At 41.1% G+C, this 46,841-nt stretch carries 45 protein-coding genes and 27 tRNA genes; 57 read left to right on the top strand and 15 right to left on the bottom strand.

What is annotated here, in order from left to right; all coding sequences use genetic code 11:
- Positions 1–121 precede the first annotated feature (121 nt).
- On the top strand, positions 122–445 hold the full coding sequence (locus H6G76_RS37855; protein ID WP_190707694.1) for a HaeIII family restriction endonuclease: 324 nt from the start codon (positions 122–124) through the stop codon (positions 443–445).
- Positions 438–1,280, top strand: coding sequence for a DNA adenine methylase (locus tag H6G76_RS26315; RefSeq protein WP_190707691.1), 843 nt, complete (start codon positions 438–440; stop codon positions 1,278–1,280). Before H6G76_RS37855 ends, H6G76_RS26315 begins: the two co-directional genes overlap by 8 nt.
- Before the next feature lie 267 nt (positions 1,281–1,547).
- Here the strand turns inward: H6G76_RS26315 and H6G76_RS26310 are convergent, their stop codons facing one another.
- Positions 1,548–1,808, bottom strand: a complete 261-nt coding sequence (locus tag H6G76_RS26310) for a hypothetical protein (RefSeq protein WP_179052095.1) — start codon at positions 1,806–1,808, stop codon at positions 1,548–1,550.
- Positions 1,809–2,068: 260 nt separating this feature from the next.
- On the opposite strand from H6G76_RS26310, the gene H6G76_RS38135 reads away from it, so the two are divergent.
- From H6G76_RS38135 to H6G76_RS26290, 4 genes are all read left to right on the top strand, one after another.
- The gene (locus H6G76_RS38135; RefSeq protein WP_313934835.1) at positions 2,069–3,352 is read left to right on the top strand and encodes a MerR family DNA-binding transcriptional regulator; all 1,284 of its coding nucleotides are present in this window, start codon (positions 2,069–2,071) and stop codon (positions 3,350–3,352) included.
- The gene (locus H6G76_RS26300) at positions 3,349–6,558 is read left to right on the top strand and encodes a hypothetical protein (RefSeq protein WP_190707688.1); all 3,210 of its coding nucleotides are present in this window, start codon (positions 3,349–3,351) and stop codon (positions 6,556–6,558) included. Before H6G76_RS38135 ends, H6G76_RS26300 begins: the two co-directional genes overlap by 4 nt.
- A 44-nt stretch (positions 6,559–6,602) precedes the next feature.
- Entirely contained in the window at positions 6,603–9,605 is a 3,003-nt protein-coding gene (locus H6G76_RS26295; protein WP_190707685.1) for a pPIWI_RE module domain-containing protein, read from the top strand.
- A gap of 502 nt (positions 9,606–10,107) precedes the next feature.
- Positions 10,108–11,100, top strand: coding sequence for a tyrosine-type recombinase/integrase (locus tag H6G76_RS26290; RefSeq protein ID WP_190707683.1), 993 nt, complete (start codon positions 10,108–10,110; stop codon positions 11,098–11,100).
- A 246-nt stretch (positions 11,101–11,346) separates the two neighbouring features.
- On the opposite strand, the gene H6G76_RS26285 is transcribed toward H6G76_RS26290, so the two are convergent.
- Complete coding sequence (locus H6G76_RS26285; protein WP_190707700.1) at positions 11,347–11,562, bottom strand: type I restriction enzyme endonuclease domain-containing protein; 216 nt, start codon at positions 11,560–11,562, stop codon at positions 11,347–11,349.
- Positions 11,563–12,543, bottom strand: coding sequence for a GIY-YIG nuclease family protein (locus H6G76_RS26280; protein ID WP_190707680.1), 981 nt, complete (start codon positions 12,541–12,543; stop codon positions 11,563–11,565).
- Between the two features lie 231 nt (positions 12,544–12,774).
- On the opposite strand from H6G76_RS26280, the gene H6G76_RS26275 reads away from it, so the two are divergent.
- The 3 genes from H6G76_RS26275 (at position 12,775) to H6G76_RS26265 (ending at position 14,838) form a co-directional block, all read left to right on the top strand.
- Entirely contained in the window at positions 12,775–13,173 is a 399-nt protein-coding gene (locus H6G76_RS26275; RefSeq protein WP_190707678.1) for a type II toxin-antitoxin system RelE/ParE family toxin, read from the top strand.
- Positions 13,160–13,471 (top strand): helix-turn-helix domain-containing protein, encoded by a 312-nt coding sequence (locus H6G76_RS26270; RefSeq protein ID WP_190707675.1) that lies wholly within the window; start codon positions 13,160–13,162, stop codon positions 13,469–13,471. The genes H6G76_RS26275 and H6G76_RS26270 overlap by 14 nt, the downstream gene beginning before the upstream one ends.
- A 77-nt stretch (positions 13,472–13,548) precedes the next feature.
- Positions 13,549–14,838, top strand: a complete 1,290-nt coding sequence (locus H6G76_RS26265) for an IS1096 element passenger TnpR family protein (RefSeq protein ID WP_190707672.1) — start codon at positions 13,549–13,551, stop codon at positions 14,836–14,838.
- Between the two features lie 100 nt (positions 14,839–14,938).
- Here H6G76_RS26265 and H6G76_RS26260 read toward each other — a convergent pair whose 3' ends face one another.
- Both H6G76_RS26260 and H6G76_RS26255 read right to left on the bottom strand, forming a co-directional pair.
- Complete coding sequence (locus H6G76_RS26260; RefSeq protein WP_190707670.1) at positions 14,939–15,481, bottom strand: hypothetical protein; 543 nt, start codon at positions 15,479–15,481, stop codon at positions 14,939–14,941.
- Positions 15,478–15,972 (bottom strand): DUF4365 domain-containing protein, encoded by a 495-nt coding sequence (locus H6G76_RS26255; RefSeq protein ID WP_190707666.1) that lies wholly within the window; start codon positions 15,970–15,972, stop codon positions 15,478–15,480. The genes H6G76_RS26260 and H6G76_RS26255 overlap by 4 nt, the downstream gene beginning before the upstream one ends.
- A 432-nt stretch (positions 15,973–16,404) precedes the next feature.
- On the opposite strand from H6G76_RS26255, the gene H6G76_RS26250 reads away from it, so the two are divergent.
- The 31 genes from H6G76_RS26250 (at position 16,405) to H6G76_RS26100 (ending at position 21,002) form a co-directional block, all read left to right on the top strand.
- Entirely contained in the window at positions 16,405–16,965 is a 561-nt protein-coding gene (locus tag H6G76_RS26250) for a hypothetical protein (RefSeq protein ID WP_190707663.1), read from the top strand.
- Positions 16,966–17,097: 132 nt separating this feature from the next.
- Complete coding sequence (locus tag H6G76_RS26245; protein WP_190707660.1) at positions 17,098–17,313, top strand: hypothetical protein; 216 nt, start codon at positions 17,098–17,100, stop codon at positions 17,311–17,313.
- 76 nt (positions 17,314–17,389) lie between these two features.
- Positions 17,390–17,926, top strand: coding sequence for an HNH endonuclease (locus H6G76_RS26240; RefSeq protein WP_190707657.1), 537 nt, complete (start codon positions 17,390–17,392; stop codon positions 17,924–17,926).
- Between the two features lie 200 nt (positions 17,927–18,126).
- Positions 18,127–18,202, top strand: a tRNA-Asp gene (locus tag H6G76_RS26235).
- A gap of 85 nt (positions 18,203–18,287) precedes the next feature.
- Positions 18,288–18,362: transfer RNA gene (locus H6G76_RS26230), tRNA-Cys, on the top strand.
- A 5-nt stretch (positions 18,363–18,367) separates the two neighbouring features.
- Positions 18,368–18,442, top strand: a tRNA-Ile gene (locus H6G76_RS26225).
- 3 nt (positions 18,443–18,445) lie between these two features.
- Positions 18,446–18,516 (top strand) — tRNA-Trp (locus H6G76_RS26220).
- Between the two features lie 149 nt (positions 18,517–18,665).
- Positions 18,666–18,739, top strand: a tRNA-Glu gene (locus tag H6G76_RS26215).
- 126 nt (positions 18,740–18,865) lie between these two features.
- Positions 18,866–18,950 (top strand) — tRNA-Tyr (locus H6G76_RS26210).
- A gap of 4 nt (positions 18,951–18,954) precedes the next feature.
- Positions 18,955–19,042 (top strand) — tRNA-Ser (locus H6G76_RS26205).
- A 6-nt stretch (positions 19,043–19,048) separates the two neighbouring features.
- Positions 19,049–19,122: transfer RNA gene (locus H6G76_RS26200), tRNA-Arg, on the top strand.
- Positions 19,123–19,128: 6 nt separating this feature from the next.
- Positions 19,129–19,226 (top strand) — tRNA-OTHER (locus tag H6G76_RS26195).
- A 9-nt stretch (positions 19,227–19,235) separates the two neighbouring features.
- Positions 19,236–19,311 (top strand) — tRNA-Asn (locus H6G76_RS26190).
- A gap of 5 nt (positions 19,312–19,316) precedes the next feature.
- Positions 19,317–19,390, top strand: a tRNA-Gln gene (locus tag H6G76_RS26185).
- Between the two features lie 5 nt (positions 19,391–19,395).
- A tRNA-Leu gene (locus H6G76_RS26180) sits at positions 19,396–19,473 on the top strand.
- A gap of 4 nt (positions 19,474–19,477) precedes the next feature.
- Positions 19,478–19,554: transfer RNA gene (locus H6G76_RS26175), tRNA-Pro, on the top strand.
- Positions 19,555–19,557: 3 nt separating this feature from the next.
- Positions 19,558–19,631: transfer RNA gene (locus H6G76_RS26170), tRNA-Leu, on the top strand.
- A 20-nt stretch (positions 19,632–19,651) separates the two neighbouring features.
- Positions 19,652–19,729: transfer RNA gene (locus H6G76_RS26165), tRNA-Phe, on the top strand.
- Between the two features lie 4 nt (positions 19,730–19,733).
- Positions 19,734–19,808 (top strand) — tRNA-Lys (locus H6G76_RS26160).
- Positions 19,809–19,824: 16 nt separating this feature from the next.
- Positions 19,825–19,899, top strand: a tRNA-Lys gene (locus H6G76_RS26155).
- A gap of 6 nt (positions 19,900–19,905) precedes the next feature.
- Positions 19,906–19,979, top strand: a tRNA-Leu gene (locus tag H6G76_RS26150).
- A tRNA-Met gene (locus tag H6G76_RS26145) sits at positions 19,980–20,055 on the top strand. It begins immediately after the preceding tRNA gene.
- A gap of 30 nt (positions 20,056–20,085) precedes the next feature.
- Positions 20,086–20,159: transfer RNA gene (locus tag H6G76_RS26140), tRNA-Thr, on the top strand.
- An 8-nt stretch (positions 20,160–20,167) separates the two neighbouring features.
- Positions 20,168–20,238, top strand: a tRNA-Gly gene (locus H6G76_RS26135).
- 45 nt (positions 20,239–20,283) lie between these two features.
- Positions 20,284–20,355, top strand: a tRNA-Gly gene (locus H6G76_RS26130).
- 5 nt (positions 20,356–20,360) lie between these two features.
- A tRNA-Val gene (locus H6G76_RS26125) sits at positions 20,361–20,436 on the top strand.
- 6 nt (positions 20,437–20,442) lie between these two features.
- Positions 20,443–20,517 (top strand) — tRNA-Arg (locus H6G76_RS26120).
- A 3-nt stretch (positions 20,518–20,520) separates the two neighbouring features.
- Positions 20,521–20,595: transfer RNA gene (locus H6G76_RS26115), tRNA-Ala, on the top strand.
- Between the two features lie 6 nt (positions 20,596–20,601).
- Positions 20,602–20,675: transfer RNA gene (locus H6G76_RS26110), tRNA-His, on the top strand.
- A 7-nt stretch (positions 20,676–20,682) separates the two neighbouring features.
- Positions 20,683–20,765, top strand: a tRNA-Ser gene (locus H6G76_RS26105).
- A gap of 21 nt (positions 20,766–20,786) precedes the next feature.
- Positions 20,787–21,002, top strand: coding sequence for a hypothetical protein (locus H6G76_RS26100; RefSeq protein ID WP_190707655.1), 216 nt, complete (start codon positions 20,787–20,789; stop codon positions 21,000–21,002).
- Between the two features lie 48 nt (positions 21,003–21,050).
- Here the strand turns inward: H6G76_RS26100 and H6G76_RS26095 are convergent, their stop codons facing one another.
- Genes H6G76_RS26095 through H6G76_RS26085 form a run of 3 tightly spaced genes read right to left on the bottom strand, consistent with a single transcriptional unit; the run spans position 21,051 to position 22,500 of the window.
- Positions 21,051–21,452 (bottom strand): hypothetical protein, encoded by a 402-nt coding sequence (locus tag H6G76_RS26095; RefSeq protein WP_017655426.1) that lies wholly within the window; start codon positions 21,450–21,452, stop codon positions 21,051–21,053.
- The gene (locus H6G76_RS26090; RefSeq protein WP_017655427.1) at positions 21,449–22,093 is read right to left on the bottom strand and encodes an AAA family ATPase; all 645 of its coding nucleotides are present in this window, start codon (positions 22,091–22,093) and stop codon (positions 21,449–21,451) included. The genes H6G76_RS26095 and H6G76_RS26090 overlap by 4 nt, the downstream gene beginning before the upstream one ends.
- Before the next feature lie 41 nt (positions 22,094–22,134).
- The gene (locus H6G76_RS26085; RefSeq protein WP_017655428.1) at positions 22,135–22,500 is read right to left on the bottom strand and encodes a VOC family protein; all 366 of its coding nucleotides are present in this window, start codon (positions 22,498–22,500) and stop codon (positions 22,135–22,137) included.
- 546 nt (positions 22,501–23,046) lie between these two features.
- Between H6G76_RS26085 and H6G76_RS26080 the strand changes: the two genes are divergently transcribed.
- From H6G76_RS26080 to H6G76_RS26060, 5 genes are all read left to right on the top strand, one after another.
- On the top strand, positions 23,047–25,176 hold the full coding sequence (locus H6G76_RS26080; RefSeq protein ID WP_190707652.1) for a GNAT family N-acetyltransferase: 2,130 nt from the start codon (positions 23,047–23,049) through the stop codon (positions 25,174–25,176).
- A gap of 21 nt (positions 25,177–25,197) precedes the next feature.
- Complete coding sequence (locus H6G76_RS26075; protein ID WP_190707650.1) at positions 25,198–25,671, top strand: hypothetical protein; 474 nt, start codon at positions 25,198–25,200, stop codon at positions 25,669–25,671.
- A 51-nt stretch (positions 25,672–25,722) separates the two neighbouring features.
- Positions 25,723–27,354 carry an McrB family protein gene (locus tag H6G76_RS26070; protein WP_017655431.1) on the top strand — a complete coding sequence of 544 codons (1,632 nt, stop codon included), beginning with the start codon at positions 25,723–25,725 and terminating at the stop codon, positions 27,352–27,354.
- Positions 27,351–28,571, top strand: a complete 1,221-nt coding sequence (locus H6G76_RS26065; RefSeq protein WP_190707647.1) for an McrC family protein — start codon at positions 27,351–27,353, stop codon at positions 28,569–28,571. The genes H6G76_RS26070 and H6G76_RS26065 overlap by 4 nt, the downstream gene beginning before the upstream one ends.
- Before the next feature lie 154 nt (positions 28,572–28,725).
- Positions 28,726–29,103, top strand: coding sequence for a hypothetical protein (locus H6G76_RS26060; protein ID WP_185569522.1), 378 nt, complete (start codon positions 28,726–28,728; stop codon positions 29,101–29,103).
- Between the two features lie 73 nt (positions 29,104–29,176).
- Here H6G76_RS26060 and H6G76_RS26055 read toward each other — a convergent pair whose 3' ends face one another.
- The gene (locus tag H6G76_RS26055; protein WP_190707644.1) at positions 29,177–30,376 is read right to left on the bottom strand and encodes an endonuclease NucS domain-containing protein; all 1,200 of its coding nucleotides are present in this window, start codon (positions 30,374–30,376) and stop codon (positions 29,177–29,179) included.
- 34 nt (positions 30,377–30,410) lie between these two features.
- Positions 30,411–31,532: a PspA/IM30 family protein gene (locus H6G76_RS26050; RefSeq protein WP_190707641.1), complete on the bottom strand. Its 1,122-nt coding sequence runs from the start codon at positions 31,530–31,532 to the stop codon at positions 30,411–30,413.
- 200 nt (positions 31,533–31,732) lie between these two features.
- Here H6G76_RS26050 and H6G76_RS26045 point away from each other — a divergent pair, with 200 nt between their 5' ends.
- Positions 31,733–32,566, top strand: coding sequence for a GIY-YIG nuclease family protein (locus H6G76_RS26045; protein ID WP_017655436.1), 834 nt, complete (start codon positions 31,733–31,735; stop codon positions 32,564–32,566).
- 166 nt (positions 32,567–32,732) lie between these two features.
- On the opposite strand, the gene H6G76_RS37840 is transcribed toward H6G76_RS26045, so the two are convergent.
- The 3 genes from H6G76_RS37840 to H6G76_RS26035 all read right to left on the bottom strand — a co-directional run bounded on the left by H6G76_RS37840 (position 32,733) and on the right by H6G76_RS26035 (position 33,785).
- Positions 32,733–32,855 (bottom strand): hypothetical protein, encoded by a 123-nt coding sequence (locus H6G76_RS37840; RefSeq protein WP_017655437.1) that lies wholly within the window; start codon positions 32,853–32,855, stop codon positions 32,733–32,735.
- Position 32,856: 1 nt separating this feature from the next.
- Complete coding sequence (locus H6G76_RS26040; RefSeq protein ID WP_242056521.1) at positions 32,857–33,150, bottom strand: HU family DNA-binding protein; 294 nt, start codon at positions 33,148–33,150, stop codon at positions 32,857–32,859.
- Positions 33,151–33,518: 368 nt separating this feature from the next.
- Positions 33,519–33,785 (bottom strand): hypothetical protein, encoded by a 267-nt coding sequence (locus tag H6G76_RS26035; protein ID WP_017655439.1) that lies wholly within the window; start codon positions 33,783–33,785, stop codon positions 33,519–33,521.
- Positions 33,786–34,205: 420 nt separating this feature from the next.
- On the opposite strand from H6G76_RS26035, the gene mobV reads away from it, so the two are divergent.
- Entirely contained in the window at positions 34,206–35,987 is a 1,782-nt protein-coding gene (gene mobV, locus H6G76_RS26030) for a MobV family relaxase (protein ID WP_190707639.1), read from the top strand.
- Positions 35,988–36,000: 13 nt separating this feature from the next.
- On the opposite strand, the gene H6G76_RS26025 is transcribed toward mobV, so the two are convergent.
- Both H6G76_RS26025 and H6G76_RS26020 read right to left on the bottom strand, forming a co-directional pair.
- On the bottom strand, positions 36,001–36,678 hold the full coding sequence (locus H6G76_RS26025; RefSeq protein ID WP_190707636.1) for a bifunctional 2-polyprenyl-6-hydroxyphenol methylase/3-demethylubiquinol 3-O-methyltransferase UbiG: 678 nt from the start codon (positions 36,676–36,678) through the stop codon (positions 36,001–36,003).
- Between the two features lie 53 nt (positions 36,679–36,731).
- Positions 36,732–39,263 carry a VapE domain-containing protein gene (locus tag H6G76_RS26020; protein WP_242056520.1) on the bottom strand — a complete coding sequence of 844 codons (2,532 nt, stop codon included), beginning with the start codon at positions 39,261–39,263 and terminating at the stop codon, positions 36,732–36,734.
- A 1,087-nt stretch (positions 39,264–40,350) separates the two neighbouring features.
- Between H6G76_RS26020 and H6G76_RS26015 the strand changes: the two genes are divergently transcribed.
- From H6G76_RS26015 to H6G76_RS25970, 10 genes are all read left to right on the top strand, one after another.
- Complete coding sequence (locus H6G76_RS26015; protein ID WP_190707633.1) at positions 40,351–41,283, top strand: plasmid segregation protein ParM domain-containing protein; 933 nt, start codon at positions 40,351–40,353, stop codon at positions 41,281–41,283.
- A gap of 4 nt (positions 41,284–41,287) precedes the next feature.
- Entirely contained in the window at positions 41,288–41,704 is a 417-nt protein-coding gene (locus tag H6G76_RS26010) for a hypothetical protein (protein WP_190707632.1), read from the top strand.
- On the top strand, positions 41,701–41,859 hold the full coding sequence (locus tag H6G76_RS26005; RefSeq protein ID WP_190707628.1) for a hypothetical protein: 159 nt from the start codon (positions 41,701–41,703) through the stop codon (positions 41,857–41,859). The genes H6G76_RS26010 and H6G76_RS26005 overlap by 4 nt, the downstream gene beginning before the upstream one ends.
- Positions 41,852–42,118 carry a hypothetical protein gene (locus H6G76_RS26000; protein ID WP_190707625.1) on the top strand — a complete coding sequence of 89 codons (267 nt, stop codon included), beginning with the start codon at positions 41,852–41,854 and terminating at the stop codon, positions 42,116–42,118. Before H6G76_RS26005 ends, H6G76_RS26000 begins: the two co-directional genes overlap by 8 nt.
- 8 nt (positions 42,119–42,126) lie before the next feature.
- On the top strand, positions 42,127–42,324 hold the full coding sequence (locus H6G76_RS25995; RefSeq protein WP_190707622.1) for a hypothetical protein: 198 nt from the start codon (positions 42,127–42,129) through the stop codon (positions 42,322–42,324).
- 85 nt (positions 42,325–42,409) lie between these two features.
- Positions 42,410–42,712: a hypothetical protein gene (locus tag H6G76_RS25990; RefSeq protein WP_190707619.1), complete on the top strand. Its 303-nt coding sequence runs from the start codon at positions 42,410–42,412 to the stop codon at positions 42,710–42,712.
- The gene (locus tag H6G76_RS25985) at positions 42,709–43,119 is read left to right on the top strand and encodes a hypothetical protein (protein WP_190707616.1); all 411 of its coding nucleotides are present in this window, start codon (positions 42,709–42,711) and stop codon (positions 43,117–43,119) included. The genes H6G76_RS25990 and H6G76_RS25985 overlap by 4 nt, the downstream gene beginning before the upstream one ends.
- On the top strand, positions 43,116–43,832 hold the full coding sequence (locus tag H6G76_RS25980; RefSeq protein WP_190707613.1) for a hypothetical protein: 717 nt from the start codon (positions 43,116–43,118) through the stop codon (positions 43,830–43,832). The genes H6G76_RS25985 and H6G76_RS25980 overlap by 4 nt, the downstream gene beginning before the upstream one ends.
- Before the next feature lie 59 nt (positions 43,833–43,891).
- On the top strand, positions 43,892–45,952 hold the full coding sequence (locus tag H6G76_RS25975; RefSeq protein WP_190707610.1) for a hypothetical protein: 2,061 nt from the start codon (positions 43,892–43,894) through the stop codon (positions 45,950–45,952).
- A 262-nt stretch (positions 45,953–46,214) separates the two neighbouring features.
- Positions 46,215–46,790, top strand: a complete 576-nt coding sequence (locus H6G76_RS25970; RefSeq protein ID WP_190707607.1) for a HaeIII family restriction endonuclease — start codon at positions 46,215–46,217, stop codon at positions 46,788–46,790.
- Positions 46,791–46,841: the final 51 nt, after the last annotated feature.

Here is a 46,841-nt window from a genome sequence, read left to right as displayed (position 1 = left end):
TATTGACATTAAGTCCTAATAAGCGTCCTTTCTACCAACAAGGTCAAAGAGCTATGAGACTTATTCTGTCTGCATTCTAGCCCTTTTTGTAGCCCCTTAAGATACTCCCGTCTGTCATTTGGTGAGCCAATTTATTAATAGCCATGCTTCCATTTGTGCCACTAAGTTATTTCAGTACCTTGTTGGTGATGTGAATTACTACAAAATTATTGTTGATACTCACGCCAAAACCCTGACTATTCAGCAGTTTGCACAAATCCAAATCCCTACTAATGTGATAGCAACGGTCAACAGACAGTATGTAAATTTGATTTTTAATAATGGATGGGAAATTTCTATGCGCTTACATACCGCATCCAGCCAAATTAAAAACTCTCCTAGTTTGAAATTTGATACTAAAGCACTAAAAAATCCGCTTCCTGCTACGATAATTCCTTATGCTTAAAAGTCCATTACGTTATCCCGGCGGTAAACAAAAGGCAATTCCTCAAATTGCTCACTACCTACCTCCTAAATTTAAGGAGTTCCGCGAACCTTTTGTTGGCGGAGGTTCTGTATTTTTTCATGTTTCACAGCAGCATCCTAGTATGCCTTGCTGGGTTAATGATCTCAACCCAGAACTGTATTACTTCTGGTTCATGGTCAAAACTAATCTACCAGAGCTAGTTGAGTCTGTCTGGAAAGTAAAAAAACAGACAACAGATGGACGTGCCTTGTTTAAATCTCTCGCTGCCGCAGATACAAGTACCATGAGTCCACTATATCGTGCGGTGCGGTTCTTTGTTCTTAACCGGATTACCTTTTCGGGAACGATTGAGAGTGGCGGTTATAGTAGTGCTTCTTTCAAAAGTCGGTTTACAGACTCTTCGATTGAGCGGTTAGCAGCCTTGGATGGTTGTTTTATTAATACCCGTGTGACTAACTTAGATTACAGCACCCTACTTACTGAACCAGGGGATGATGTATTTATCTTTCTAGATCCACCTTATCTCAGCAAGACTCAATCTAAGCTTTATGGTAAGAAAGGTGATCTGCATACCTGTTTTGACCATTCTCGCTTTGCCAAGCTGATGGCGGAATGTTCACATAAATGGTTGATCACTTACGATAATTGTGAACAAGTGCGGCGTAACTTTGCCTTTGCCTACATTTATGAATGGGAGTTGCAATACGGGATGAACAACTACAAACAGGGGAAGGCAGACAAAGGCAAGGAGCTGTTCATCACTAACTATCCTGTTGAATCATACATTTTGCCTACAATTATGGAAGTTGTATAAAAAGTTTAGAACTAGCGGTGATTTAAGTTAGTGGTATATAAAATGCCAGATGGAACAGAAGTAAATCTTCCCAGTGGAAACTATGAAAAAGCTTTGGAAGATATAGAATATTTTGTCAATAAGATAAAGTAATTTTTCTGAATATTCAGTTTTCTTACAAACGGACAAAAGGCTACTTTTTGTCTGAAATCAGATTACTTCCTGGCTTGAGCATCCAAGTAGCCTTTAAATCGCTATGGAGCGATCGCAAGTGAAGGCGGAATTGAATTAATATGCCCTTTGAGAGAGGACAGAACCTGCCAACTCTTTGTCAATGTCAGTAGAGAAGTGACTGGCAAGAACCTTACTAGCAAGACTTGCCATTTCTGCGCTAGTTCTGCGTTGACCATAACCTCTAGGGTCTGAAGGTGCTGCCTGAGACAAAACAGATGCAGCAAGCTGCTTTGATGTAGCACTAGAACGTGGATCGTTAAGGATAACAGAAGCTAAAGAAGCCATTTCTGCGCTAGTACGCCGATTTTGGGGCATATAGATTATTTAGTAAATTTGTACCAGTCCAAGATAACAGACTGTATTCAATGCGGCAAGCTAAGGGTGCGATCGCGAATATTTAAGAGATAGGACTTACGCAGCACGCTTCAGAAGCATAAGGAGTGCATCAAGGTTTTTTTTTGAAGAGCCAGAAGCCTTTATATATAAGTTATCCAGCCCCCCTCATGGATATTTTCATAAATTTTTGCATAGGTTTGCATAGGTAAAGCTAGACAATGCTATAGTAAAAAACAAGAATTGAGGAAAAACCAATTTCAGAGTATGTAAGCCCAAAAGAGGCAGCACGACGGCTGGGAGTGAGCGTTGACTCCTTGAGACGATGGGAAGCTGCGGGCAAAATTAAGGCAATCCGAACCCCATCTGGGCAGAGAAGATTTGACATTAACTCCTACGTGCCAGGCGATAAACCTGATACAAAACCAAAGGCAAGCTCAAAAAATGTCAAGACAACAGATGAACCAACCCTGCGTCAGATAGCTAAGGGAATAGTTCAGTATGCACAACAAATGCAAAAGCTAAAACTTTTCCCTTACCCAGCAGTTCTGCAACTAGGAGTAGAAAAATTACAAGCTAATTGTGTAATGCAAAGTAAAACCCAACCTCAAGGGGTTCCAGATTTCCTCAGTAACTGGGCGGAACATCCTATTAGAGATTGGACTATTGAAATTAACTGTCCAGAAGAGTGGAAAGATGTTCAATTTGTTGAAGACCAAAAGCCTAGTGGTTTTTGTATTGAGTTAGATGGTTCATATATTAGCGAAGCCGAGCGGATTCAAAAAGAGGTGATGGAAGAAGTTTTTAGAAAATCTGCACAAAACCCAAACTTATATATAGAGTTTCGCCGTTTACTTGTTAGCAACCCTGTAATCACAAAGGGCGAGCGAGATGTAAAAGCAGTTCTGCAACTCAAGCCATTACAAAAAGTCTTAGAAGATAGCTATGAAGAAGCTCCTGCTTCTTACAAAAAACAGGGAAAGTTTTATTGCTGCGGTCACTGTGGCGGGTTAATGCATCGGACTGTGGACAATCAATTAAAGTGTGAAAACAAACACTGTGCTAAACAAAAAAAAGCTCCAGTTCCTTTTGAATGTGATAAAGATGACCAAGTTTTATGGCTGAAAAAAGGGCTGCGATATTTTATTCATCGACCAGGGTGTGCAGAACTAAGAATAGAAAAACGTATGAAGGAGTTAGGATTAGAAGTAACTCTCTATCCAGATTTTGATAAATACGACCTGCATATTGTCTTTCCTGATAAAACAGTCTGGGCAGTTGACGTAAAGTTTTGGGAATCTGCATATAACTTAGCTAAAAAGGTTAACGAGCCTATACCTAGACTTCCCCATCAGCCATACCACGAAGCATTTTTTGTATTTGCTGATGAAATTAGAGAGTATGGAGACGAGTATATTCAAGAGTTTATAAATCACTGTCCAGTTAAATTAAAAAAGTCTCAGGCAATGTTTGAAGGGACTTTTATAAAAGCAGTTGAGAAAAAATTAAAAATTTGTCAATTATGAGAAATACAAAAGAATGGCGGACTCGACTAATCAAAGAAGGATTAGACGAGAATTTATGTGATGTAGAGTTAGGACTGTATTTATTAAGTTCTTTAGTTCCTAATGCTCCCGCAAGTAGTCTATGGGTATTGCTGACTGGTTATCCTTTCTCTATTCCAGAATCCAAAAGCTGGAGTCAGTTGCAACATAAAATGTATGCCTCTGGGCGTTATCTATTAACAGAGTATAGAAGACCTTATGTATGGTCAGAAGCACTGAATAATTATCGTAATTTGGCCGCAGACCAGAGGGGCTATGAAGTATCTGAATCTTTAAAAGAGTTTAAAATCAATAGCAATATAACAATTGCCAATTTTAGATTTGACGTATATGCCAAAACATTAAAAAATCCTATCCCATTATATAAAAGACGCGAAATAAAATGGGCAGAAGCTGACCAGACATATAAGTGTGAAGTAAATGGAATCATAGAAACAATTACAATCCCTTCTGCTCTTGTAAAGTCTCCGCCAAACGGACACAATTTAAGTGGTAAATCCCTACGAGAGCCACTTTGTATAACTTGGAGAGAGCTAGAAGATACCGCAGCATGGATGGATAGACAATGTAGTAAGCGGGGGCTAAAATCCCACTGGAAAACATGGATAAAGAATGTCAAATTACAGGTTTTTAATGATAATGATTGTTTAGTCCAAGTTGAATCTCTAACCATCAACAAGATGATGCATCTAGTAGGGATGGTATCATCAGGCAAATCCAACTTAATGAAAGTTCTGGCAGTTTGGGCAGCAAGAAAAGGATTACACATCACGTTAATCGTAGGAGATATCCTTCAAATTTTTGAATTGGCTAAGACTTTTGCTGATGTAGGAGTAACCGATGTTGCCCCAATTTTAGGAAATTCAAACAGAAAGAGTCATATTAATCGATTACATCAAGCTGTTTATAATAACCATCCTGAAGAACCATTCAATCAAGAACATCCTGGTTTTCAATGGATAAGTAATACTTGCTTGCTGAGCGGTTTGGTTAACCCAGAAATGTCAAAACCGTTTGAAATAGGCAAACAACCTTGTCTCTCTCTACAACTTATTAAAAAATCAGAATCAACGGATATAGAAAATAATGAGGCAGATGAGAAACAGTCAGAGTCACTAAAAGCGAAAATGGCTTGTCCTGCTTACAGCGTATGCTCTTTCCATCAAAAAGAACGAGATTTAGTAAAAGGTTCCATCTGGATTGCTACACCGGGAAGTCTAATTTATAGTAGGGTGCCACAGCAGATCAACCAAGAAAGCTTACTTTATGCTGAGTTGGTTTGGAGGCGTAGTGACTTAGTAATTGTGGATGAAGTAGACCAATATCAAGCTTATCTAGATAAGGCATTTAGCCCAGAGCAAACATTACGCCGACCAACAAGAGATGCTTGGTTAGATGAAGTTTTGCAAAAGGTTGAAGCTGAATTGGTACGTCAAAATTCTCAACCACTTAGCAAAAAAATCGTCAGCGATTGGTGGGATGCTTCTCAACAAGCTAAACGAGTCACAGACCAAATTTATTGGATGTTAGGAGGGGACTATCCTGAATTATCTCAATGGCAAAATAGTAAAAAATATTTTACAGATTGGTTGCTATTGCGAGAAGTTGCTATTGATTTAGCCGGAACAGAAAATGCCGATAATTTAATGAAGGATATATTTGAACCTTATATAAATAATCTAGACAATGACAAGGATTTACTTTTTACCCTCACTCATAAAGCCAGTGGTAAGAAAAATTCTCTTATTGAATGGGTCAAGAAACAAGCCACTATTCCTTTAGAACCACAGAAGATTCAAGAAATTGCCGTTAAGTTAGAGTTTGCATTATTAGTCTGCGTTCTACAAAACAAACTTTACTTTATGATGCGTCACTGGAGGCAAGTACAAGATACCCTCAAACTAGAAGCAGAAGATTCAATGTGGTTTCAAGCACCACCCGCAGACTACAACGCAATAATTCCCGCGATGCCAATGGGAAATCAGTTGGCATTCCAGTATCACAAATCTTATAAAGAACAGTTAGGAAGTCTGCGGTTTTTTCGTTGTACGGGTGTTGGTCGTTGGTCACTTCTACATTTCAATGATTTGTTCGCCAGTGACAACATAGCAAGTCCGCATATATTGCTGATGTCAGGAACAAGTTGGGCGGGTAAATCTCCGGCATACCACGTTGATGTACCAGTAACCGGAGTCCTGTCACCAAATACTAATAAGGGATTTTCAATCTCCTCTGAGTTTTTACCGTTATACGATGAGCAAAATCGACCAATCTTTGTATCAGGAACAGGGGATAAAAAACAGAAGAACTTGGAGAAAATTGTCACGAAGTTAGTAGAGGAAGAATATTTAGAACAGAAACTAATAGACCTTAAAGGACGAAAAATATTGTTGGTAGTTAATAGCTATGAACAAGTAAAAATAGTCCACGAACATTTAGTTCGTCTAGGGTGGGGAAATCGAGTTATAGCTTTAACAAGAGATGATAATAAATCTGAATGGCTAGATGATGATTCAGAGAATGAAAGTCATAACACATTGCAAAGAGGACGAGTATCTGAGTTTGCCAATAAACCTGACAAGGTAATTCTAATAGCCCCGCTAAAAGCGATAGAGCGTGGTCACAATATTGTTGATGAGAAAGGAATGGCAGTAATTGGGGCAGCTTACTTCCTGGTTTTACCCCACCCAAGCCCTGATGACCTCAGTTATGCGATTCACTCCATAAACCGTTGGGCAATTGAAAATTACAAAACATTTGAGTCAGAAAATCTGGAAGACTTAGGTAATAATTTTCGAGACACAGCTTATCGTCAATGGTTGCGGTTGCTACACCTACCAGTAAGGCTAAGAACTCTTGATGAAAAAAACTTACCTGCTATGCATTGGGATATTGCTGTTTCACTTTGGCAGGTAGTAGGTCGGCTTATTCGCGGCAGTAGTAATGCAGAACTCTTTTGGTGCGATGCCAAGTTTGGGCTTAATGTTGCACAGATGAATGAACAAGAGGATACCCCTTCAACAAGTATCCTTATTGGCATCCGAGATTTGCTACAACCTTATTTTGAGGAGGATGATTTTCAGATTACCCAACGGGATAGGCAGATAGTTCAAGCTCTTTATCGCCCATTTTATGAAGCGATCGCCAAAACTAAAAATCTTTTCTGATGTTCTTCCGTAAACATTTCACAAATTTACAAATAATTTGATTTATGTCATCACCTAAATACAACAAAATCCGCCTGTGTGCTTTCCGCCTCAAACACAACTTACCCGCTAAAAATTTTTATGCACTGAAGTTTCCAGAAACAGTTAAAGACTCATTAAAAAATCTTGTAGCCGAGAGAGATAGCCGCCCTAAAGATAAAGTTGGTATTCCCATCACATCACTCAATGAAGCTCTACGGGCAAGTATCCCTGGTTTAATTTACATTGGTAAAATTTGGGAGAAAAATTGGTTATATAGTCCAGTTGAAATTCCAATAGATAAATTATCAGTAATTTTCTCTCATTGGCTAGATACTGAGTTTCCAGATGAACACCCAAACAAGCGCAAGAAAGGGATAACCTTTGACCAACGACAAGCTGTAATGCAGCAACTGTCGAACCCTAACAATTTCAAGTGGGAAATGGTGACTCTAGAAACGGAATTATGGAAAAAATATGCTAATGGAACCGCCAATATTACTGAAAATGCAGATGGATTTATCCTATTGCCTGATATTCTAGCAACACAACTGAGTGACCCAAACTTAAAGTTCAAATTAAGTGATGAAACAATTCAGTTCTATCGCTGTGCGCCAATAGAAGGAGCAGGAGCAGAGTTGATATCTTGGCCTCCGCTATCGTACACAGAAAACAAACATACTTACTATTACTCAATAGTTCTGACTTTGAAAGTACAAACGGTTCCATTCCAGCCATATCCTCAACTGCAATGTGATATGAGTATCCGGCGGTGGTGCAGTAGAAATGATACTGGTTTGCTACCAGGAGGGCAAGCTAGTTCTGTGTATATTCGTACCAAGCTTCAATGGAAGGGATTAAATCCTTACGGTTATACCGAATACTTTCAAGTCGCTCCACTGGTATGGAAAGGAGAGCCTAAGTGGAATAATAACTTAGCTGGGTTATTAGATCAATTCAACCCGCTTCCATATACCCCAGAGCAAATTTTAGCTAATCCCACACAAGCACTTAATTTCTCAAATATTCCTAACATTTGTGTTACCTACAAAGATGGGATAATTCCAGGTCATAAAGTAGGTAAAGGATTGCCACCAACCAACCGTCGTCAATTAGCTGAACAAATAGCATTGTTGTTAAAAGATGATTGGGAACTAATAGAAGATGAGCGGTTTAATTATCAAATAAATACTAAGCAATCTGCTCAAATATTTGATTTACCCAAGCCTGATGGTACATCTTGGACTATGGGTATCCCAAAAAGAAAAAAAGCGGAATCAGAGGAGCAATTTAAAGATAGGTACGATAAATTTTTAAAAAAACAAGAATTAGAGAGAGATAAACTTAAAAGTAAATATAACGTTTCCGAGGAGCAATTTAAAGCTAGGTACGAAAAGCTTTTAATAAAACAGGAATCAGAGAGAAATACTTTTCATAAAAAAGAAGATGAAACAGATGAAGAATTTAAAATTAGATACGATAATTTATTAGAAGAATTTACAGAAAAACTCCGCTCAGAGAGTAAAAGACTTTGTGAAGCCATACGTAACTGTATTGGCAAAGAGCTAACCATCGAAATTTGGTATATTAATGAGTCAACACGGGATGCACTTATAAAAGCGATATGGTATTGCCTGGGGTTGAAGACAGCGACAACGGGTATTCATAATTTCCCAGATATAGATTTGACTGTAACTATACGCACGCAAGAAATAGGTAAATTAGCAGAACGTTTAGCTTTATCTACAGATAAAACAAAAAAACCAAATTCCAAACAACGAGAAGAAGCTATTAAGAGTAGAAAAGCTGAAGTAGCAAAAACTGTTAATCAAATGCAACCTGTCACAGGGAAAGTAGGGGTATTAGTTGAACTTTATGGCGAAAACCATTGGAAACCTGAATGGACAGACCCCCTAGCAGCTATTCGCTTAGGCTTTGTTCAAGATAAAATTGACAGGGTATCTAAGTTTCTTGTCCCTGAACATGAGGAATTAAAAAAGGAATATGAAAAGACAGCAAAAGATAAAGGAAGAGAGTTAAACAGGCACGAACAGAATGAAATTAATAGATTACAAGAAGAGCTACCACAGAAAGCCATAACATCTTTTTTAGACCTACTCCGGTCGCTGGGAGTACAGATAGCTCCACCTCGTATAGTTATTCCATCAGCAATTCTTCCTGAACCTCTTACTTATGTAGGTTTATGGTTGGTTAATCGCACTTCTAAAACCAGCGCGCATGGGAAACAACAACTCATCCCAGTTATGGTGAAAATGCGTTCTGACTCTCAAACAATTGAAGCTACTTTTAACGGTCTATCTGATTGGATACCCTACGATGAAGCTTTAAGAAAGATAAACTCAAAAGGAACATCTATTACAGGAGATAACAACGAGTTAAAAAAGGAGATAAAAGGATTTATCAAACGAATGCTGCAAACCAAAGAGTTAAGGGGTAAAGATACATTACTACTCTGTGATGCTCAAAATATCCGAAGGTATTGGACATGGCTACAAGATACACAAATATCTCAAGATGGGATAGTTTTTGGCACTGAATCTCCTCAAATGATGTCAAAACTTCGCGTAGTTCGGGTACGCCAAGATGGAGAAACTCCAGAATGGTATGCTCTGCATGATCAAGAGAAACAGAAGGTGAAGTTGTTTGATAATTTGCTGGAACTTGAACAAATAAGTGTAGCGACAGAGGGACTATTTAATACGAACAGCAATGAACGTATATTTCTTAGTATTGGGCAAAAGTCTAATACAATGCCAAAGGAAAAACGAGATTTCAGTAAATTGGATAAACCTCAACTCCACTGGTCAAACCCTGCAATACTTGAGTTAGTAGTGGCTTGCATACAACCAAAAGATGAACCTTGGCATTGGGCAGTATTGACGCATGAATTGCGTCGGATGGCATTGCAATACAAAGACACCTTAGCTCGTCCAATTGTTCTTCACCTAGCAGCGCAGATGGGAGATTATGTTTTGATGGTGGATGAAGATTCTTCAGAAGACGAATAAATGTCATCTCATAGCTTGATCAAAGCAAAAACATGGGCTTGAGTAAGCCCAAAACAAGGGTAGCTGTCGCCAGAGCCAGCTGCTCAAAATTGATATCACTCACTGATAGCAATGATTTATCAACCAGGGGTATAGAAGCAAGTACAGACGATTTTGATAGCAGTATTGCTATCAACTATTGTCATCCCTACCTCTGCTCAACACACCCTGGAACACCCTAACCCCAAAAGATGGATGATGGTGTTCGTTACTGTCACCTCTCTGCTCTTTGACCGTCAGATCACGTACTTCCTCGTCAATCCTTACACTTTTATCGAAGAAAATTTCTCCCTATCACCCTCTTCAATTGTCAATTATCTGACAAATACTTTTCAAACTCCTCCCTCACCTGTGTCAGGACATAGTGCGACAATCACACTTTTCACACTACTTATAAGAAAAATCACTCCTGTTCAACTAAGATAGAGCAAGAGTATTCAACTTCCCAAATCTCTGCTGCGCTATGACACCCATTCACCCGGAGAATCTGAGTGTTTTAGAAAAATCCTTGGCCTTAGCGATCGGGGAAGATTTCTCGCTAGAGAATGACCCCGACGTGATTCAGCAGCTGATCGGGGATAAGCGATCGCCCAACACGAAACGCGAATACCAAAAAGACCTGAAAGATTTCTTCAATTTCGTTGCCAAGAAAGAACCCAGCCGGGATTTAGTGTTAGAGTTTCTGCACCTGGAACAGCGTCACGCCGTTGCTGTGGTTCTCAAGTACAAGGCACATCTCATCAAGAAAAAACTGGCTGAAGCTACGGTGAATCGTCGGCTCAGTGCTATCAAGTCGATGGTTGCAATGGGGCGGCGGCTGGGTGTGTGCAATTTCTCTTTAGATGATGTCAAAGGTGAAAGGGTTGAAACCTACCGCGACACTACAGGTATTGCTGCTACTGACTATGCCCAAGTTATCGCACTGGTTGACCAAAACACCTTGAAGGGCAAGCGTGACTATGCGATTCTACGGTTACTTTGGGATAATGGCTTGCGCCGCAATGAGATTGTCAATTTAAATGTGCATGACTTTAACCCGAAGGAGAAAACGCTCTCTATTCTAGGTAAAGGCAAGGGTAGCCAAAAGGAAGTGCTTGATTTATCGGATAAAACCGCAACGGCGATCGCCAGTTGGATTAAAGCGAGTAAGAAAAAACGTGGGTCAGACCCGCTTTTTACGGTGCTGGCTTATCACAAGAATGGAGCGAGATTAACCGGGGAGGCAATTAGGCGATTGGTGGATGGGTTATGTAAGCAAGCCGGAATTACTAAGAAGATGTCACCCCATCGTGTCCGCCACAGTGCGATTACTACTGTATTGGATCTCAATAATGGCAACTACCGCGCTACGCAGCGATTCAGCAGACACGCCCAAGTGCAGACGGTATTGAAATATGATGATAACCGCCAGCGTTTGCAAAAGCAGATGAGTGACTCGATATCAGAATTGATTTAAGATGCTATTTTGCTTAACTATTCACTCTTAAATGGCCTTTCTAATGCAAATAAAAAATCCGCTAAATCTGCTCCTGTTTCTGGTTCCCAGAAATCTTCGCTATAAGTATCTTCTGGTGCAAATACATCAACAATAGGTACATCAAAAATTAGAGGATCTTTTACAGTAATACCCCAAGCACTATAGCCTTCATAACCGCAGTCACTTTGATACTGCCCAATTGAAACAAGAAAATTAATCTACTCTTTAAGCTGAACCAGCTTTTGAAATTGTGATCGTCATCAAACCGCACGCCGCCCAATCCCTACACAATAACTCTGCCTGTTGCAGCACAGGAAGCGTCGCCTTCTCCTGCTTTTCTGGCGGATAGCCATATTTCCGCAGCAGGCGCTTGATTAACCGGGTGCAGGTTAGCTTTGACACTTTTTTCACAGTCCAGTCAATGGTGGCGTTGCTGGCGATTTATGAGGCATTGGATTCACCTTTAGAAATTCGTTTGGCAATTCTACTACCAACTCCTCTAAGACCTTGCTTATACTCTTCTTTTATTTTGTATATTTGTTTTCCTAGACTTTCTCCATCAATGTCATCATTAAAAACTAATTTTATGGGGTCATGCAAGTAAGGTTTTATTTGATTGACAAAATCTTTGGGAATTGGAATTTTTAGGTCTGCTTTGATTTGATCTAATATATCTGCTTCTACAATTTTTATTTGCTCACCAGCTAAAGTCCCCATTCTAGTTTTAGTTAAAATCTGACTAACGTTATCTAAAACACTGACTTCAACAACATACCCATTTACCAAAATCCTGCACTGGACTACACCATATCTTCTTACATATTCTTTGTGTGGTGCTTCCCAAAGGTTAGCATAAGCTTTTCTAGTCCCAAATACATAACCTAATATACCACTAGATATTTCTATATCTTGTTCGGCGAACTCTCTTAGTTTTTCCCAATCAAGTACAAGATGAATAATTTGTAGTCCTGCTAGTTTATTTTTTAACCACCAGTCAGGTGTGATGGCATTTTTATTTATCTGTCTGGGTGGCTCTATACCTAAAACTACTAAAAAATCTGGTAATTTGAGTATTGTTTCTCTTAACAGATTTTCAGCAGGTAAAACCCTTTTTTTCTTGACTGGACTGCTATTAAGATGCGGTCTGTACTGTGCTATTAATTTTTTCTCTTCTTCATCTAGGTTGATGAAGCTTAACTTCTTGTAATATATATAAAACTTTTTTCTACTCTGTGATGATAATTGGTAAAGTCTATGGTGCGCTTTACCATTCCATCTTTTTTTAAGATTTTTTGCTTTTCCTATGTACCATACTATATTGTTTTCATCTAATACATAGTAAATGCCTGAATATTCTGGTAACAAATGTTTATTTTTTAAATCAACCTTCTCTAAATTTAAAATTGACTCGTCAGCATTCATATATAGTGCCAATTATTATTTAATATTTACTTCTGATTTTTTAAACTTGTAGATAGGAGAATATACTTAGTGTAAACTGCAACCAAAAAAACGTCATCTGTAACTTTAATAGTTGGCATTTTTGTAACAAAGTTAGATTTTTCAATTTAAGGAGAAACGTCATATAGGCCGCGCGTTTCGTTTCCTCCCTTGCCTTAATATAACAATATTGATATATTTAGAGGGTATGCTGTGCCTGAAACCCGTGTTGTTTTCTACCAGGAAGAAGAAGGAGAAGTTCCTGTCCTTAAATGGCTGACGCGACTTTTGAAAGAAGACCGCAAAGGTTATGCAAACTGTGTTGCTCGAATCAAACAACTTGCGGCTTCAGGTTACGAACTCCGTCGCCCGGCGGCTGATTACTTGCGCGACGGGATATATGAGCTTAGAGCAAAGCATATTCATGTGCAATATCGCATTCTGTACTTCTTTCATGGGCAAAATGTGGCAATTCTCGCACACGCCATTACAAAGGAAGAAGCAGCTGTACCACCAATTGATATTGAACGGGCGATAGCACGAAAGCTTTTATTTGAAGAAAACCCAGAAGTTCACACCTACGTAGAGGAACAAGAGGATGGCGAAGACTAGCGATGCAATAAAAATCATTGACCAAATGACTAGCAGCGACCCTGAGCTTGAAGCAATGGTAGCAGAAGCTTCAATCAATGCAGAAGTAGCACAGTTGATTTATGAAGCTAGAACAAAAGCCGGGTTAACACAGAAACAACTGGCTGAACTGATTGGCACAAAACAGCCTGTAATTGCACGGCTAGAAGATGCTGATTACGAGGGACACTCTCTGTCAATGCTTCAAAAAATCGCTCAGGCTCTTAATCAGCGAGTAGTGATTCATTTGACTCCACTGGAACATGAACAGAGCGCATAGTAAGACGTTATTCCCAAATTGGCAAGATGGTCAAGTGGTTAAATTAACCGCCGAACAAATTCCTCCTCTCAAGTCAGATGATTAAACTATTTTCTCTTATTCCAGAACAAATCAAAGATAAACTACCACTGACGTCAGATAAAAAACAACTACTTCAACAACAAACCATCAGTCAAAATACCCCAGGAAAAATTCTGCGGGATTTTCAAACTATTTTAGAATTTCTCCAACCCGAAGGCGTTGAAGTTAGTAGCACTCATCATCAATTCTCCCTTAAATATCTTCAGCAACTTAACTCTCAATTGAGTTATTCCATAGATATTAATCTCAAACGTCCTGTACAAAAATCCTATCCTTATATTCACGGTCTTTATTTCCTCCTCCGCACCTCTGGACTGTCTCAAGTTATTACCGAAGGTAAAAAGACCAAATTGGTTTTAGACCAAAATCTTCTGTCAATGTGGCAAGGATTAAACCCCACAGAACAATATTTCACCCTGTTAGAATCTTGGTTAGTTTGGGGAGAAAGTGAACTATTAGGCGACCAAAGAGATATGTTTGACCAAGCATATCGCTGTTTATTGTTTTGGCAAAATCTCTCAGAATCAGGATTAAATTTCTCTAATTATTCAGAACAAGATAAATTAGTTTATTATCCTGGTTTCCATAATCTCGCTCTTTTACATTTATTTGGATTAATTGAACTGACATCAGTCAAACCACAAGCCGCTAAAGGCTGGCGTTTTACTCATGTAAAACCCTTGCATTGGGGGAATGCCATCATGGCTGTATTAACAGAAAGTCGCTCAAATATAAAAGTAGAAGATTATGCCGAAATTAGAGAAGATTTTCGCATTGCTTTTGACAATTTAAAACCTGATTTCCAACCTTATTTCCCTGAATGGTCACAAACTTTAGTGATTGCCAAAGGCGGTTTTACAGAGGGTATTTATATATTTAAAGCCACTTTGCAAGATTCTTGGCGGCGGATTGCTATTCCTAGTGACTTGAATTTAGATGAAGTCGCTGCCACAATTGTGCAAGCATTTGATTTTGACCCGGAACACCTCTACAGATTTATTTACAAAGACCGTTTAGGAAGAACTAGGGAATTTAATCATCCTTTTGTCGAAATTCCCCCTAATACCTGCGATTTTCGCTTAGGTGATTTCTCCCTAGAGGTAGGTAGTCATTTACAATTTATCTTTGATTTACTCCAAGAATGGGAATTTGATTTATATCTAGAGAAAATTGACACTGACAATAGTCAGATAAAACAACCACAAGTTCTAGAATCTCATGGTCAACCTCCAGAGCAAGAAGAACGAGAATGGCAAGTATATTTTATAGAACCTGATAAAGATTAAAATTTATTGTTCTAAAAATACATCTTTGCTTAATTTATAGCGTTTGCAAAAGTAGATGAGTGGCTCGATATCAGAACTTATTTAGGCAAGACCTAAAGATTTAAATATTATCAATTTGAATTTTTTGAGGATTTTTGAGAATGAAATGACTGTCTTCTTTTACTAAATCGCCTGTGCAACGAATTGGTAAACGTTCCTGATAAGCTTTAATAGCTAAGATATAATCATGGTCAGCTAGTTCGGTTTTTATTTCTTGTAATTTTTCAAAAATTGACCCAAGTAAAGTAATTTCTCCACTCAATTTATCAAGAGAAGGAGTAGCAATTTGCATGACTACACCAAGAACCGTGAAGTTGGGATAATTGGTAATAAATTCACTTAATATATCAACTTGGTCACGATTTTCTACTGCCGATAATGTTTTTAATATATCGCTGATTCTTTCGGCATAATCTCCTAAATTATGTTGGAGAGGTAGCAAGATTTCATATTCAGGAGTGGCATCTTTTTTCAGTCGCCAAATTGCCCCAGCATCATTATATATACGCCCTGTTTCATGCCAACCTGTTGCTTGCAAGTGTGCCTGGATAACATCAGGGTTAACAGTTTTGAGTATTTCACTATCTTTGATAGTAACTTTCATGGCAAATCTCCAAAACTAATGCGTTGAATAATGGATTGGAGTGATAGGGGTGTCAACTGATTACTACGGGGTATTTCAATAGTAACATTGGTTAGATTTTCGGTGTCTGGCATTCCGCGCAATGATACCCAGTAACCACAATGTCTTAGACACAGTTCATCTTCGGTTTGTTTTATCCAGTCTGTTATCTTTTCAGGAACTAAAACGAGTACTAAGATCCGAGGGACAAGGGCATTGATTTTTAAATCATTATAATTTTTGAGATTGAGGGGATATTTAATATAATTTTCCTCAATAATATCTCTAGCTGTACATTTTAGTTGTAGTTCTAGTCTAGGAGAAAGGATTTTACCTGTGCCACCTCTGCTAACTATGCCTAAATCTACGCTGTCGTTATCAACTTCTGGTCTATATAAAGAATAACCTGCAACGGCGGCGATGGCTCTAACATAGGTAATGCTAAATTGTTCTTTTTGTTGATTGATGTCCATTAAATTATCATCAGGGAATGTTTCATAGAAAAAAACAGCACATACTATTGATAAATTTACCTAAATTAGCCGTAATTATTCCTAGTTACGATTAATTAGAGCAAACTGCACCCAGCAGCGCCGGGGTGGGTGGAAGAAATATTGATGGGTGGTGACGCGACAATCCAGCCTCCCATTACCCCGTCAGGTGATGCCTGCGGCGGGCTGCGCCATCACACACAGTCAAGCGTCGAGAATGTAACAACCTCTACGCCCGATCTGTCTCGCCTCTCCAAGCTGTGATTGCATGATTGCACTGCGTTCCGCGCAATTGCCGTTCGCGGAGCGTTCCGCTCTAAAGGCGGGTCTTTGATCATCGCTCCCAGTTCTGGGGGAAAAGCCATCACAAAGCGGTAAACTGTCTACACCGGATGTGTATAACCAAGTGTAGAAATGGCGAAAGTTGAACGGGAATCAATCAACTTCAAACTACCCAAGCCCTTAGTCGAAGCGCTCAGAGCCGCAGCCAAAGAGCGCAACACCACTGCCACAGATTTAGTGATTCAGGGTCTACGTTACGTCCTGGGTGAAGTAGATGGTATGGAAACTGATGTAGAAACCCGTCTTTCCCAACTAGAAACAGAATTAGACCGTCTTGCTAATGGTGTAGAATCCCGTGTAGATAATAAATTAGGGCAGCATTCCCAACGGTTGAGCAGCCTAGAACAAAGGCTAGAAACTTTGGCAACTAGGCTAACCCAATTAGAAGGGCAGCGCTACAAAAGTGCAAGAAGGCAGGCTTACCCGTACAATAGCCAAGTTCCCCAATCAATAGAACTTCAACCATTCCTAGCAGAGAATTTAGCTAAAAGATTGGGAGTTGATACGGCTACCCTGGCGCGTGAGCAAAAAAGTAAAAGTCAATCTGAATTTGAGAGTTGGAGCCGCAATCGAGATCCAAGTAGTACAGCGTGGCGCTATCAAGATGATGGACTTTACCATCCCATCAAGTAAACTCCAATCGAAAGCAAATCAGTGGGTTAACTGCGATCGCCCTCTTCATCCAAGAGAACTGTGCGGTGGACAAATACATACTACAACTGTATTATTAAAATAATTATCCATTACAAATACTACAAGCATTCAATGAGCCGCAGATTGTCCTTAACCATTAGTAGCGCGATACATTGCCAACCCAACAAGGGTTTAGGCAGAGTTGTTGCGCTGTTTGCGTTTGAGGGTACATATCGCTGTGGCGGCGGTAAATCTGCAAGTGTTGGCATTTTAGGAGCAATTGCTGAATGGCTGAATCCAGATCAACTTATTCAGAGCGGGAGGTGCAGATGTCTAGCACCAACATAGGGACAAAAGTATCGATGACCTAACCCCCGCTTCTTTTCATCCAGAGGCGGGGGTTATTTTTTTAGGAGTGAATCACATGGAAGCTCAACCACCTTTTAGGCAACCACACATATTACAAAACTCAGTGGTGGTGTTCTCTAAAAACTACCTACCACTAGCACGCATCAACATTAAACGGGCAATAGTGCTATTAGTCACAGGTCAAGCAGAGTCTGTGAATTTTGGTACTACAAAACAGTGGGAAGTACGTTCTCCCAGTGTTGTATTACAAGTACCCGAACACATCCGCTTAACCGTTGGCAATCCCGAACGTCATTGGAAAGTACCGCCTGTAAACCGTCGTGAAGTTTTGCGACGAGACAACCACACCTGCCAATACTGCGGTAGCACCAAGCATTTAACGCTTGACCATGTAATCCCCCGCTCAAAGGGTGGACAGCATACCTGGGACAACGTTGTCACAGCGTGTGAAAAATGCAACTCAACCAAGAGCGATCGCTTGCCGCATGAAGCAGGAATGATACTGAAAACCAAGCCCAAAGCCCCAATTCACCCAGCAGTTGCATTTGCTGAACAATTTTGGAACGCACAACGCCTGAGTGAATCTGAGTAATTTACTCAATCCTAGTCAGAGAGGACAATACCGCAATTACATCACAATGTCCTCTCACTTCTCAAAAAAATTTTGTAGTACGCCCTTGACACTTTGTAATACATTATGTAGCATAAATGTAGTAAAGCACTACAGCCTCTCAACAAGGCATAGAGCAAACACCTCAGAACCATGAAAACTGAATAATTGCCACCCAACGTGGGGGTGTAGCTTAGTCCGGTTTAAAGCAGTCGCCTGTCGAGCTTCATAACGTGGGTTCAAATCCCATCATCCCCGTGTAGCCTTGTGGACGAATAGAAAAGTCGCTCTTGTTCTCACTCAGAGAGAAGCGAGTGCAACTCTCGTCACGGCTTCCAAATATGTCCAGGTCGCCTAATGGTAGGGTGTTGGTCTGCAAAACCTCCCCCAGCGAGTTCAATTCTCGCCCTGGACTCCAGACGTTGCAGCGTCACCTAACGGCAAGGTACTCGGCTCATAACCGAGAGTATATGGGTTCAACTCCCATCGCTGCTACCAAATGCACAGATGGTGTAACGGCAGCATCAGGGTCTCCAAAACCTTTGGTCAGGGTTCAAATCCTTGTCTGTGCGTTCTACTGCGTGTCCTAACACGAGAAGCTTACATATTGGTTAATCGGTCTAAAAAAACCGAAGTAGGTTCGACTCCTACAGCCTCCGCCAAACCTGGAGGCTGTTAAAAACAGCTTCTCAAACTTGTATGTGGTAGAAATCTTTTTCTTGGTGCAGAAGCGAAGTGGCCGAGCGGCACGTCTTTCAAGCGTGTAATTAGCGGGTTCGAGTCCCGTCTGCACTGCCTCATGGGGTGACGAATGGCGATCGACAGCAACGAAACCAACAAACGGACGCTTGCTGGATAGGGGTTCGATTCCCCTTCACTCCATCCCTTGTGGATGTATTTCTGCAAAGTGAACGTTGATTTGGGTCGGTATCCAAGTCCGGTTGAAGGAAGCCGTCTGTAAAACGGATGCCTATGTGCTTCGTAGGTTCAAATCCTACCCGGCCCATTATGGAGAGATTGCTATTGGCAGGGCAAGCTGTTTGCTAAACAGTCGTGGGATTCAGCATCTCACTGTGGGTTCAACTCCCTCTCTCTCCGCCTTATGAGAACGTGGTGTAACTGGATTGCATCTCAGATTACGAACCTGAAGGTTGGGGGTTCAAGTCCCTCCGTTCTCGCCTTATCCCCTGGTAGCTCAGTTGGTAGTAGCGCCTGTCTGTTCGCGTAGCGTCTCCGATAGGAGAAGAACAGGAGGTCGTCAGTTCGATACTGACCTGGGGGACTGGCACATTGCCCCATAGCTCAATGGCAGAGCAAGCGGCTGTTAACCGCTTTTGTTGTAAGTTCGACTCTTACTGGGGCAGCCATTTATTGGGAAGTAGGCAAACAGGCAAAGCCGTCGCACTTTGAATGCGAAGTTTGAGGGTTCAATTCCTTCCTTCCCAGCCTATACTCCTGTAGCCCAATTGGAAGAGGCGGCTGTCTCAAAAACAGTCTGTGTGTGGGTTCAAATCCCACCGGGAGTACCAATATCGGGATGTAATTCAGTGGTCTAGAAGCCTTGTTTTGGGGACAAGGAGCCGTAGGTTCAAATCCTACCATCCCGACCATTTGCCCTTGTGACGAAACTGGCAAACGTGCTGGTCTTAGAAACCAGATTTTGTGGGTTCGACTCCCACCAAGGGTACTGGGCAATTGCCCAACCATACTCCTGTAGTGAAATTGGTAAACGCTTCCGTTTGAAATACGGAATTCTTACTCTTTCAACTCTTGTCGGGAGTACCAATTTGGGTCGTTGGCAGAGCGGGTATGCAGCCGCCTTTTAAGCGGACTTATCCAGGTTCAACCCCTGGGCGACCCACCAAATATCAAATAAACATGGGCGTTTGGCAGAACGGTTATGCTCCTGACTCTTAATCAGGCTGACACAGGTTCGACCCCTGTAGCGCCCACCAAATTTTACCCCTGTGACGCAATTGGCAGACGTAGCCCGCTTAAACCGGGTTTGTTGCAGGTTCGATTCCTGTCAGGGGTATGCGGGGATAGAGCAAGAGCGGCTCGGCAGTCTCATAAGCTGCAAACGGTGAGTGCAACTCTCACCCCCGCGTCCAGTATACAGACTGTCCCCGCCGTCTGCTTTTGCTGGCGTAGCTCAATGTGGTAGAGCAACTGACTTGTAATCAGTAGGTTGCTCTTTCAACTCCTGTCACCAGCTTAATTAGTGCGGTCGTGGTGTAAAGGCAGCATCAGAGTCTTCCAAACTCACGGTACGAGTTCGAGTCTCGTCGTTCGCGTAGCGTGCCGAAGGCAATCGCTCTGAACCTTATAAGTTCGTCAATGCGGGTGTGATGTAGTGGCTAGCATCTGAGTGCGCCACACTCAGCGTATGGGTTCGAGTCCCATCACTCGCTTTCATAGCCCTGTAACTCAGTGGGGAGAGTGCCTCTCTTACAAAGAGGAAGTCGCTCTTTCAATTCCTGTCAGGGCTACCAATTGATGGGAGTGTCGCCTAATGGATGGGCATCGATCTTCTAAATCGATTTGTAGGGGTTCGAGTCCCTTCACTCCTGCCACATGGGGTCATAGCTCTAAATGGCTAGAGCGCCTGTCTTGCACACAGGAGGTTAGGGGTTCAAATCCCCTTGGCTCCACTGATGGTGTCTGAAGCCAAAGCGGTCGCGGCGCTGGTTTGTGGAACCAGTCATAACGGGTTCAAGTCCCGCCAGACACCCCTAAATGGAAGATGCTGCTCAAGGGAGGGCAACTAGTCTTGAAAACTAGAGCAGGGTAATACCTGGGAGTTCGATTCTTCCATCTTCCGCCTTCCACCAGAAGCCGAAAAGTGAGGCGCTGTGCTGATAACACAGTCATAGGAGGGGCAGTACCTCCCTGGTGGATTATTTCTGCGATGCCTACGGCGGGTGGAGCCATCGCCTTCATTTGTGGTGGTTCATCCAGAAGACTTGATCGCAGCGTACCCAACACAAATGCACCAGTACCACAAGCTCTTTCAAGCATTAGAAAAGGCGATCGCAGTATTACACGCATCGCCTCATAAATACTTATTTACTTAAATACTGCATTACTGCATTACTGCATTACTGCATTACTCTTCAACTTCTTTCAGTGCTTCATCCAGCAGAAACCGCACAATTTCAACCTTTTTCCTACCTGTCTTCGCCGCCAATACAGACAGCTTACGGTGCATTGACTCAGTTAAATCCACAGTTAGTCTAATTGTTGGTTCCTTGGGAGTGGCTGGCTGGAGTTGGGACATAATACTAGGCTTGGTTGCTTGAGGTGTATGTGTAGGTGTAGGTGTAGGCTGGGGTTGCACTTCTGGCTGAGTTTGGTTTTGAGTTGTTGGTTGTTCTGGTGCTGGCTCCTCATCCTTCTCATCTTCCAGGTTCGCGTTCACTTGCGGTGGGAGAGTTTCCTTTGTAGCTGACTCACCATAAACAAACTCACGCGCCAGGGCATCATCCAGGGATTTTCGTTTTTTAGTCATTTGAGCATCCCCAAAATTTCTTTAAATAGTCGCTCATATTCCCGCCCTGATTCTGCTGCTGGACGGCCTGATAAATCCCAAATGGTTGCAGCTTGACCAAAGGTGTCAGCGATCGCTTGTTTTTGGTGAATCACCGTTTTCAGCACCGTTACCTCTTTTGTTTTAGATAACAGTGCGATCGCTTCATCGAGTAATTTTGTCCCTTTGACAGCACGGCTAACAAATATTGCTGCTTTGGGCGCACCACCACGCACTGACTGAGCTTGTTTAATCAGGCGAACAGCATCACTAGCAGATTGTAGGTCTAGACCTGTGGGCTGACAGGGAACCACAGCTAGGTCAGTCCTGAATAATATCGCCCTGCTAGCTTCAGATAAACCAGCTGGCCCATCCACAATCAGATAATCACACTTTTGCGCTAATTCTGGGATTTGCTCTAAGAGTTCATCGGGTGATTGCAGTACAGTAGTAGGAATCTCGCCACCTTCCATCGACTGGAGCCAAATGGAACTACTACGCTGGGCATCGGCATCTAGCAAGTGAACTTTGTGCCCCTTGCGAGATAACCAACAGCTGATGTGTACAGCAGATGTTGACTTGGAACAACCACCTTTTTGATTGATAAACGCAATTACTGACATACTTACTTAATTACTGCATTACTGCATTAATGAAAAAAATATCATAGTTCTGTAAGCTCGACCTTCCGACCGTCAGGATCAGTTAGCACCACCCGACGACCCCACCGACTGGAATGGATAGTAGGTAATACAGTATCGCTAATTTCTTGAAGTTGAGTAAGTACATGATCAATGGAGGATACCCGAAAAATAAGCATAGTTGCACCACCTTGTACGGGTTGGGGTGCAGATCCCTCGGTTCCTGGATAAATTTCGATTGTACTTGTGCCTAACGTACAAGCATAATGAATCAACCCCTGACCGTGACACTCTTGCTCAAACCTCAGTCCCAAAGCTCTGTAAAAAAATAATGTACTCAGAACATCACCAGTTCTTAAAACTATCAGACTTAACTCAGGGTGAGACATTAATTTTACTGCATCACTGCATTACTGCATTAAGTTTATCAGTGATTTAGTTATGGCATAGGAAAACAAGTGTTACTGGAACAAGAGGAAGGGACAAGTTCAACTTGAACTTGGAGCGATCGCCTAGATGCAGCCAGCAGATGGTAAAAAAGGTATAAAAAACCTCAAAGTAAGAAATTTGAGACGGGAATTTCTTACTTGAGTTGCAACAATCAAGCTATAGTAATGCTTTCGAGAGCCAATGCTGTTAACCTTTCCTGCGTGATTGAGGCTCTTGGATCTGGGGAAACCCTTAAGGCTGGGGGAGAAAGCCCTTCGGGCGGGGTTGGTGAAGCTCTTGGATCTGGGGAAGTTAAGGTTAAAGATTTAAAATAAGTATATATTTATACAAATAAATTACCCGATGAAAATATAAATGCTTCTGAGTAAAATTGTCGTTTTTAAATCTTTCTCTGCCCCAGCTACCTCACAGGATTGACAAAGTGACAAATTTGCTACTAAAGAACCCAAAAAAGTAACTATGAAATTAGAAAAGGTAACCAAAAAGTGAAAATTGACGCACAGTTCAAAATTGAAGCGATAGATAATCATTCCCCACACCTAGAAACAGTCAGAAAATTGTGGCGAGCTAACTCAAAAACACTTGGTAACTTGCCCAAAGGAGCATTTGAGGAACGAGCAGCGTGCCGTCAAATTCTTGTTGCACTTGATTCTGAAGGAGTCTGTGTAGGTTACCTTTTATATCGACATTCACGGGATTGGTTTACTATCACTCATCTGTGTATCGATCCTTCATGTCGGGGTAAGGGAGTAGCTAAACAACTTGTAGATCACCTTAAACAAATAACAAAATCTTCTCGCGGAATTAAGCTAAAGTGCCGTCGAGATTATAACCTACAAGGGATGTGGTCGAGCTTTGGTTTTATTGCCACCTGCGATGTAGAAGCCAAGGCTAAAAATAAGAAACTTACTGTTTGGGTGTTAGAACACAATCCTCTTCCTCTGTTGTCCACAATGATTAAACAACAACTTGAGTCTAAGTTGTGTGTAATGATTGCTCCTGATATCTTCTTGGATTTATATATGGATGAAAATGATGAAAATATTAATAGTGATGAGGAAAATATATTATTAGCTGACTGGGTGCAGAGTGAATTAGATTTGTGCATTAATGATGAAATATTTAATCAAATCAATCGAATTGACAATAGTCAAGAGAGAGATAGTCAGAATTATTTTGCCCAATCTTTTACTTGCTTACCTGGCGATGTTCAGAAATTAGACGATAATTTAAATATTTTGCAAAAAATAACCAAGAAAAATAATTTTGTAATTGATGAAGATAAATTACGTTATATTGCCAGGAGTATAGCCTCGGAATCTCATGTGTTTTTAAGTAGAGATAAGCAATTTTTAGATTTAGCCGATATAATCTATGGAAATTTTAAATTATCTGTTATTCAACCTGAAGAACTTATAAATCGGCTAGATGAACTCCGCGATAAACCTGACTATCAACCTGTACGTTTTTCTGGTACACACTTAGAACAAATACAGGTAAAACGTGGGCAGGAAGACTTTTTAGCAAATTATTTCCACAATTATAAATTAAAAGAAAACAAAACAGCATTTCAGCAAGAACTCCGACGTTATTTGACAGAATATGATAAATTTGAATGTATTTTAGTGAGAGAGTCAAATAATGTTCCGCTTGCTTTAATTGTGTATGGAAAGCAGAAAAATAAGGAACTAGAAATTCCAATAATTCGAGTCGGTAATCATAATCTTTCGTCTACACTTGCACGACACATACTTTTTAAATCTATATTAAAATCAGCGCATGACCAGCGATATTTCACAAGAATTACTGACAAATATCCAGAAGAAACTGTTATTGAAGCTATTCAAGAAGATGTATTTGTTAAAGTAAATAATGGGTGGTTAAAAGCAAATCTGTCAGTTACACAGAGTTGTGTGGAATTATCCAATAATCTGACTAATTTAGCTACTGAATTTGGTGAAGAATATAATTTTATTAAGGAAATTGCTAAGAACCTTAATAAGGAAAGCACAGTTCTAGATGCTCAGTTATCAGTTGATATCGAACGATTTCTGTTTCCTGCAAAAATTACTGATTCTGAACTTACTACATTTATTATCCCGATTCAACCAAGATGGGCTTCCTATTTATTTGATGAACATTTAGGAAAGCAAATGCTTGCTTTGCCAGAATTTGGCTCTAAACCAGAATTAGCATTCAATCGTGAAGCAGTTTACTATCGAGCCATACAAAACTCTAGAGGTTTAAATGCTCCTTGTCGAATTCTTTGGTATGTGAGCGAAACTCAAGGTGAAGGTCAAGGTAAAGGTTTTCAGGATGTCGGTTATATTGGTGCTTGTTCTTATGTAGATGAAGTAATTATAGGTAAATCTAAAGAACTTTACCGACGTTTTCAAAGATTAGGAGTTTACAACGAAAATAATGTTGAAAATATACACAAAGATAAAAGTGCTAATATTATGGCAATTCGATTTAGTGATACAGAATTATTTAAGAATCCTATATATTTTCAAGAATTACAGCAAATTTTGAATAAAGATAATTTATTGCTTATTTCACCTTATAAAATTAATACCGAATCATTTATAAAATTGTATAATTTAGGAACTAAATAATATTCCATGTAAGAAATTGTCATGCCATGTCACATACTATTAATTTCAGTTAAACCTGAGTATGCCAATAAAATTTTTGAAGACCGAACAAAAAAAGTGGAATTACGTAGGGTACGAACTCGTGTAAAAACAGGAGATATTGTTTTTGTATATGTATCATCTCCAAAAAAAACTTTTATAGGCTTTTTTGAAGTAGATTTTGTTATTGAAAAATCAGCTTCAAAAAATGACTTAAAAGAATTATGGAAACAAGTTAAAGACCATGCTGGCATCAAGCGCAAAGATTTTTATAAATATTATGAAGGTGCATCAATTGCTGTAGGAATTTATTTTATAAATGCGAAAAAATTTGAAACCCCGATTGAATTAAATCGGTTAAAAGATAAAATATCTTACTTACGTCCACCCCAAAGCTATCGTTATCTTAATGAGGAAGAATATGAAACTATTATGCTGTTAGGAGGGGAAAATACTTCAAAGATGGCAAATAACTAATATTAAAGATTAAGAGCTATGCTCCCGTGCTATTGTATGAGCGATAACTAGATGAGTACAAAAAAACTACATAATAACAGACAAGTTTTTATATTAGCGAAAAATAACGAATTTATAAAGTTATTTAAAGAATTTATTAGCTCTTATCCTTATACTCAGGCTGGATTGCGTCATCAGAAGGTTTACCATGAGCAGCGTCAGAAAGGTAAAGAGAATTTTCAAGCGATCTCTTCGGACTACGAGTCTGGAGAAGATATAACCGAGGTAGTTCTACTACAACTTCTCCCCTACGCGCCCACGGCTAACAACAGTCAAAGAAATGTCTGGATACATCATGCCCCAGCGATCGACAAAGACATTAAGATGTGGTTTGAAGGTGCGCGTTGGACAAAATCAGAAGACTGGCCAAATATATCTCAAGCCATTTTTAATTTCGTCCGTCAATGTAATCAAAACCCTACTGAGTTGGGAGAGGCTTGTAAGAATTTCTCAAAATTACCTTATACCAAAGGCTTACAAACAGGAATGCTCACACCTATCCTGAATGCACTCCGACCAGATGACTTTTTACTAATTAATAACAAATCACGACAGGTTATCAATTACTTTACAGGGAAATCTTATAGTCAGAAGCTGATAGATTATCCAGCAGTTAACGCAACAGGACAAAAATTAATTCAAGAATTAGCTCCTGATATGCGTCAGACTGGTGTACCATCTATGCGAGACGATGACTTATTCGATATGTTCTGTCATTGGCTAGTTGCTGTTAAAAAATATGATTTTTCAGGACAGAAACTTTCCCCAATAGATGAGTTTAGTGAAATCCCTCATGATGTTGAAGCAATAGAAATGCAGCCAGAATATTCTCTAAGTCAATGTGCATTGGATACTGGAATAGAAGAGGAGACACTTTCAAACTGGTTAAAGGCAATAGAGCGTAAAAAGCAGGCAATATTTTACGGATCTCCAGGCACAGGTAAAACATATGTTGCCAAAAAATTGGCTCAATATCTGACTGGTGGCAGTGATGGTTTTGTGGATATTGTCCAGTTCCACCCAGCCTATACTTATGAAGACTTCATACAAGGAATTCGCCCACAACGAATAGATGGAGAACTAGATTATCCACTGGTTAATGGACGGTTTCTTAATTTTTGTGAAGAGGCATGTCGTCGCCAGAATATATGCGTACTGATTATAGATGAAATCAATCGTGCCAATGTTGCCCGCGTCTTTGGTGAGTTGATGTATCTGTTGGAGTATCGTGACGAAAAAATGCCTTTGGCAGCAGGTGAGGTATTCAGCATTCCCAGCAATGTACGAATTATTGGCACAATGAACACAGCAGATCGCTCAATTGCATTAGTGGATCATGCCATCCGTCGCCGCTTTGCCTTTATTCCTCTCTACCCAAACTATAAGATTCTCCACCAATATCACTCAAATACTGATTTTCCAATAGAAAAGTTGATTAAAACGCTGATGAAGTTGAACCAGGCAATTGGTAATCCTCACAACGAAGTGGGTATTAGCTTCTTTCTTTTAAGCAACCTAGCTGACCAGATTGACAGTGTTTGGCAACTGGAGATTGAGCCGTATTTGGAAGAATATTTTTTTGACCAACCCAGTAAAGTAGATCAGTTTCGCTGGAACGAAGTCAAGAAGCAAATTGACCCATGAGTGTAACATCACCACAGATAATAGAATTAACTGAATACGTTCCCAAATTATTACCGCGATCGCTATTTCCCGATGCAGTTGGAGAAATGTTGTGGCGTGACTACGATACTCAAGTGAGTATAGATTTCCCTTCTCCAAAAACAGGCGATCGCTGGCGACTAACTGCCCAAGGATGGGTTGGTCACATTCCCTTAACTAGTGATTTTCACATTGCCCTGCACCCGAAAGTCAAGCTAGGTAATCTTCTGCGAATGCTGGAGTATGCCTATGACCTCAAAAGTTTTCGCTTTTTGTCAGGACTGGTTGATTGTCAAACGCTCTTAGAATTTTATGAACGGCTGGCTGATATTTTAGCCCGTCGCATTCTCAACCGAGGTCGCCAGGGTTTCTACTGCGCCTACATCCCCAACACAGAACATTTGCCTTATGTTCGGGGACGTATTGATGTACGGCTTCTTGTCACTCGACCGTGGGACACTAAAATCCAGTGCCATTATGAAGAACATACAGCAGACGTTGAAGAGAATCAAATTCTTGCTTGGACACTCTGGTGTATTGCCCGTAGCGGTTTGTGTACGGAACGGGTAATGCCAACGGTGCGCCGCGCGTATCATCTACTACAGGGATTTGTAACATTGCAACCATGTAATCCCAGAACTTGTGTAGGACGACAGTACAACCGTCTGAATGAGGATTATCGCCCCCTACATGCACTTTGCCGCTTCTTTTTGGAACAGATTGCACCTAGTCATAAAACAGGTACACACGCGACGTTGCCCTTTTTGGTTAATATGTCACAACTCTACGAATGCTTTGTGGCAGAGTGGCTGAAAGCTCATCGGGAAACGGTACTGCTAACACTTGCGTTAGATATCCAATCCCAAGAAAGAGTATACTTGGGGCAGTGTAAAGCATTATACTTTGACATTGACTTGATACTCTATGATATGGCAACAGGGCTAGCCAGATATGTGTTAGATACCAAGTATAAAGCTGCCTCTAAGCCAACGACAGCTGATATTAACCAAATGGTCGCCTATGCGGAAGCAAAAGGGTGTCAAGAGGCAATTCTAATTTATCCAGTGCCCTTAGCAGAACCGTTGAATATCAAAGTTGGTAATATCCAAATTCGCAGCTTGACTTTTTCTCTTGTAGGGGATTTGGAGCAGGCAGGTTATCGGTTTTTACAGGATTTACTGGGAACTGAAGTTAGGTAAGCAAGCTCCTGGCTATAAAACTGCTCAAAAAGCTCTCAATCGTTTTACAAACCTCTTCCCTGCAAGCAGAGAGGCTTTAAAAGCCTATGAATGTAGGTTGCTTAGTTATTTAAAAATATATGTGTGTCAGTCCATTAAATCTGGATATAAATATATGGTTCAACGTATTGAAGAAATTTTAGGTAACTCAATTACTGAATATACTCCTAACGCAATCAAATTTCGGGGTTTATCTTTGTCATCATTGGAGCAAGTGCTTCAAGAAGGCTACACTACACTAAATGCTAATTTTAATGCTGCTCCAAGAGTTGGTTCATTTATTGAATTTGGGCAACGTTGCAAGAGTATAGAAGCAACAGCAATTTTTGATGGTGTAGTTTTTAATGACACAGAAAGCCCAGATTTGGTGATTGATGCAATTACAGTTAAAGGGGTAAAGGATTTAGACTTCGTAGGTGAATTTGTAAAATTTGTCTGGGGTTGCGATGAGTTAGAGATTAATTCTCAACAGTTGTATGCTTGGTGGGATTAACTTATATGGTGAGAGTTTTCAGGGCATCTTGCATAAAATTACACATATCCCGGCTCAACACCAATTTGAATAACTATTTAAGACTGTAGTTCCAAGTTTTTATAGCTAAATCAATATACCAACCTAAATTCTCTGGAGTTTTACTTTTATATGAATTCCACCATGTAAAAGTTTCCTCATCAATTGGTGGTTTAATACCTTTCAAAAGATATATCAACAACTGAAACGTATTTTGTGACCCTAACGAAGCTTGAAATAGGTATTGATTAGCTTTAGTCCATAATGCCATACCATGCCTATTAAATGAGAGTCCGAGATTATTATTATTAGGTTGATTTTTCAAATTAACATTAGTTTTAGTACATACTAACCATTCAACAATGGATTTTTCTGAGAAAGGATTGTTATCTTTAGCTAAGACCAATCCAAATCGTGCTACAGGTATTTTTATATTTGTTTTAACATGAGTAGGCAACCACAAAAACAATATAACGCCTTTGCTAGTATTGGTTATTTCTGCTAATTTTTTATGATTTTCTCCCTCACCAATTGCATATAGTACCTTTCTATAAGTAGAACTAACCATTTCTTTCACTTTTGGTTGAGCCATTAATAATGTTCGCAAAGCTGTAAAATCCTGGCGATACTCTAGAGGTAAGTTACTTATAAAATTCCTAATAAAAATTGATAAACTTATTTGGGATAACTCAAAACTTGTTTGACTCTCAGGTAAACCTAAGATAGGGTAAGGAATATCATAAGTTTTACTACATATTTGAAATTTGGCTGAGTTCTCATGTATTTTGATAGTGAACTCATGAAAGCAAATATCATCTTCAAACTTTGAGGCTTCTTTATCTGTATAGTTATCTTCATGAAAAGCAGGTGCTACCGCTATTAACTTTACTGGTAAAGAGTAATCTATAATATCTGAAAATGGTTGCTCTTGCAAAATTGCTTTTCGATAACGAGTTAACTGAGAGACTAAACCTCTATCCTCTTCATTCTTTAACTCAATTATTACTGGCTGCTTGCCTGATTTAGTAAAACATAATAAATCACATCGTTGCATTTTAATGGTATGCTGACGCTTGACTAAAGCTAAGTCAGGAAATATTTTTTGGAAATTATCTTCAATATAATCTTCTAAATGCAATTCTGACTGAAAGTTGATTTTACACCCTACATATATTAAGTGAGGATTAACTTTTTCTAATTCATCATTAAGCCGTTTAGAGGATACTGTTAAATTTTTGGCTTTCAGGTAGGGCATAAACGTTTATCTTAATAGCATTGTTTTTTGAAATCTATAATTCATCTAGTTTTTTTCGTAGTGCTTCTAAGTCTTCATCAACTACTTGGTTAGCTGTGTAGTTAGATAGTATGACAGGAGATTTTAAATTTATCTGTGCTTTTAAAGCAGCCAATTCCTCATCTACTTCATTACTGGATTCTATTGCTGCAAATTGGCTTTCTAAGTCTGCACCTGCTAACTCTACTAACGATTGACTCTGGGATTCTTGCATGAAAACTTTTGCTTCCATCCTCTCAAATGCTGCCATTGCACTACTGGTGTTCATGCTACAACCCACGTTTTGAAGTCGCTCCTGAGTTTTAGCAGCTATAATTTGGGATTGAATCTGAACTTTAAAAGCTCTAGCTTCAGAAACTTTGCTTTCAAAGGCTGCTAGTTGACTTTTGAGGACATCTACTAAGGCAGTTTGTTCATCTAAATTGGCTTTAAGAGTATTAGCTTTTTCGGTAAAAATCTTTTTTTGCTTGAGTGCTTCTCGCGCCAGATCATCATGACCATTTTGCAAAGCCAGTTGTGTACGTCTTTGCCACTTACTCACTTCAGATTGAGCTTGTTCATACTGTTGCCGCGTTTGTTTTTGAGTAACCATAATTGGGATTACAGCTCGACGTAACTTTAACAACTCTTGCTGCATATCCTCAATAGCTAGGTCTAATAGTTTTTCTGGGTCAACTCCTCGTTGAAGTAGCCGATTTAAGCCAGCTATCCCAAGCCCAACTACAGAGCCAGCAGCGACCATAGGAGCCATACCAACAGCAAAGGCAGTTCCCCCCGTGGCAACTCCCACACCACCAATGGCAGCAGAAATACCACCCCCAACAGACGCTCCAATTGCTGCTGCACCAACAGATGAAGTATCCGCCAGTGTGATTAGTCTTATAGCTTCATACAAGGCAAGACCAGTTAAAGCACCTGTAGCAGTTAAAGGAACAGTACCAACGCTCAAGCCAGTACCCTTTGCAAGTATCCCTATTTTGCCAAGGGATGCACCTGCTACGCCTCCTAGTACCGCTAATGCTACAGCGTCTTCATAGTTATCTGTGCTGATTTCGCTCTTAGAATAGTTAAGTTCTGCCTTGACGAGTCGCTTAATTCGACCAAACAGTTGTCCCATAGCACTGTATTTCCTTATACTGGTTGTGCATTTGGAAAGTAGTCTGCACCGTCTCAGCTTAAACTAAGTAAATTTTTTCTACTTCGTAGTAATTAATGAAAACTTCCTTACTCTTCTTAAATTTTGTATAAAGTTTGGTTTACTTATACTAATTAGCACAAGTAAAAAATAACTGAAAGCAATTTAAAAAAAAGCTGCCAATGACATTGATTAATCCTTTTGAGTTGCCTTGCGTTCAGTTATGTGAATTGAAAAATCTTCCTAGTTGTACTGCTATTTACTTTGCAATAGATTCAGATAATCGGCTTCTCTACATAGGACAAGCTACTAATTTAGCAGCCAGATGGAAAAATCATCATCGTCAATACCAACTAGAAGAGATTGATAAAAAATATCCAGTAAAGATAGCTTGGATAGCTTGGAATGATTCAGGATTAGCAGAGGCAGAAAAATATTTAATTAAAAAGTTTCATCCTTTACTCAACGGAACAGAAGTTGAATCTTCTATGATTATTCCTTCAGAGCAAATTTTTAAAGAATTTTTAAAGAGTTTATCTAGACGTTTAATTATTACTGGTATCCAATATAAAAGCAACGATGAACTAACAAATGTTTATTTAAAATATGACTGGACAGACTGTTCACCAAAAGGAACAGCAGCAAGGATTAAAAATTTTATACAAGAGAATAAGGATAAAAATACCAGTCTAAAATTTCAGTGGAATAGATACGGAAGAATATTTGGGGAAGTTGTTCGTCCAGGTAGTAGAGCGCAAAAAGTAAATGCTCGGAAAAATCTTTCATACAATAATTATTGGCAAGTCGCTTGTAATGGAGTTCTTATTCATATCACTCCTACTCATTACTATAAAAATTTAAAATTGAGTACGGATACTAAAGAGCTTGCTGGAATTAAGTTACGAGCGCTCACTAAAGTTGGTTTAGCCGAAATGAGCAGCAAATATTCTCATGAATTTTTGGGTATATGTTTTTATGAAAAAGATCCTATTCCATTACTTTGGATTAATAAATAACTAGACCAAATTCAATTTTAATTACAATCATTAGGGCATAGGTACGATATATAGTTAGCAGTAAACCTATTTAGAATCTCGTAGAATCGCCAATTAAGATTGCTTCCACCTCTCCAATGAGATATTGGCAGAGGTGGAAATTTACTGTTGAATGCTTTTTATACCTTTATGAAGGTACCCCAGTTACTTCAGAAGCAGCCTCTGCTTCTACATCTGGTTTAGGCTCCTTGGGCTTTTTCTCGAAAATTTGCAGCCCTGCATCAACTACTTCAAACCCATTTTCTGTCATGTTAGGGCTTGGGCTTATGAGTAGACGACCACCCAAACGCTTGACGTAACCGTTGTGAGGGATTGAACTTAAACACCCAGCAATCTCGCCCTGTTCTGACATAGAAAGTGCCGAAGTTCCGTAGAGCAACACTGTCCCCAAGTTTTAGAGATTCATAAATTTCTTCAAGGGTGGCATCAATAATTTCTTCAACTGCTCCAGTAGGTTTACTCAAACGTTGGGAAACGCGGCGTACCAGTTCCTTTTTATCAACAGACATCTTAGGCGGATTGATACTAACTTTTCTTGGCTTCATATAAACTTCGCACCCTAACTATTATTTAACCCCAAAGGCATTTATAAGGTATTTAGAAGGATTTCTTAAAAAAGGCAAATATAAGGTAAACCAATGGCATGGAAATGGCATAGCAATGGCAGATGTAAGGATTTACTGCTGCCTCAAATTAAATTTTTGAAAAATTTGGTCATTTTGCCAAAAATAAGGTTTCGCAATGGCATTTTAATGGCATTTATAAGGTAAATCAAAGGTAAATCTAAGGATGTGTACCCCAAAAGCCTCATAAGCGACCCTGATTTATCCGCCCATTTTTCCTGACCCAAACTCTCGCACAGTACGCAAAAAAGTTTTGACGGCGATGTTGCAAGCGTACTTCAAAGAATTGCTCAATCGAGTAACTGCTTGAGCAAGTAAATCTGTAATTCCAACTGTGAGACACAGGAAATCACAGCAGTCCTTAAAGTGTTTTTGTCAGCACCCTGACTCTTGAGAACAAAAGGCCACCAGCACATCCTTAAAGTGTTGAGAACAATTTTAGTCAGACCTCTGCCCGACATAGTACGCTCACGCTCTCGTAAAAATTGCAGTAGCTGACCATCGCTACTGTCATGACTACGCTTAATCGAAAGCACTTCCAGATTAGGTTGCTCCATATTCTGTATTCCTACCAAATTAAAGTAGATTATTAGTAAGCCATTGTTTTAATTAATACTAAAAATTTTCCGATGTCAAAATCCCCCGTAAACACCCCGTAATCACCCCTTTAATATACCAAACGACTGTCAAACCACAGTCAAAAGACAGTCAAATCTCCCCTACCCTACGACTGTCAAACGACTGTCATTTTCCCCTCTAAAGGGTGAGTTGAGGGGATTTTTGCACCAGGGATTGTGAAGGATTTCTACCCCAAAAGTGGATTTAGGGCTGGGGTATAATGTATACCATACTCACTATGGTTTCACGCCCTGCGGGTGGCTGCGCCATCCCTCGCTGCGCTCATGACACGAAACCGTCGTTCGCCCTACGGGGTTTTTGAGTAGTACAAAGTGCTGCATTTGTAGTATAAATCCTCTATGTCGCCCCTGACGATTCTCAGGATTGAGAAACTCAAAACATTTGGTAATGTGGCTGGAAGTGATGACCATGTGTTAAGGAACAGAGAAACACCCAACGCAGATCCAACTAAAGAGAATGTCCGGTTGATTGGGGAAGAAGACTCACGCTCTTTAGAGGAGATAGTCAAAGAGAAAATCTCTGCGCTCAAGCATCGCCCTCGAAAGGATGCGGTGTTATGCACCGAAATGTTTCTCTCGGCATCGCCTGAATATTTCCGCCCCTTAAATCCATCTGTTTCTGGGCAATGGTCTGATTCACTGATGCAACAATGGGCGATCGCATCTCGTGATTGGCTAGCTCAAAACTATGGGTCAAAGTGCGTCAGGGCAGAACTGCACCTGGATGAAAGTACCCCACATATCCACGCCTACATCGTGCCAGTCAACGAGAAAACCGGGAGAATCAGTCATGACGCGATGTTTGGCGGCAGAGGTGGACAGGGAAGAATCAAGTTATCCAAGCTCCAAGACAGTTATGCTGCTGCACTCGCTCCTTTGGGCATTGAACGGGGGGTTAAGGGCAGTAAGGCAACCCACACTAAAGTAAAAGAGTATTACCAAGCGGTTAATAGTGAACCACTCACCGCAGTCCTGGGGAATAACCAATTAGCACCAACGCCATTTGAATCAGCTAGTAGTTATGTAGCCAGGATTCAGTCAGATGACCAGTTCCAAGCAATTAACCACCAATTGGCTGACCGTAAGTTTATGCAACAGCGATTAGAACGGGCAGAACAACGGGCGAGGGCTAGCGAGAAGGAGCGGCAGCAACTAGAAAAACGGGTACGCGAGCTTGAGTTAAAGACTCAACTTCTGCGCGACTTGCCCCTGGAGGATGTTGCCTGGGAGTTGGGGCTAAATCATGATCATGAAAGGTGGAAAGGCCACGGACACATCATTAATATAGATGGGTCGAAGTTTTATGACTTTGCACCCGAACACTCCAAAGGCGGTGGCGGTGCGATTGATTTGGTGATGCACGTTAACAACTGCAATTTCCGGCTGGCTCTTGTCTGGTTGCATGAGCGATTTGGGGAAGCTGGGGCAGAACGGGCGGCTCTAGCTCACGCTCGTCAAGTGACTACTGAGATTATCCAGTCAGAACCTCGTCCCCAGTTCCAGCTAAGAGTTGAGGATGAAGCCAATTGGCCAGGAGTAGAACATTACCTTACCCAGAAACGGGGCTTACCCCAAGATTTTGTGCAACTTCTACACAGCACTGGACTGGTTTATGCTGATGACCAACAAAACGCTGTGTTTGTGATGCGGAATCTAGACGGACAACCAAGCGGTGCATTCCTGCGCGGGACACGCTCCGAGAACAACAGTTTTAAGGGTTATGAGAAAGGGACTAAGCGGCGTAAAGGTTGGTTTTACTTCCACTTGGGTGGACAGCCTACTGATGCAGTCGAGAAATTGGTGCTTTTGAAGTCGCCCATTGATGCCATCTCCTTTGCCATGCTGGAGTATCAGGTTCAAGGTGCGCCAACGACTAGAACGCTCTTTCTGGCAGTAGATAACCCCAACAGCTTACCAGTGGAGCAATTGCGGAACATTCCTCTTGTACAAGTGGCATTTGACACAGACAATGCTGGCGATGCAGATGCACGGGCTGTATTGGAACTACTGCCACAGTCCAAAAGGCTAAAGCCCAAAGCCAAAGATTGGAATCAGCAGCTTCTTGATTATCAAAAGCAGTTATTTCAACAGCCAAACCAAAGCGAGAATATGACTCTCTAGCTAACAGTCTCTATCACTGCTGTTCAAAGATGAATAATATTGAGGCTGGGGAGTTGGTCTTTGGGTGGATAGGTTCGATTAACTTGAGTAATCGGTAATTGCGCCGATGAAATTCCTCAATCCATGATGAAACTGTTCTAAAGTACCAAGGAGCCGGATGAAATTCTTCGTCTCCTATTCCAAGCCAGCTAGTCTCGCGCCATCCATTCTCGTATGGCAATTCACCACAAGCAATGTGAGGGTGCAGTGTTTGAATAATTATTTTCCCATTCGGCTCTAACAGGCTTTGACCCGCCTGGGCTATCTCAAATACGGTGTTTTCTCCTAGAACAGAAAAGTTACAGATGAAGCAGTCAAACTGTTTTATGCTGCCAAAGCTCTGTAAGGGCAAATCACGGTAGGAACTGACAACAAAGCGCTCATCCCCATTGCCGAGTGCTGTTTCCACCATTTGGGCAATAGCATCTACTCCCCAGCCATCAAACCCACGCTCCCATAGTTCCCGACACAACCAACCTTCACCACACCCTATATCTAAGAATGTTTGTGGTTTTAGTTCAACTACGGCTTTTACTATAGCGTTGTCTGTAACTAGAACACGGCTATCTAGAAGCTTTTGCTGAACTACGCGCGTCCACCTTTCGGCATTTATTGCCCATGATTTGAGGATTTGTTGTTCATTCGTGTCCATAATTCCACTAGAAACGCCTAATTTTCACCTATCTTTGTGCTGTTTCCTTAGCCTTAAGTTTGGTTATGGGCTTTGAGCGCGTTGATTCTTGAACGTTCTTCTAGTGTTAATAAATTCCAAACAGCCGATTTCAACTCAACAGTCCATTTTTCTGTCAGCGTGGCAATCATCTCCCAAGACTGATCCGCAATACACCTTCTAATCAATTCCACATTGCTGAGTAGTTCCTCCTCACTGGTTAATCTCAAGGTGGAACAGGGGGTGGAACGGGAGGTGGAACAGGTTTCTATTGCTTGTGGTGACTGGGTTTTAAGCTCGCCTACAGGTTGTTCCACCCCCTGTCCCTCTAAACTTTTTTGATTTTTTTCTAACGCTGTTGTTTCTTGTGCGGTTATTTCTGGCACTGTCGTTTGGGGCGGTATCCCTTGAGCAGTTTCATTACTGCTATCAAAATTTGGCAAAGTTTGGAGGGAATTTGTGGAACAGGTGGAACACTCTGGCTGTAAGTCTGGTTTAATCAGGGTTTGAGGCTGTTCCACCTCCTGTTCCACCCCCCGTTCCACCCCCCGTTCCACCTCTTGTTCCACCTCTGGTTGGGGTCGAATCCAGGGACGAATTAACCGACCGTTTACCCGTTTGCGATCGCCTCTTGTCCACCCGTGAGAACGTAAGATAGCGGCGACTCGGTTTTGTTCGGCTTTAGTTTGTTTGGCTAACTCAATTTTGAGAACATCGCTGAGGATTTCTCCCACAGATACTTCCTTGTGTAACTCAGCCCAAGCCATCACCGCCGATTCCCATGTGTCGGTGCTTTGGTATTGTTTATTGGCTGCGTCTAACCATTCATCTTCAGTGTCAGTCAGTCGCCATTGTTCACCATTACGGTAGGCAGCTACAGCCGTTGCCCAAATTAAATCCCGTTCTTGCTTGAGTAGGTCAATGGGTATTTTCTTGAATAAGACCTTAATTACCCAAAAGCGACGTTCCCCAGTGGGGTCATAGAGAAATTCATCTAAATTGGTAGTTCCTACTAGGATTGATGGACGGGGGAAATCTTCAATATCAGTACCATAAGGGCGACGCATTGAGTCTTTCTTTCTCGACAGAAACGCTTTGAGTTGGGAGACATCCTTTTTCTTGTAGGCGTTCTCAAACTCAGCATATTCTAAAATCCAATACTGGCTAATTTTTAAAATCTCGTCTTTCTCTGTGCCGTTGAGGTCATCGGTGAAAAATTCCTCCCCAGCTAAGACTTCCCAGAATGTGGATTTGAGGGATTTCTGCTTACCTTGGAGGATGGTAATTTCATCGTGTTTACACCCCGGCTCAAATGCCCTAGCTACAGCTGCAATTAAAGTCCGTTTCATTAGTGCAGCGTGTAAGGGGTCTTTAGTACCGAAGTAACGTTCGGCTAATTTATCCAAGAAATTGACATCTACGTTGGGGTAACGCTGGGCTACTGATTCTAAATACTCAACTACTGGATTGTATGGGTTGGCTAGAGCTAGTTCTAAGACAATGCCTTTAGCTTGTTCCTTGCTGATATCGATATGAACATGAATTGCCACTTTTAAATCAATCCGGTCAAGTGGTAGTCTTTGCCCGTCTAACTCAACTTGCTTTTTGAGGATATTCCAGCGTAGGCGACCTCCCCAGACGGCACGAATAGCATTCAATTTTTGCTCCAGTTTACTTTCGGTGGGCCTATCCCGTTGGGCTTCCAGGGACAGGGTTTTATTGAGCGCATCAACGACGACTCGTCTATCCTCGATGGCTTGTAGGATGTCTTCGGCTGTTGCCCCATCTTGTACCCAGTCTTTAATATCTAATCCGCCATGTTTGGGTAAGTGTGTCCAGTAAAAATCATTGGGTGGGGCATACAACCACTTGGCATCTGGGAAGTCTTCATTAATATCTTCCATGTGCTTTAGCCCTGGTTCGTCACGGTCGGGACAAAGAACTAGGTTAGCACCAACTAAAGAATCTTGGTAGTTACCATAAGCGCGATACTTACCAGCACCGCCGATTGTGGTGGTGGCAGGTATGTCCATTGCCCAGAGAATATCGGCTATTTCCTCACCTTCGACCATAAATATAGGTCTACCAGCAGCGATCGCCTCTTGGACTTCGGCATAACGATAAATGGTGATTTGTTGCTGGTAGGAACGTTTTAATTCTGCTGTCAAGTCTTTGGCTCTATGCCAATGTGTACCTTGCCAATATTCCTGAAAGACATCCTTATCTTTGGTCTTCCCTGGACGAATAACAGTTACTTTGATTAAGGGATTACCTGCTGTGTCGGTGTAAATATATTCTTTCTTGCCTTGGGGACGGGGCGATTTTTTGGCTGTGGCTGGTGCGTAGTATGGTTTGCCGTTGCGGTCAGTTTTAGATGTCCTCTCCCACCCAGTAGCGGGTTCGGCATCTCGATTGCAGACTGTTAGTTCACCGATGGAGTAGCACCAGTCCGGTTTAGAGCAGTGGGGGCAAGGGTTAGTTTTGGTAACTTCTACTGGTTTGGAGGCGATCGCCCCTGGCATAACGGAGCAGTCAACGGTCTCGTTTCCTTTGAACAGGGCTACCATTGTGAAATCCTTTTGAGGTAAATGGTGTGGGCTTTACCTCCCCTGAAGATTCACCAAGGTTTTAATCAAATTTCTCTATAACCCGTTGCTACTGTTCATCGGAACTGATAGCATTAAGTTATAAAGAAATTTGAATATTTTCAACGAGGGGTGTCTTCTCAGACTATTAAACAACTTGCGTCAACAAGTTGAGTCTTGGGGAGGCATTCTTTTCTTATGTATATCGAAGGACAAAATACTTAGAAAAGATGGACTAAGGGTATAGTCCTCTTTCATAATAATTGATCTGAAAAAAAATAAATAGTAAATTGTCACTTTCAAAAAGAAAATAATCTATTTATTCTCCTCAATCCCATACAATAAAGGCTTTTTAAAAATTTTTTCTAATAGTATAAACATAGATTTAATACCACTAATAATCTTATTAATGGTAGTGGTATTAAATATAATTTTGCTTATTTAGCAGACATTTTGAAGATTGGGGTTGTATCAATTTTAATGAATTAGCCGTAGACGAATTCTAAATATTGATAATTATGTACTATTTTGAGGGTGGAGGCGTTAGCTTTTACCCCTTCTGTTTTTGTTGCTGCTCTTGCACCCATTTCTCTATTAATTCTCCCGTAACCTGTTCCATCGTCACCTCTAGGTCAGTACAGAGTTTTTTGAATTCCTTGTGTAACTTCTTATCGATCTTTGTTCTTAAGTACTGTTTCTCAGTCTCCATAAAGTTTATATCGGTTTACCGGATAAATCCATCAGATAACTAATACTTTATCTTACGTATGAATCTATAACTTATTAGTATACTAATCCATTAATCCGTTAACGGATTAAACCATAAAAGGTGTTATTGTATAGATGTGAGCGCAAGACGGACGATAAAAGGCGTAAAAAACCACATTGATATGTTGCTAGGAAGATTGTCAGCCTTTAGATAAACGTAAACGCTTGTAAATAAAGTAATTTTTTCAAAAATCAGGATAAGTGCGAAAGCTGTAACCAAAATAACTACCCTCAAAGGTTAGCAACAGCCACATCTATATATATGCAGTGTGGCTGCTACTAGCTTCATAGGAGAAAGCAAGTGTACAACATTTACTTTGCAGATATTGGCAACTTCACCAGTATTACTGCCCTCAAAGGTGAAAAGCCCCGCGTGATGCGCTCAGTTTTTCAAGACGTAACCTACACCAGTGCCAGGGACTACGACACCGATGATTCACCCAGCGTCAAATTAGACAACAAAGTATTAGTCTTGGGCGAACGTGCCACCAAGCAGAAGAACCCGCAAACCGCCGCCGAGCGAGGCAAGCAGTTACCAGAATTTGTTAAACCTTTCACTCTGGCAGGCTTGCGGCAAGATTTTGAAGGTACTGTCCGGTTTTTAGTGCCAGAGCGTAATCATTGGGATGAAGACACAATTCGTCAAACATTGATTGCCGACCATCAAATCACAGTTAATGGCAGAACCTATAAACACCGGATCAAAAATGTTGAGTTTTACCTAGAAACCGATGTGGCTGTGGTCAACGGTTACAAAAAAGGTTTTCTCAACCTTGAAGGCGATACACTCGGCATCGACATCGGCGGCGGCACTACTAACTATGTTGTGATGACCTCGAATGGTGAAGTGCTGACCCGTCGCTCAATCCCGAAGGTGGGCGGTGTCTCCCTGGCTAACGACATCATCAACTCTGACCTAATGCAGAGTTACGCCAAGCGCGATAATGTTGCGTTCAAAGTGGCCAAGATGATGGATGCAATTGCTGACGGTTCCCTCACATACGGGCGGAAGTATGACTTTTCCTCAGTCTTCCCTGGCTTGTTAGAAAACTGGTTCAACGGGTTGATGGACGGCATTACCACAGCAGCAAATGATTATCTGGCTGATGTCACCAACATCATGCTGATTGGTGGATGTGCCAATTTAGTACGTCATAAATTGAGTGCCAAACCAGGGTTTTATATTCCAGTTGACCCTCATTTGTCCAACATTCAAGCATTGTTAGCTATGTAAAAAAATGCAAGTACGTTTAGCGGCACTCGTAGCTGCAAAAGTAGAGGGAATCAGAATTGCACTCAACTATTCAAAGCTGAGTGATACCGTAAATCTGCTGTTAGATGGAATCAAACATAAATGGGATTTAAAACTCTCTGATTTGTCACAAATTGAGACAAGTGAAACAAGAGTGAGACTAGATAAACGCCATTTAGATTGGTTGTCACAATATGGTTCACAAAGAGGAATAAACATAGCCTCTGCCACAAATTTATTAATTTCTGAATACTTGGCAGGAAATGTAAACCGTTTTCAAACACCTGTTTCTAAACCTGTTCTTCAACAGCCACAAATTCAGACAGAAATCACAACAATTGAACAAACACAAACAATAGATAAGCCGAAAGGTCAAACATTGATGAGGAGTCTTAAATTATGAGTCAAACGCGTGTAGTCCTGGACGAAAAGCACCTACCCAAAGCCAAAGAAATCATTGAACAAACAGGAATCAACACTTACTCTCAGTTATTTACCATCCTGTTGGTTAACTACGGTGACACCCTTGTTAAGTCTTTAAGAGGTAGTAATGAATAACCTAAATAGGGTCTACGATTCAACCCTACTAACCAATTCCAAGGTGTACCAAATCGATAGAACATTGTACCAATACCTGTACAAAACAGGCACAATCCAGCATCAAAAGTACCACTTTCGCCCTCTAGCTGGACAACGAAAGAAAGCTGATTTATTGCTCAATTACAAAGCTTTAACTACTCGTTGTTATGAAGTGGCAGGGATGAGTACCAATGCTTCAGTTATCAGCCAAGAATCACTGCAATTATCAATATTTTGAGGTGAATCATGAACACTCAACCGCTACCAGAATTGATTGCACAAGCCCAACAATTGCTCAACCAAATTCGGCAGCATCCACAGTATCAAAGGTTGAATTTTGATTGCGATGTAACCATCGGTGATGTCAGCCTATTTTTCAATACTCTGCAATGGGAGGCTACAGCTTCAACTGTGGATGTTTCCAGAGAAGGCTTTTTTCAGTGATGGGAGAGCGATCTCGCTTGACTGGACACCGAGCGACCGCCCCGAATGGCATCTACGCATCATAGACACAAAAGGATTGTAAATCATGACGAAACCCATCGGGTACTACTGCGCTCTCACGCCTGGAGATGGAACCTATCTAGACTGGTTGCAAGATACTTATGGTTCTTGTCTTGAAGGTATTAATCGCATTGAAAAACTGCATTTTTTGAAAGCAATAACTGACAATTTAATCGCTGCTGAAATTGCTACCCAAGGACAATATTTACTAGAAGAATCGGCTGATACTATCCAAAAACTTCAAGAGGATTTGTATCAATACACTCCCATAGGCGACCACTTGGGACTAGCAGAAGCAATCATCAATCAACTTAAGACTCAACAATGAAGTATCAAAAACAAGCCATGCTGGGGCTATTGGGATTGGGTTTGATTGCTTCACCTCTGTTCATTAAATTGCCTCAGCAGTTCTACACTTTTTCTGCTGTGTCGGACTTGGAAGCAAGAGAATCTGTTGAACGTTCACGCATCCAACAACGCAAATTAACCAGCGACAAATTGAATGAAACTGGTATTTTACCGACCAGTTTAAAACTGAGAATCAGAGGCTATCTAGACAACCCAAAACGTAACCCAAGACCTGACACCAGCTATTACCAAGAAGATGAACAAGTTTATGTTTATGACTCTTCTGGTCGCTGTATAGGACAGATTTCTGAACGGCGTTGGCTTTGGAAGTATCACTACAAAAATGTCTGCAATTTATCCCCACCAATGGAGCAGAGTAAATCATGAAAAGTGCAGAATATAAGCCGCCAAATGATTCAAACTCGACAGCAGCAACTTCCCCAAAAACTAACAACAAAAAAATCACTAACTACGCAGAAATCTTAGCCGGGTGGATTGTTGATATCATTGCCCTGCCCGTGACCTTCATTACTCATATCGTCGCCCAGTTTGTTACCCCTGGCTCATCTGGCACAAAAATACTCGGTGCAATGGGTTTCTTTCTTGGCATACTTCTGAGTGCTGATGGAATTTGGCAGACACTCTTTCAAGGAATCCCGATGTTCGCGTGGTTTGAAAAAACTTGGATTGGTTGGTTTGGCTGGCTAAAGCTGCCATTTAATCTGTTTTTCTGGCTGGCATTGGGAATTTCGGCTTTAGTTCAGGTAATGGAAGCCCGGAGTTTACGGGGTAAACGCCCAGACCAAGCTCGAAGCGAGTTTGAGGAATCCAAACAGTACACCCTCAGCAGCAAGCCGACTGCAAACATTGACCTGACTACCGCACTGTGGCGGGATTATAAGGTTGCAGGTATGAAAGAACGCCATGCAGGTGGAGCAATTGCACTGTTTTTCTGGCTATTCGACTTAACCACAACTTTTGTAGGTCGCAATCCCTTCGCCTACACCGACCCTGGCCAAATCTTGGGATGTTTAGCTTATAACTTCACCACGATGATGGCTGGAGAGATAGGTTACACGATTTGGCGATTAACTAAATAAGTAAGCAATTCATAGCCCTCTACCTGCAAGGGTGGAGGGTTTTTAATTGGAGAATAACTATGGAATTTTCACCCGATATTCATCAACCAATACCACAGCTGGCCACAAAAGAAACTGCTTCATTACGGGCTGACTATCCCTGCATTGAACACCTGGAAGCGGGTAACATCGCCCCTTGGCTAGTAGAAAGGCTGGATCAATTGTTAGTTCGTGCCAAAACTGAAAGGGCAGGAATGAACTTAGCCAAATGCGTTACTTTAGCAACGGCATCAATCGGGGCTGTTTGTTATGCCACCTCCCCACTAGCCCCCATCGGCGCGTTAGTTGCAGGACTGGGCTACGCTTGGTCAGTGGTGCAAGACATGACCGATTCTCACCAGTTCGCGCCCATTCCCTTTGTGCGTGGTAACTTCCTCGAATTTCTCTCAGCAATGGGTGACAGCGAAGCAAGAGCCGAATGGTTCGCTGGCTCAAATGAAATTGTGGATTTAATGAACCACCTTACACCCTTAGAACGTAGTGAGTTTGTGATGCTGCGGCAGTACACCAACACCCTCACCGATTTTCTCACGGGTGTAGAAGCTGGTAAGCGGTTCTATGCTTACAGGTGGCTGTTGGACAACTTCACTACTTACAGAGGCGCGTTTCCTACTGTTGAGCAGTTGGGTAAACATCTGGCACAGGTAGCCCCTGACCCTAGAATTAACCATGCACAAGTGACTCTAATTCAGCAACAATCCCAACAGCCACAACCACAGCTACCTTCACCAAAATTTACTGAACTGCCACAACCGCAGTTAGTACAGTTGCCCAGTCCACCGCAGTCTCCCACTGCTGCACCAGCCAATGCACAGACAATAGCACCAGACATTCAATCGCTCTTGTCACTGCCACTACACCACAGGGCGATCGCAATTATCGAGGCACTAACCAACAGTGGTTTTGATATCGCCAAGTGCATTCGTGACCAAATCACCGTGATTGCTGGTAATCAGCGAGGTGGTAAGGGTACGTTGATGGCGATTTTAGCCATCCTTAGTAAAGCACTTGAGCCAAATACAAAAATTCACTATTTCACCGCCGGGAGTGACATCTACCCGTTTGCCTGCCATCGCTTATTGTGCAGACTTAGTTATCCCCAATTGGAAGGTGCAAAGGCTGATGCTCTTGTGGCAGGTGATTTGTACCAATACCTCAGAGAAATGGACAACGCAAACCAAAATAGTTACACAGATATTATTTTGGTGATTGATGAAGCGGTCGCGTTGTCTGACTACCTCAGCGATGAGCAGAAGCAATGGATCATTCGCTTCCTGTTCACTCGCGCCAGCAAGAAGGGCGCTCAGATTTTCGTGGTGTTGCATGGTAAGAACCTGACTTCTTGGGTGGGGACGAAAAACACCGCAGGCTTTGGCGATACTTTCAAAAGTGGCGCTACTTTTATTGGCTGTGAGGCGACTAGTAAAAAGCTGTCGCCGCTTAAGTCAATCTCTCTGGCAACTGGGCGGTACTTCCTGGCAGACCCTGACAGTTTTGATAAGCCGATTGCTCACGGTGAAATTGGTATCATTCCAGAATGGTTAAAAACTGAGGTTAATCCTCATTCTGGACAACCAGATCCGGCGCGGACACTGCTTAAATATTTCCCTGAATTAAGAAGTGATTCCCCGGCTTTGGCTGATTCTGTACCACCCCAAGAAAAGCCACAGGATGAGTTTTTAAATCAGGCGAGAGCGTGGATTAATGACAATTGGATAATATCAGATGCACCACCGCCAACTCTGCACCCAAACCCAAGCGATACCGACCGATACCAGCCGACTGATAAGGCTTCTGAGGTTTTAGAATCATCTGGTATCGATACTGAAAACGATACCGGAATCGGTGATACTATCCCAGAAACGGGCGATTTTAATACTCTTGCTGACGATACTGGAATCGATACTGACCGTCGCTATACTCCTGCTTTCCTGACTTCTGAACAACTGACTGGCATCGTAAAACAGATGGCTGATAAGAAGATGTCGCAGACTCAAATTATTCAATCCCTCTGGGGAGTAGAGAAAAACGGTAAGGGTTGGAAGCAGGCTTATACCGAATATAAAGAACTGTTCCCATGAGTTATGTCGAACAGTTAATAACTAATACCCCTACTAAAGCTAGGGGTTTCTTGCTTTCGCCCCCGGATTAAGAGGCTGTTTCGATTTTTAAACAGAGACGCAGTTTGCCACATTTAACACTGTTAAGTAGCAGCATTGCATTTTTAGGTAAAAAATTACATAATTATTGAACTGGCTTTTACATGATTTTACGAAGCTTTCAAATCACATTACTTCGGTAGGTCATCGGTTACTCTGTGGAAAAATATAATATTCCACAAATATGACACCCCTTTCAAACCTGCATGGTCGTGTATTAGAGTACCTGATAACAGAAGTAATAATTAGGACGCATCCAGGAGTAAACCTAACAGTTAGAGCTAACAATGCTCAACTTAGAGATGCCAGCAAGTTAACAGACTTAAAACCACCACTCTTAAATGAACTGACAAGTGCGGCTGATGCACTGCTGCTACTCTGGCTTAATCCTCAGTTTCAGTTATCCCAGCAACCATCAATCACAGTAGATCGATTACCAGATCAAAATCAAAATGACGTTACTGACATTCGCCTAACTTCAAAAGCATGGACAGTTAATCTGTCACTCAAACACAACCATACCGCACTCAGACACCAACGCCCTGGCACAACTCCAGTTCACTGCGGTTACGCTAAAAATGATCCACAGATGCAGCAGTTTAGACAACAATACCAAGCAACCACACAAGAGTTTATGCAATATATCGGGCAGGCAAAGCTTTTTGCAGAATTACCTCCTGCTTTGATTGAACAGCATTTATATACTCCCGCTTGCGGGGGGACAAAATGGTCTAGAATGCTTATCTTACAAAGAGTGTAGCAATTTGTGGTAAAAGAAAAAGAGCATTTATTCGCAATAAGCTCTATTTAA

Source organism: Nostoc sp. FACHB-152, from assembly GCF_014697475.1.
Classification (GTDB): Bacteria; Cyanobacteriota; Cyanobacteriia; order Cyanobacteriales; family Nostocaceae; genus Nostoc_B.
This window is presented reverse-complemented; position numbering and strand designations above follow the sequence as displayed.

Bases quoted from the DNA above. Each gene is read 5' to 3' on its own strand.
- H6G76_RS26085 (WP_017655428.1), bottom strand. From the start codon at position 22,500: ATGTCTCACCCTGAGTTAAGTCTGATAGTTTTAAGAACTGGTGATGTT.
- H6G76_RS26000 (WP_190707625.1), top strand. From the start codon at position 41,852: ATGAATAACCTAAATAGGGTCTACGATTCAACCCTACTAACCAATTCC.
- H6G76_RS26265 (WP_190707672.1), top strand. From the start codon at position 13,549: ATGATTAAACTATTTTCTCTTATTCCAGAACAAATCAAAGATAAACTA.
- H6G76_RS26290 (WP_190707683.1), top strand. From the start codon at position 10,108: ATGACACCCATTCACCCGGAGAATCTGAGTGTTTTAGAAAAATCCTTG.
- H6G76_RS26065 (WP_190707647.1), top strand. From the start codon at position 27,351: ATGAGTGTAACATCACCACAGATAATAGAATTAACTGAATACGTTCCC.
- mobV (WP_190707639.1), top strand. From the start codon at position 34,206: ATGTCGCCCCTGACGATTCTCAGGATTGAGAAACTCAAAACATTTGGT.
- H6G76_RS26295 (WP_190707685.1), top strand. From the start codon at position 6,603: ATGTCATCACCTAAATACAACAAAATCCGCCTGTGTGCTTTCCGCCTC.
- H6G76_RS26260 (WP_190707670.1), bottom strand. From the start codon at position 15,481: ATGAAAGTTACTATCAAAGATAGTGAAATACTCAAAACTGTTAACCCT.
- H6G76_RS26035 (WP_017655439.1), bottom strand. From the start codon at position 33,785: ATGGAGCAACCTAATCTGGAAGTGCTTTCGATTAAGCGTAGTCATGAC.
- H6G76_RS25980 (WP_190707613.1), top strand. From the start codon at position 43,116: ATGAAAAGTGCAGAATATAAGCCGCCAAATGATTCAAACTCGACAGCA.
- H6G76_RS25990 (WP_190707619.1), top strand. From the start codon at position 42,410: ATGACGAAACCCATCGGGTACTACTGCGCTCTCACGCCTGGAGATGGA.
- H6G76_RS26010 (WP_190707632.1), top strand. From the start codon at position 41,288: ATGCAAGTACGTTTAGCGGCACTCGTAGCTGCAAAAGTAGAGGGAATC.
- H6G76_RS26070 (WP_017655431.1), top strand. From the start codon at position 25,723: ATGAGTACAAAAAAACTACATAATAACAGACAAGTTTTTATATTAGCG.
- H6G76_RS26095 (WP_017655426.1), bottom strand. From the start codon at position 21,452: ATGACTAAAAAACGAAAATCCCTGGATGATGCCCTGGCGCGTGAGTTT.
- H6G76_RS25975 (WP_190707610.1), top strand. From the start codon at position 43,892: ATGGAATTTTCACCCGATATTCATCAACCAATACCACAGCTGGCCACA.
- H6G76_RS26270 (WP_190707675.1), top strand. From the start codon at position 13,160: ATGGCGAAGACTAGCGATGCAATAAAAATCATTGACCAAATGACTAGC.
- H6G76_RS25985 (WP_190707616.1), top strand. From the start codon at position 42,709: ATGAAGTATCAAAAACAAGCCATGCTGGGGCTATTGGGATTGGGTTTG.
- H6G76_RS26075 (WP_190707650.1), top strand. From the start codon at position 25,198: ATGCCATGTCACATACTATTAATTTCAGTTAAACCTGAGTATGCCAAT.
- H6G76_RS25995 (WP_190707622.1), top strand. From the start codon at position 42,127: ATGAACACTCAACCGCTACCAGAATTGATTGCACAAGCCCAACAATTG.
- H6G76_RS26240 (WP_190707657.1), top strand. From the start codon at position 17,390: ATGGAAGCTCAACCACCTTTTAGGCAACCACACATATTACAAAACTCA.
- H6G76_RS26300 (WP_190707688.1), top strand. From the start codon at position 3,349: ATGAGAAATACAAAAGAATGGCGGACTCGACTAATCAAAGAAGGATTA.
- H6G76_RS26245 (WP_190707660.1), top strand. From the start codon at position 17,098: ATGAGCCGCAGATTGTCCTTAACCATTAGTAGCGCGATACATTGCCAA.
- H6G76_RS25970 (WP_190707607.1), top strand. From the start codon at position 46,215: ATGACACCCCTTTCAAACCTGCATGGTCGTGTATTAGAGTACCTGATA.
- H6G76_RS26025 (WP_190707636.1), bottom strand. From the start codon at position 36,678: ATGGACACGAATGAACAACAAATCCTCAAATCATGGGCAATAAATGCC.
- H6G76_RS26250 (WP_190707663.1), top strand. From the start codon at position 16,405: ATGGCGAAAGTTGAACGGGAATCAATCAACTTCAAACTACCCAAGCCC.
- H6G76_RS26020 (WP_242056520.1), bottom strand. From the start codon at position 39,263: ATGGTAGCCCTGTTCAAAGGAAACGAGACCGTTGACTGCTCCGTTATG.
- H6G76_RS26050 (WP_190707641.1), bottom strand. From the start codon at position 31,532: ATGGGACAACTGTTTGGTCGAATTAAGCGACTCGTCAAGGCAGAACTT.
- H6G76_RS26315 (WP_190707691.1), top strand. From the start codon at position 438: ATGCTTAAAAGTCCATTACGTTATCCCGGCGGTAAACAAAAGGCAATT.
- H6G76_RS26045 (WP_017655436.1), top strand. From the start codon at position 31,733: ATGACATTGATTAATCCTTTTGAGTTGCCTTGCGTTCAGTTATGTGAA.
- H6G76_RS26255 (WP_190707666.1), bottom strand. From the start codon at position 15,972: ATGGACATCAATCAACAAAAAGAACAATTTAGCATTACCTATGTTAGA.
- H6G76_RS26090 (WP_017655427.1), bottom strand. From the start codon at position 22,093: ATGTCAGTAATTGCGTTTATCAATCAAAAAGGTGGTTGTTCCAAGTCA.
- H6G76_RS26055 (WP_190707644.1), bottom strand. From the start codon at position 30,376: ATGCCCTACCTGAAAGCCAAAAATTTAACAGTATCCTCTAAACGGCTT.
- H6G76_RS26060 (WP_185569522.1), top strand. From the start codon at position 28,726: ATGGTTCAACGTATTGAAGAAATTTTAGGTAACTCAATTACTGAATAT.
- H6G76_RS37840 (WP_017655437.1), bottom strand. From the start codon at position 32,855: ATGACAGAAAATGGGTTTGAAGTAGTTGATGCAGGGCTGCAAATTTTC.
- H6G76_RS26280 (WP_190707680.1), bottom strand. From the start codon at position 12,543: ATGAATGCTGACGAGTCAATTTTAAATTTAGAGAAGGTTGATTTAAAA.
- H6G76_RS26310 (WP_179052095.1), bottom strand. From the start codon at position 1,808: ATGCCCCAAAATCGGCGTACTAGCGCAGAAATGGCTTCTTTAGCTTCT.
- H6G76_RS26005 (WP_190707628.1), top strand. From the start codon at position 41,701: ATGAGTCAAACGCGTGTAGTCCTGGACGAAAAGCACCTACCCAAAGCC.
- H6G76_RS26040 (WP_242056521.1), bottom strand. From the start codon at position 33,150: ATGAAGCCAAGAAAAGTTAGTATCAATCCGCCTAAGATGTCTGTTGAT.